This is a genomic window from Novosphingobium soli, assembly GCF_042432915.1.
GTDB lineage: Bacteria > Pseudomonadota > Alphaproteobacteria > Sphingomonadales > Sphingomonadaceae > Novosphingobium > Novosphingobium soli.
This window is the reverse complement of the sequence record NZ_JBHLWK010000035.1, coordinates 1-50797: the sequence shown is the minus strand read 5'-3', so window position 1 is coordinate 50797 and position 50797 is coordinate 1. Positions and strand designations below refer to the sequence as shown.

General features: G+C 60.7%; 47 protein-coding genes and 12 pseudogenes. 27 read left to right on the top strand and 32 right to left on the bottom strand.

Going from position 1 to position 50797, the window contains the following annotated elements; all coding sequences use genetic code 11:
- Positions 1–769, top strand: a 769-nt coding sequence (locus tag ACFFJC_RS20250; protein WP_379489160.1) for a transposase, incomplete at its 5' end; no start/stop codon positions are given.
- Between the two features lie 75 nt (positions 770–844).
- Here the strand turns inward: ACFFJC_RS20250 and ACFFJC_RS20245 are convergent.
- The gene (locus ACFFJC_RS20245; RefSeq protein WP_379489159.1) at positions 845–1552 is read right to left on the bottom strand and encodes a DUF6118 family protein; all 708 of its coding nucleotides are present in this window, start codon (positions 1550–1552) and stop codon (positions 845–847) included.
- A 6-nt stretch (positions 1553–1558) separates the two neighbouring features.
- On the bottom strand, positions 1559–4483 hold the full coding sequence (gene traA, locus ACFFJC_RS20240) for a Ti-type conjugative transfer relaxase TraA (protein WP_379489158.1): 2925 nt from the start codon (positions 4481–4483) through the stop codon (positions 1559–1561).
- A gap of 173 nt (positions 4484–4656) precedes the next feature.
- On the opposite strand from traA, the gene ACFFJC_RS20235 reads away from it, so the two are divergent.
- The 4 genes and pseudogenes from ACFFJC_RS20235 (at position 4657) to ACFFJC_RS20220 (ending at position 6999) form a co-directional block, all read left to right on the top strand.
- Entirely contained in the window at positions 4657–4962 is a 306-nt protein-coding gene (locus ACFFJC_RS20235; protein WP_169576810.1) for a conjugal transfer protein TraD, read from the top strand.
- A 37-nt stretch (positions 4963–4999) separates the two neighbouring features.
- Positions 5000–5224, top strand: a complete 225-nt coding sequence (locus ACFFJC_RS20230) for a conjugal transfer protein TraD (RefSeq protein WP_169576796.1) — start codon at positions 5000–5002, stop codon at positions 5222–5224.
- Positions 5221–5495 (top strand): annotated as a pseudogene (locus ACFFJC_RS20225) (hypothetical protein). Before ACFFJC_RS20230 ends, ACFFJC_RS20225 begins: the two are co-directional and overlap by 4 nt.
- 6 nt (positions 5496–5501) lie before the next feature.
- Positions 5502–6999: pseudogene (locus tag ACFFJC_RS20220) on the top strand (type IV secretory system conjugative DNA transfer family protein).
- 174 nt (positions 7000–7173) lie between these two features.
- On the opposite strand, the pseudogene ACFFJC_RS20215 reads toward ACFFJC_RS20220, so the two are convergent.
- A pseudogene (locus tag ACFFJC_RS20215) lies at positions 7174–7338 on the bottom strand (ISKra4 family transposase); the annotation flags it as partial.
- Between ACFFJC_RS20215 and ACFFJC_RS20210 the strand changes: the two are divergent.
- Positions 7337–7594, top strand: a complete 258-nt coding sequence (locus tag ACFFJC_RS20210; RefSeq protein WP_169576793.1) for a hypothetical protein — start codon at positions 7337–7339, stop codon at positions 7592–7594. The pseudogene ACFFJC_RS20215 and the gene ACFFJC_RS20210 overlap by 2 nt on opposite strands.
- Positions 7595–7690: 96 nt before the next feature.
- The gene (locus ACFFJC_RS20205) at positions 7691–8497 is read left to right on the top strand and encodes a tyrosine-type recombinase/integrase (RefSeq protein WP_379489157.1); all 807 of its coding nucleotides are present in this window, start codon (positions 7691–7693) and stop codon (positions 8495–8497) included.
- On the opposite strand, the gene ACFFJC_RS20200 is transcribed toward ACFFJC_RS20205, so the two are convergent.
- The 5 genes and pseudogenes from ACFFJC_RS20200 to ACFFJC_RS20180 all read right to left on the bottom strand — a co-directional run.
- Complete coding sequence (locus ACFFJC_RS20200; protein WP_206377589.1) at positions 8478–9113, bottom strand: IS1096 element passenger TnpR family protein; 636 nt, start codon at positions 9111–9113, stop codon at positions 8478–8480. The genes ACFFJC_RS20205 and ACFFJC_RS20200 overlap by 20 nt on opposite strands.
- Before the next feature lie 1054 nt (positions 9114–10167).
- Positions 10168–11127 carry a replication initiator protein A gene (locus ACFFJC_RS20195; RefSeq protein ID WP_169576791.1) on the bottom strand — a complete coding sequence of 320 codons (960 nt, stop codon included), beginning with the start codon at positions 11125–11127 and terminating at the stop codon, positions 10168–10170.
- Complete coding sequence (locus tag ACFFJC_RS20190) at positions 11124–11468, bottom strand: hypothetical protein (protein WP_169576790.1); 345 nt, start codon at positions 11466–11468, stop codon at positions 11124–11126. Before ACFFJC_RS20190 ends, ACFFJC_RS20195 begins: the two co-directional genes overlap by 4 nt.
- Complete coding sequence (locus ACFFJC_RS20185; RefSeq protein ID WP_169576789.1) at positions 11468–12121, bottom strand: nucleotide-binding protein; 654 nt, start codon at positions 12119–12121, stop codon at positions 11468–11470. Before ACFFJC_RS20185 ends, ACFFJC_RS20190 begins: the two co-directional genes overlap by 1 nt.
- 82 nt (positions 12122–12203) lie before the next feature.
- Positions 12204–12329 (bottom strand): annotated as a pseudogene (locus tag ACFFJC_RS20180) (transcription elongation protein SprT); the annotation flags it as partial.
- Between the two features lie 111 nt (positions 12330–12440).
- On the opposite strand from ACFFJC_RS20180, the pseudogene ACFFJC_RS20175 reads away from it, so the two are divergent.
- The 6 genes and pseudogenes from ACFFJC_RS20175 to ACFFJC_RS20150 form a co-directional block, all read left to right on the top strand.
- Positions 12441–12767, top strand: a pseudogene (locus tag ACFFJC_RS20175) (IS5 family transposase); the annotation flags it as partial.
- 70 nt (positions 12768–12837) lie between these two features.
- Complete coding sequence (locus ACFFJC_RS20170) at positions 12838–13992, top strand: IS110 family RNA-guided transposase (protein ID WP_379489156.1); 1155 nt, start codon at positions 12838–12840, stop codon at positions 13990–13992.
- Positions 13993–14286: 294 nt separating this feature from the next.
- A pseudogene (locus tag ACFFJC_RS20165) lies at positions 14287–14721 on the top strand (IS5 family transposase); the annotation flags it as partial.
- Positions 14722–14880: 159 nt separating this feature from the next.
- The gene (locus ACFFJC_RS20160; RefSeq protein WP_169576788.1) at positions 14881–15156 is read left to right on the top strand and encodes an AbrB/MazE/SpoVT family DNA-binding domain-containing protein; all 276 of its coding nucleotides are present in this window, start codon (positions 14881–14883) and stop codon (positions 15154–15156) included.
- Positions 15153–15551 carry a type II toxin-antitoxin system VapC family toxin gene (locus ACFFJC_RS20155; protein WP_169576787.1) on the top strand — a complete coding sequence of 133 codons (399 nt, stop codon included), beginning with the start codon at positions 15153–15155 and terminating at the stop codon, positions 15549–15551. The genes ACFFJC_RS20160 and ACFFJC_RS20155 overlap by 4 nt, the downstream gene beginning before the upstream one ends.
- 3 nt (positions 15552–15554) lie before the next feature.
- Positions 15555–15641 (top strand): annotated as a pseudogene (locus tag ACFFJC_RS20150) (histidine phosphatase family protein); the annotation flags it as partial.
- A 45-nt stretch (positions 15642–15686) separates the two neighbouring features.
- Here ACFFJC_RS20150 and ACFFJC_RS20145 read toward each other — a convergent pair.
- On the bottom strand, positions 15687–15896 hold the full coding sequence (locus ACFFJC_RS20145) for a hypothetical protein (protein ID WP_379489161.1): 210 nt from the start codon (positions 15894–15896) through the stop codon (positions 15687–15689).
- Between the two features lie 34 nt (positions 15897–15930).
- Between ACFFJC_RS20145 and ACFFJC_RS20140 the strand changes: the two genes are divergently transcribed.
- Positions 15931–16125, top strand: a complete 195-nt coding sequence (locus tag ACFFJC_RS20140) for a hypothetical protein (protein WP_379489155.1) — start codon at positions 15931–15933, stop codon at positions 16123–16125.
- A 38-nt stretch (positions 16126–16163) separates the two neighbouring features.
- On the opposite strand, the pseudogene ACFFJC_RS20135 reads toward ACFFJC_RS20140, so the two are convergent.
- Positions 16164–19178 (bottom strand): annotated as a pseudogene (locus ACFFJC_RS20135) (Tn3 family transposase).
- A 131-nt stretch (positions 19179–19309) separates the two neighbouring features.
- On the opposite strand from ACFFJC_RS20135, the gene ACFFJC_RS20130 reads away from it, so the two are divergent.
- A complete protein-coding gene (locus tag ACFFJC_RS20130; RefSeq protein WP_379489154.1) occupies positions 19310–19870 on the top strand; it encodes a recombinase family protein in 561 nt (186 codons plus the stop codon).
- Between the two features lie 31 nt (positions 19871–19901).
- Positions 19902–20150 (top strand): annotated as a pseudogene (locus ACFFJC_RS20125) (recombinase family protein); the annotation flags it as partial.
- 235 nt (positions 20151–20385) lie between these two features.
- On the opposite strand, the gene ACFFJC_RS20120 reads toward ACFFJC_RS20125, so the two are convergent.
- The 4 genes from ACFFJC_RS20120 to ACFFJC_RS20105 all read right to left on the bottom strand — a co-directional run bounded on the left by ACFFJC_RS20120 (position 20386) and on the right by ACFFJC_RS20105 (position 24329).
- A complete protein-coding gene (locus tag ACFFJC_RS20120; RefSeq protein WP_379489153.1) occupies positions 20386–21321 on the bottom strand; it encodes an ExeA family protein in 936 nt (311 codons plus the stop codon).
- Complete coding sequence (locus ACFFJC_RS20115) at positions 21321–22982, bottom strand: IS481 family transposase (RefSeq protein WP_379489152.1); 1662 nt, start codon at positions 22980–22982, stop codon at positions 21321–21323. Before ACFFJC_RS20115 ends, ACFFJC_RS20120 begins: the two co-directional genes overlap by 1 nt.
- Positions 22982–23626, bottom strand: coding sequence for a recombinase family protein (locus ACFFJC_RS20110; protein WP_379489151.1), 645 nt, complete (start codon positions 23624–23626; stop codon positions 22982–22984). Before ACFFJC_RS20110 ends, ACFFJC_RS20115 begins: the two co-directional genes overlap by 1 nt.
- Positions 23627–23792: 166 nt before the next feature.
- On the bottom strand, positions 23793–24329 hold the full coding sequence (locus ACFFJC_RS20105; RefSeq protein WP_379489150.1) for a hypothetical protein: 537 nt from the start codon (positions 24327–24329) through the stop codon (positions 23793–23795).
- Positions 24330–24909: 580 nt separating this feature from the next.
- Between ACFFJC_RS20105 and ACFFJC_RS20100 the strand changes: the two are divergent.
- Positions 24910–25163 (top strand): annotated as a pseudogene (locus tag ACFFJC_RS20100) (histidine phosphatase family protein); the annotation flags it as partial.
- Here the strand turns inward: ACFFJC_RS20100 and ACFFJC_RS20095 are convergent.
- From ACFFJC_RS20095 to ACFFJC_RS20075, 5 genes are read right to left on the bottom strand one after another with little or no spacing between them, the layout of a single operon-like run.
- Positions 25160–26119: a tyrosine-type recombinase/integrase gene (locus ACFFJC_RS20095; protein ID WP_379489149.1), complete on the bottom strand. Its 960-nt coding sequence runs from the start codon at positions 26117–26119 to the stop codon at positions 25160–25162. The pseudogene ACFFJC_RS20100 and the gene ACFFJC_RS20095 sit on opposite strands and share 4 nt — an antisense overlap.
- The gene (locus tag ACFFJC_RS20090; protein WP_119749889.1) at positions 26116–26493 is read right to left on the bottom strand and encodes a CopG family transcriptional regulator; all 378 of its coding nucleotides are present in this window, start codon (positions 26491–26493) and stop codon (positions 26116–26118) included. The genes ACFFJC_RS20095 and ACFFJC_RS20090 overlap by 4 nt, the downstream gene beginning before the upstream one ends.
- Positions 26490–26753: a hypothetical protein gene (locus ACFFJC_RS20085; protein ID WP_379489148.1), complete on the bottom strand. Its 264-nt coding sequence runs from the start codon at positions 26751–26753 to the stop codon at positions 26490–26492. Before ACFFJC_RS20085 ends, ACFFJC_RS20090 begins: the two co-directional genes overlap by 4 nt.
- Complete coding sequence (locus ACFFJC_RS20080) at positions 26753–27142, bottom strand: type II toxin-antitoxin system VapC family toxin (protein ID WP_119749893.1); 390 nt, start codon at positions 27140–27142, stop codon at positions 26753–26755. The genes ACFFJC_RS20085 and ACFFJC_RS20080 overlap by 1 nt, the downstream gene beginning before the upstream one ends.
- Positions 27139–27387, bottom strand: coding sequence for a type II toxin-antitoxin system VapB family antitoxin (locus tag ACFFJC_RS20075; protein ID WP_379489147.1), 249 nt, complete (start codon positions 27385–27387; stop codon positions 27139–27141). Before ACFFJC_RS20075 ends, ACFFJC_RS20080 begins: the two co-directional genes overlap by 4 nt.
- 304 nt (positions 27388–27691) lie before the next feature.
- Here ACFFJC_RS20075 and ACFFJC_RS20070 point away from each other — a divergent pair, with 304 nt between their 5' ends.
- Entirely contained in the window at positions 27692–28303 is a 612-nt protein-coding gene (locus tag ACFFJC_RS20070; RefSeq protein WP_169576811.1) for a TetR/AcrR family transcriptional regulator, read from the top strand.
- Positions 28304–28374: 71 nt separating this feature from the next.
- Here ACFFJC_RS20070 and ACFFJC_RS20065 read toward each other — a convergent pair whose 3' ends face one another.
- Both ACFFJC_RS20065 and istA read right to left on the bottom strand, forming a co-directional pair.
- Positions 28375–28626: a P-loop NTPase family protein gene (locus ACFFJC_RS20065; protein ID WP_379489146.1), complete on the bottom strand. Its 252-nt coding sequence runs from the start codon at positions 28624–28626 to the stop codon at positions 28375–28377.
- Positions 28623–29864 carry an IS21 family transposase gene (gene istA / locus ACFFJC_RS20060; RefSeq protein ID WP_379489145.1) on the bottom strand — a complete coding sequence of 414 codons (1242 nt, stop codon included), beginning with the start codon at positions 29862–29864 and terminating at the stop codon, positions 28623–28625. The genes ACFFJC_RS20065 and istA overlap by 4 nt, the downstream gene beginning before the upstream one ends.
- Before the next feature lie 151 nt (positions 29865–30015).
- On the opposite strand from istA, the pseudogene ACFFJC_RS20055 reads away from it, so the two are divergent.
- Together ACFFJC_RS20055 and ACFFJC_RS20050 are read left to right on the top strand one after the other, a co-directional pair.
- Positions 30016–30246 (top strand): annotated as a pseudogene (locus ACFFJC_RS20055) (ATP-binding protein); the annotation flags it as partial.
- Positions 30247–30422: 176 nt separating this feature from the next.
- Positions 30423–31607, top strand: a complete 1185-nt coding sequence (locus ACFFJC_RS20050; protein ID WP_379489144.1) for an IS256 family transposase — start codon at positions 30423–30425, stop codon at positions 31605–31607.
- Positions 31608–31859: 252 nt separating this feature from the next.
- On the opposite strand, the gene ACFFJC_RS20045 is transcribed toward ACFFJC_RS20050, so the two are convergent.
- From ACFFJC_RS20045 to ACFFJC_RS20035, 3 genes are all read right to left on the bottom strand, one after another.
- Complete coding sequence (locus ACFFJC_RS20045) at positions 31860–34052, bottom strand: TonB-dependent receptor (RefSeq protein WP_379489143.1); 2193 nt, start codon at positions 34050–34052, stop codon at positions 31860–31862.
- 69 nt (positions 34053–34121) lie between these two features.
- Positions 34122–35789, bottom strand: a complete 1668-nt coding sequence (locus ACFFJC_RS20040) for a class I adenylate-forming enzyme family protein (protein ID WP_379489142.1) — start codon at positions 35787–35789, stop codon at positions 34122–34124.
- A complete protein-coding gene (locus ACFFJC_RS20035; RefSeq protein ID WP_169576814.1) occupies positions 35755–36597 on the bottom strand; it encodes an alpha/beta fold hydrolase in 843 nt (280 codons plus the stop codon). The genes ACFFJC_RS20040 and ACFFJC_RS20035 overlap by 35 nt, the downstream gene beginning before the upstream one ends.
- Before the next feature lie 126 nt (positions 36598–36723).
- Between ACFFJC_RS20035 and ACFFJC_RS20030 the strand changes: the two genes are divergently transcribed.
- On the top strand, positions 36724–37515 hold the full coding sequence (locus ACFFJC_RS20030) for an SDR family NAD(P)-dependent oxidoreductase (protein WP_169576815.1): 792 nt from the start codon (positions 36724–36726) through the stop codon (positions 37513–37515).
- A gap of 42 nt (positions 37516–37557) precedes the next feature.
- Here the strand turns inward: ACFFJC_RS20030 and ACFFJC_RS20025 are convergent, their stop codons facing one another.
- Positions 37558–38322, bottom strand: coding sequence for an IclR family transcriptional regulator (locus ACFFJC_RS20025; RefSeq protein ID WP_379489141.1), 765 nt, complete (start codon positions 38320–38322; stop codon positions 37558–37560).
- 211 nt (positions 38323–38533) lie between these two features.
- Here ACFFJC_RS20025 and ACFFJC_RS20020 point away from each other — a divergent pair, with 211 nt between their 5' ends.
- The 3 genes from ACFFJC_RS20020 (at position 38534) to dmpG (ending at position 41369) form a co-directional block, all read left to right on the top strand.
- On the top strand, positions 38534–39325 hold the full coding sequence (locus tag ACFFJC_RS20020; protein ID WP_169576817.1) for a fumarylacetoacetate hydrolase family protein: 792 nt from the start codon (positions 38534–38536) through the stop codon (positions 39323–39325).
- A gap of 86 nt (positions 39326–39411) precedes the next feature.
- Entirely contained in the window at positions 39412–40329 is a 918-nt protein-coding gene (locus ACFFJC_RS20015; protein ID WP_169576818.1) for an acetaldehyde dehydrogenase (acetylating), read from the top strand.
- A complete protein-coding gene (dmpG, locus tag ACFFJC_RS20010) occupies positions 40329–41369 on the top strand; it encodes a 4-hydroxy-2-oxovalerate aldolase (RefSeq protein ID WP_169576832.1) in 1041 nt (346 codons plus the stop codon). The genes ACFFJC_RS20015 and dmpG overlap by 1 nt, the downstream gene beginning before the upstream one ends.
- Before the next feature lie 138 nt (positions 41370–41507).
- Here dmpG and ACFFJC_RS20005 read toward each other — a convergent pair whose 3' ends face one another.
- Positions 41508–43163 (bottom strand): class I adenylate-forming enzyme family protein, encoded by a 1656-nt coding sequence (locus tag ACFFJC_RS20005; protein WP_379489140.1) that lies wholly within the window; start codon positions 43161–43163, stop codon positions 41508–41510.
- Positions 43164–43253: 90 nt separating this feature from the next.
- Here ACFFJC_RS20005 and ACFFJC_RS20000 point away from each other — a divergent pair, with 90 nt between their 5' ends.
- Positions 43254–44234: an NADPH:quinone oxidoreductase family protein gene (locus ACFFJC_RS20000; protein WP_169576820.1), complete on the top strand. Its 981-nt coding sequence runs from the start codon at positions 43254–43256 to the stop codon at positions 44232–44234.
- A 27-nt stretch (positions 44235–44261) separates the two neighbouring features.
- Here the strand turns inward: ACFFJC_RS20000 and ACFFJC_RS19995 are convergent, their stop codons facing one another.
- The 6 genes from ACFFJC_RS19995 to ACFFJC_RS19970 all read right to left on the bottom strand — a co-directional run bounded on the left by ACFFJC_RS19995 (position 44262) and on the right by ACFFJC_RS19970 (position 49003).
- Positions 44262–44600: a hypothetical protein gene (locus ACFFJC_RS19995; protein ID WP_379489139.1), complete on the bottom strand. Its 339-nt coding sequence runs from the start codon at positions 44598–44600 to the stop codon at positions 44262–44264.
- Complete coding sequence (locus tag ACFFJC_RS19990) at positions 44600–45652, bottom strand: IS5 family transposase (protein ID WP_379489138.1); 1053 nt, start codon at positions 45650–45652, stop codon at positions 44600–44602. Before ACFFJC_RS19990 ends, ACFFJC_RS19995 begins: the two co-directional genes overlap by 1 nt.
- Positions 45653–45914: 262 nt before the next feature.
- Positions 45915–46460, bottom strand: a complete 546-nt coding sequence (locus ACFFJC_RS19985) for a 3-phenylpropionate/cinnamic acid dioxygenase subunit beta (protein ID WP_206377602.1) — start codon at positions 46458–46460, stop codon at positions 45915–45917.
- 19 nt (positions 46461–46479) lie between these two features.
- Entirely contained in the window at positions 46480–47799 is a 1320-nt protein-coding gene (locus ACFFJC_RS19980; protein ID WP_278373691.1) for an aromatic ring-hydroxylating oxygenase subunit alpha, read from the bottom strand.
- A 36-nt stretch (positions 47800–47835) separates the two neighbouring features.
- A complete protein-coding gene (locus tag ACFFJC_RS19975) occupies positions 47836–48657 on the bottom strand; it encodes a DODA-type extradiol aromatic ring-opening family dioxygenase (protein ID WP_169576863.1) in 822 nt (273 codons plus the stop codon).
- Positions 48658–48718: 61 nt separating this feature from the next.
- Positions 48719–49003: a hypothetical protein gene (locus ACFFJC_RS19970; RefSeq protein ID WP_169576862.1), complete on the bottom strand. Its 285-nt coding sequence runs from the start codon at positions 49001–49003 to the stop codon at positions 48719–48721.
- A gap of 218 nt (positions 49004–49221) precedes the next feature.
- Here ACFFJC_RS19970 and ACFFJC_RS19965 point away from each other — a divergent pair, with 218 nt between their 5' ends.
- Together ACFFJC_RS19965 and ACFFJC_RS19960 are read left to right on the top strand one after the other, a co-directional pair.
- The gene (locus ACFFJC_RS19965; RefSeq protein WP_379489137.1) at positions 49222–50196 is read left to right on the top strand and encodes an alpha/beta fold hydrolase; all 975 of its coding nucleotides are present in this window, start codon (positions 49222–49224) and stop codon (positions 50194–50196) included.
- A 219-nt stretch (positions 50197–50415) separates the two neighbouring features.
- Positions 50416–50797: pseudogene (locus tag ACFFJC_RS19960) on the top strand (hypothetical protein); the annotation flags it as partial.

The following is a 50797-nucleotide window of genomic DNA, read 5'->3' as shown; positions in this document are numbered from 1 at the left end:
CAGCCAATCACCGCAAGGCGGCCCTCACCGGAGCGATACGGCGGGGAACTCGTCGAGCGCCGAGCGGATCGACCTTCTCGGGCGGCTCAAGGCGATCTTTCCCGACATGAAAATCGCCGCGCTGACCGGCGACAGGGAGTTTGTCGGCAATGTCTGGATGGCCTGGCTGGAAAGGCAGAAAATCCCGTTTGTTCTGCGCCTTAAGGAGAACCAGCATGTCGTCCGCGACGGCCATGAAACATGGCCCATCGAGCGTATCGCGCAAAACCTGAAACGCGGCGAGCACACAAAACTCAAGGGGTTCTGCCGCCTCGGTTCGGGCGGCCAGGCATCGGGTCCGCGTGTGCGGCTCGTCATCATGCGGCTCAAAACCGGCGAGCTTCTGGCGCTGGCGACCAATGGCCGGCCCGGCCTGGCGCTTGCCCGCTATCGCGCGCGCTGGAAAATCGAGACGCTGTTCGCCAATCTCAAGACCCGTGGCTTCGATCTGGAAGCCACCCACATCACCGATCCGGATAAACTCGAAACGCTGCTCGTCATCATGACCATCGCCGCCGCCCTCGCCGCCAAAGCCGGCGCGGCGGCCCATCAAATCCGGCCGATCCCGGTCAAAAAACACGGCCGCCAAGCCGTCTCGATCTTCGCGCTCGGCCTGGCCATATTAAGAAAAATCTTCGCCCGCGACCTGCCCGAGCAAGCAAGCAACCTCATCGCCCGGCTCCTATCGCCGAACTTATCGCCCAAACCCTTGATCCGACTCGGCTTTTGAATGGGAGTCGAGTACTGTGGAGTTTACTATGCTCACCACGGGCAGATCCGCAGCCGATATTGCCGCGTGCGCTTGTTAAGGCAAGTATTCAAAATCGATCGTACAGCGGACGGTCTTTTTCGCCTTGGCGGCGGCTTCGCGGCAGGTTTCGATTGTTTCGCGATTATGTTTGACCAGGTTCGCCGCCGCGACGATCGCTTCCCAGCTTGGCGGTGACGCGCGCGCCATCAGATAGGCGCCGGCATCCCACGGGGTCGGTTCGTTGACGATACGGGCGGCCATGCGCTCAGGCCACAGCCAGTGTGCCGGCGCGAGGCGCGCGATCGGTCCCGCCATCAGCGCGCAGAGCACCAGCCCTGCCACCAGGCTGCTGGCGGCGGCGATAGACAGCCAGCGATTTTGCTCGTCTTTCCGCCGCGCGGACGCGACCATGTCCTGCAAGTCGTGGGTGGCCGCTGCCATCGTCGATTTCGCCGATTGGACCTGGTGCTGTAATTCGCGGGCCGCATCGGCGACAGAAGCGTTTAAACGGCCTCCCATATTTTCCGGGGTGAGGGTCATGGCGGGACTGTTCCGAACCGCGTCGATCTGCCGCACCAACAGGCCCAGCACCTTTTCGGTGCGCTCGAGCGTCGGCTCATAGTCGGGAATATCAATGGCCTCGCGCGCGGCGGTCATCCCCTCGACCGCATGGCGCAACAGCGCCACCTCACCGCGCAACCGCTCGAACGCCAGCGCCGGATCGTCGCCCGCATCGGCCTTGTCGCGATACTCGTCCATCATCCTCTCCTACCGGCCGAGGCCGCGATCACGGTCGATCCCAAGCTCGTGCGCCAACTGGCGACCAAGCTCGCCGCCGCCCATGACGCGCGCGCGGTTCATGCCGATCTCAAGCCCCAGTTCACGGGTGCGTCCGCGCAGGATCGATTCCACCTGGGGGTCGCGTTCAAGGCTTTTCGCCATGCCGGCCATTTCCTTGCCCGCCTTCTCGCGGCCCGCCATGTCGTCGGCGCGATAAAGCCGTTCGCGATCCTGGGAGAGCTGTCGCCAGCGCTCCACGAACCGATCCGCGCGCAAGGCAGGATCGGCACGCATGCGCGCTTCCTGCGCCATCGCATCGAGCAGCGGGCCGCTGCGCCCCGCCGCCGCTTCGAACAGCAAGGCGCGATCGCGCTGCATCGCCGCCGACAGGTCGCGCGTGGCTCCCGGCCTGATCCTGTCGAGCGCCTGGGTCGCGCGCTCGAGCGCGACCTTCTGATGCTCCAGCACCGGCCTGCCCGATGCACGCGCCTGCAACACCGCCTCGGCTGAACGCGACGTGCGCTCAAGCGCCCGCGCGAACGCACGATCCTCAACCCGATCGGCACGCGCGGGCGGGCGTTCCGTGCCCTTCGCCAGCTCGGTCGGCAGCTTCAATCCGTCGAACATGCCACGCCGCGGCGTGCGGAGCGTTTCGCCCAAGCGGATCTCGCCCGCCAGGCCGCGCCGATCGGCAAAGGCACGGGCCTCGGCGTCGCGGTCCCGAACCATTGGATAATCCGACGCCATATCCTTCGCCCGCTCGCGCCCCAGCGTGCGGACGAGCTTCGTTTGGTCGGCGAAGTCGTCGCGGCCGTAATGGAGCTGCACCCCATCACGATGCCGCGACAACCCGACATAGGCAGCGTGGCGGTCCATCCCCGGTGTCGCCAGCACATGCGCCCGATCGACCGTTACACCTTGCGATTTGTGAATGGTGGCGGCATAGCCATGATCGACATGGGCATAGTCTTTCAGGTCGAACGCGATCGATCGCCCGTCATCGAGCCGCACCGCAATGCTATCGGGCGATACGCGCTCGACCTTCCCCAGCGTGCCGTTCTTCACCCCTAGCCCGCGCTCGTTCTTGAGGAACATGATGCGGTCGCCGCTCGCGAACGCGCGCAATCCCCGCTCGGCCGACACGCGCACGTCCTCGCCCAGCTCGCCGCTGGCCCGCATCCGATCGCGCGCGGCCAGGTTCAGGTCGCGGACCTCGGCATTGGTGTGGGTGAGGATGATCCGGGTCTGATCGGGGTCGGCGCTGCGCTGCGCGTCCCAGCGGTCCACAAGGTCAGCGCGCGCGATCTCGCGCGTCTCAGCCACCTGCACCATGCCATGGGCTTCATAGGCATGGACCGCCTCGCCGGTACGGCCCGTCGCCAGCGCCCGGGTCGCGGCGCGCTGCCAGTCCGCATGCTGCCGGCGTATCGTGGTGATCTCGGCCGCACCGTGGCGCTCGGCGAGCGCGCGGAACGCCGCACCAGCCTCGATCGCCTGCAACTGCTCGGGATCGCCGACCAGCACAACCTTCGCCCCCGCCTGTTCGGCGCGCGACAACACCCGCTCCATCTGCCGCGTGCCGATCATGCCCGCTTCGTCGATCACCAGCACGTCACGCGGCCCCGGCAGCTCGCGGCCCTGTTCCCACTGATACTCAAGGCTGGCGATCGTCCGCGAGGGGATAGCAGAGCCGCCTTCCAGATTCTCCGCCGCGATTCCCGACAACGCCGCACCGCGCACGATGTGACCGGCGCGCTCCCATTCGTCGCGGGCGACGCCCAGCATGGCCGACTTGCCGGTGCCGGCATAGCCGATGACGATTGAAAGCCCTCTGTCACCAGCTATATGGTCCAGTGCGGCCTGCTGCTCTGCCCCGAGCACGAGGCCCCCACTCCCGGCGGCGCGCCCCTTGCCAGGGGTCGCCGCCGGGAGACCATGCCCCGCCCTGTCAGCAAGCCGATCGGCGGCACGTTCAAGCCTTTGCTCGGTCTCGATCATGTCGCGCGAAGTGAACCGATCCTCGCCGCGCCCGTCCTTCCCCAATGCGACCAGCTCGGAGCTGGCGCGTACCGCCCCCATCACCTGGTCGAACTGGTCCTTGCCGTCGCTGTGCCGGAACGCGAACTGCGCCAGGTCGCGCCGCGTGAACGTGGCCTGTTGGCGCGTGATCGCGTCGAGCGCGATCTGCGGCCTGGCGATGATCTTCTCGCCATTCTCGCGCGCAATCCGAGCATGGTCCTCAACCCGCTCGGCATCCTCGCCCCGACCGAACCGGCGCGATCCTGCCGGCCCGATCTTGTGCTGCGGCTCAAGGTCGATGCCCTGCGCCTCCAACGTGCGATGATCGATATGTGCATCGATATCCAGTTCGGCCAGACGCGCGTTGACATGATCCGCCCACGCGACCCGCCATTCCTGCAACAACGCGTTGCTGTTCCAGTCGCGCACCTTCTGCCCGAACCCTTGCGCGCCAACCTCGCGCATCGACAGCATGACATGCGCGTGCGGCTTGGGTTCGCCGTCCTTGCCCCTGTCCCAATGCACATTGAGGTCCGCGACCATGCCGCGTTCGACGAACTGCTTCTCGACGAAATCGCGGGCGAGCTGCACGCCCTGCGCCTGGTTCATTTCGCGCGGAATCGCGAACTCGATCTCACGGGCAAGCTGCGCGTCCTTGCGCTTTTCCCCTGCCTCCACCTCGTTCCACAAGGTCGAACGATCATTTAAACGCCCCGGTGCGCGCCCCGGCAACATCACTTCCGAATGGACGACGCCCGCCTTGTTGCTGAAATCGTGATCGCGTCCAAGCCGGTCATCGTGCAGCTCGGACGCTGAACGGTAGGCGGCTGATGCAACCGCGCTCGATCCGTTGGCGCGGCTGATGACCTTGGCGGAGAAATGGTAGATCGCCATGACGCTCCGCACACTGCCCTACTCAGCGCATGTCGGCAACGACGTATAAGCGCGCACTCAAACTCTCTGCCGTTCGCATGATTGACTTCACCGCATTTTCTGATCCGTCCAGTTTTGTCACACGCATGCTGTGCTACGCGGCGGCTTCTGCTGTAGGCGCGAGGGAGAAGATGATGCGCAAGGTGCGGGACTATGACGCGGAGCTGAAAGCGCTCGGCGACAAGGCCAGGACGTTGAAGGCCAGGAAGATACAGCAGCTCGGCGAACTCGTCGCGTCCACAGGGGCCGATGCGCTCGATCCCGATGTGCTGGCCGGTGCGTTGCTCGCCGCCGTGGAACAGGCAACCGCGGAAGAAAAGGAGGCGTGGCGCGCGAAAGGCGCCGCCTTCTTTCAGGGCGGGCGGCGCAAGACTACGCTCCGCCCTCGTTTCGGCGGATCGGCAAGCGGCGAAACTTCAACAGGCGGTTCGCAGGGCTGAGGCCGGGCAGCGTCGCACCGATACGAGGGGATGGGTCGTGCAACGCCGGGAACGCACCCGCCACCTGATCGAGCTGGGCGGCCTCGTCCAGAAAGCCGGCCTCGTCGATCTCGCCGACGATGATCGCGCCACCCTTTATGGCGCAATGCTCGAACTGGTCGCCCGCGCCCAGGGCGACGATGCCGGCAATGTCCTGGCGCTGTGGAAGCGGCGCGGCAAACGCGCTTTCGACGCGGAAACCGAAGGGAGTGAAACACCATGACCAGGCTCGATGTCGAAGAAATCCGCGCCTGGGTCCGCACGCTTGATTTCACGCGCGGCACGGCGGCCGAAATCGCGATGTGGCGCGAAGACGATGCAGACTCGCGCGCCAACCTCGCGATCGAAGGCATGGCGCTCACGCCCGATGAGGAGCCCTGTTTGACATGCTGCGCGAGGAAGCCGTGCCCCCTGCCCTCGCCACCGCGATCGTCTTCAAGCTGCTCGGCCATCCCTACGCCGATCCCGCGCTGGCGATTGCGGCGGAAAGGTGATCGGCAATGGAATGGCTCCGCCAGCTCGGCCGCGCGATCCGCAACCTCGCCCGCCTATCGCGCCAGAATCCGATCTGGGCGATCACGGCGCTGACCCTCAGCTCGATCGTGCTCGTCCGCCACCTGTTCCGCGTCGCGATCCTGTCCTGATCGTCGGCATCGTGCTCGCTGGCGGGATGCAGTTCGCGCTGCACGCGCTGCTCGGCCTGGCGCGCGATTCCCATATCTACCAGATCGTCATGATGCTGACGGCCCTCGTCATCCTCCTCATCGGCTTGCGCGCCCTCTTCCAGCCCCTGATCCTGCGCTACGGAGGCCCCGCCGGCGACGACACCCACGGCTCGGCCCGATTCGCCACCGATCGCGAGACGCGGCCATTCGTCCAGGGCGGCGACAGCCTGCTGATCGGCCGTGATCGCAAGTCAGGCAAGCCGCTGCGCTACACCGGCCCCGCCCATCTGCTCTCGATCGCGTCGACGCGCACCGGCAAGGGCGTGGGCACGATCATCCCCAACCTGCTCGACTATCCCGGCCCGGTCGTCTGCATCGACCCCAAGGGCGAGAACGCCCGCATCACCGCCCGCCACCGCGCCAGGTTCGGCCCGGTCCATGTCCTCGATCCCTTTAGGGTGACGGGCATCGGCTCGGCCGCATTCAACCCGCTCGATCGCATCGACCCTGCCGGCCTCGATCTCGCCGACGACTGCATGACGCTGGCCGACGCGCTGGTCTACGACGCACCCGGCGAAGCGGGGGAAGCGCACTGGAACGAGGAAGCCAGGGCGCTGATCTCGGGCATCATCCTCTCGATCGTCACCACCCTGCGCGACCGTCTCACCCTCGCGCCGCAAGCCTTCGCCGCCCAGCTCGCCGATATGGCAGGCGCAGGGTGGCCTAGCCGCCCGCGCCGCCAAACGCTACCTTGGCAAGTCCGATCGCGAAGCCGCCGGCGTACTGTCGGCCGCGCAGCGCCATACCCATTTTCTCGACAGCCCGCACATGACGGCGGTGCTGGGACGCTCGGATTTTACGTTCGGCGATGTGAAGGCGCGCGCCACCACCGTCTACCTGGTGCTGCCGCCCGACCGGCTCGCTACCTATGCCCGCTGGCTGCGCCTGATGCTCGCGCAAGGATTGACCGAACTGGCCCGCGCGCTGGCCACGTCGGAGCGGGCTGTGCTGTTCCTGCTCGACGAGTTCGCAGCATTGGGCCGTCTCGAACCTGTCGAGCGCGCCATGGGCCTGATGGCCGGTTACGGCATCCATCTCTGGCCGATCCTGCAAGACGTCCACCAGCTCCGCGCGCTATACGAGCCCCGCGCCGACACCTTCCTGTCCAACGCCGGCGCGCAGCATGTCGGCCCCTCTGCTCATGCCCGATGAGGTCCGCACGCTGCGCGAGGATTTGCAGATCCTGTTCCTTGCGAGGCAACGGCCGATCGTCGCCGCCAAGCTGGGCTACTATGCCGATCGCGAGTTCGCAGGCAGGTTCGATCCCGCCTGACAGCGTTTAAACGGTCGCGGATGTTCTCTCTTGGCGTTGTCTGGCGTACTTTCGACGCCTACGCCCGTCCTGCCGTGAATCCCTGTCCGAATAATTCATCGAGGCTTAGCGTAGGATTTCGCCCCCTTCCCGCACGGTCGCCCAACATGAGGGACCATGAGGAAGTGTGAGCATTCACGCTGCGGCAGCCTGCTTGGAGGCGGTGTCGCCGTAATTGTCGTTGGCCAGGCCCGGATACCATCTCTCGAACAGGGGCCGTAGCGTGCCGTCGAGGGCACGGGTACGCGTTTGCAGGAGCAGGTGAGCGCCGCGCCTGGTCCACTGCATTTGTTGGCGCTTGCCGGCAGGCCCATGCATCGACCTGAGTCTCGACTATTCGGCGCTGGACGGCGGCAAGCAACGCCTTGCCGTCTTCCAGGAGGAGACCGATGTCCTCGGCGCGCTCGGTCGTCTTATCGAACACGGCGACTTCCTCGGGCGTCATCATGGCGCCGTCATCGGTGGTGATCTGGAGCAGGACGCTGACACGCATGAAAACCTCCGATGCTGGAAACAACGAGCGAGCTTTCCACAAGGACCGGAGTGGAAAACCTAGGTGGCCCAATAGGTGGCCACCCCGCCGATCCTGACACATTTGGAGCCTCGAAGCATCATTGGTTTGCACTCCGAATAATCTTGTGCAAACTGAGACATGACTGCTATCGCTCGCGCCGCTGCTTCTATTTCCGCCATACTCGTCCGCGAGGGCGTCGATTACGCACAGAGCAAAGCCGTGTTTAAAGCTGCCAGGGCGCGGGCGGGACTGCACGCTTCGCCCGAGCGCCGTGGGGGTGTCGACCGGTTGACGGTCGAGGAGGAATTGCGTTTCCTTGACCAAGCCTATTCCCGCGACGGCAAGACCGGGCTGATGTTGCAAACCCTGCTTGAGACCGGTGCCCGCGCGTCGGAGCTGGTTCAACTCAGGGTCGAGGAGGTCAGCCTAGCAGAGCGTGTCGTCACGATCCGGCCTGGCAAGGGCGGCAAACGCCGCGAAGTGCCGATCCGGCGTGACCTGGCGCAATTGCTCCGCCTGCATATCGGCACCCGCCGGGCGGGGCCACTGTTCGTCAGCAGGCAGCAGGGATCGGGACCTTTGCCTTACACCCTGACACGCCAGCGCGTCGGTCAGGTCGTTCGTGCCGTGGCGACGTCCGCAGGGATCAGCAAGCGCGTCTATCCGCATCTGCTGCGCCACACTGTCGCCACCCGCCTGCTGGCGCTCGGCATGGACATTACCGACTTGCAACGCTTTCTCGGTCATGAAAGCATCACGACCACCCGACATTATGCCGAGACAACCGCGGCCACGCTGCAGCGCCGGTTCGATCAGCTCACCGATCCCGCGGCACACACTTTGGTAACTAGCATCCAGCAGCAGCGCGGCGACGATGCCGCGCTGCTCGCCGCCGATCTCCTCGCCCGGCGCCGCGCTGAGCAGGTCAGCACTGCTGGTGCATAAGCGCCAGATGATCGCCTTTTCGGAGCCGAGCGTTTACCGTGCGGCGCACGAACGCCCTGCCGCGCGCATCTTCGCGGGCTTTGCTACGCTCGACAGCGACCTCCAGTCGCCAGCGCGTGTCCTGATCGTTCAGCACTTGCGGCCGGTTTTCCAAAACCGCTTCGTTCAGGATCTCGGCTATGGTCTGCAGGTCTTCGAAGGCCTCCCATGACGATGCATCATCCAGGCCGGCCAGATAGCCCTGGGGCCCGCCGCAATCCTCCGGCGGGCAGGCACCATCGCCTGCCGCGCAGGTCGGGTATATCTTGCCTGGCAGCCTATCCAGGCGGTTTTCCTCGATCCTGACCTCGTGCCGCCACGGGAGGTTCAGATCATAGTCGTACGTGAATCGGGTGCCCTTGCGCAGTTTCAGCGATGCCAGCGTCACGTCTGCCGAGGAAGCGGACAGTTCCCACGAGCCATAACACCGGGAGCGCAGACGGAACTGGTAGAGATGAATGCCTTCCCATCCCATCGCCACTTGGATCACGCCGTGCAACTCGCGCAAGGTGCAGCTGTCCAAGATCTGAACTCGTCGCCACACCATCGGGCTGATCCCCAACAGCCAGACCTTCACCTGTACGATACCGGGCGCGTCTAATGTCGCAGCTTGGGCCCATGTCGAAGGCCGAGCCACCAGCCCTGCATAGCGCCCCGAAGCCTACTTCGCTACCGATCCCCACACTTCCTCATGGTCCCCCAACATGATGTTGCCGATCCGTTCTTCCTTAGCGTACATGAAATGCACTTTCGTGTAGTGACCCCTGGTATTGCAGCGGCCCGCCTGCTGTGGTCGCGCCCTGGATCGCAACCGCGATGGCCATACCGTTAGCGATCGGCGCGGCGGATCAATGGCCAGGATCATCATTCGAGCGGCGGTTGCCCAGGCAGCCCGTACAGCACCGTAGGAGCTTGCCCCCTCTCTGAGCTGCCAAATGTCCGAAACGACGCTCGACGGCCCTGAAATCGCGCCTGTGGCGCCGTTTCCGCCCGTCCTGCGCTCTTTGGTTGATCACCGCCCCTACCCGCTTGGCTTTTCTGGAAGGCCAATTTTTAAGGGTGCCGCTAGCACAATGTTGTCGGTAGAAGCGCAGTGTTTAAACGAGTCTAATCAAACCATAGTGTGCCGGGTAAGAGGATCGCTTTAGTGATCCGGGGCGGCCGGAGGCCGCGAGCCGGCGGGGCGAAGCCCCAAGAGGCGGTGCTGTTTTTTACGCCGCAGGCACACACCTTTCGAATTAGAGTTATCCACAAGCGGCAGGTGAGCTGGAGCCGTTAAAGGCTTCTGTTAAATATGAATCGTTAAGTAAGTTAAGCCCAAAAAATCTCTGTTTTCGTCTAGTTGTTTCAATGCTTTATGATTCTCTCCGGTGGGCGAAACCCCGTGATTCGGTGTGTAATCCCCCGATAGTGGGGTGTGTGATCCCCCGACGCTTTGGTGGGTAATGCCCCGATGGTCTGACAGGCGCCTCGGGAGTCGCGTTCGAGTCGGTAACGGTGGGTGAAACCCCGATAATAGCCCTTGGGAGCAGCCTGATTCGTTGTTTTGTTGGTCCTTCGCAACTCGCCGCCCCGAAATCGGGGGCGGCTTGCCCCTGTTTCCGGGGCGGCGGTGTGTGAAACCACGATAGTTAGCGTCGCTCGCCGCGCGCCAGGCGGTCCATCAGGTCGTCCACTTCCTCGGCGCGCCGGCGATCAGCGGTGAGGCGCTCGTGGCGCTCGCGTTCCGCTTCCAACCTGGCGTGCAGCTCGGCCGCCTCGGCTGCACCGCGCATGTCGAACCGCACCGCAGGCGCGCCCTCGGCCGTCTTGGTCATGGTCATGGTGTATTCGGGGAGTTGATCGGCTTCGATGACCTTCCGCAACATGCGGTTGAACTCCTTGGGCTGGGCGTCACTCCCGGCCTTCTCGCGCAGCAGCTCGACGCGGCACATCCACCCGCCCCGCTGAGTGCCGGCATGCTTGCGCGCGATGCGATACAGCGCCCGTTCAAGCCCGCCTGTCAGCAGAAAATAATCGGCGTGCATGGTGAGCAGCGAACGCTCGCTGACAATCCCTTCATAGACCCAGTTCGACAGGGTGATGGTCATTCCGCGCGGCTGTTCGGTCGCCGGATCGACCTCCAGGCTCCACCCGTCCAGCCACCCGAATTGCGCTTCGGTGCGACGCTTCGGCGCGCGCAGCGACGTGCGGATGGAAGTCGTCTCCAGACGCGACAGCGCCGCCTGCAACTCGGTATAGTCGCGCCCGCCCGTCCCGCGCCCGATGGCGCGCAACAGATCGTAGGTGGTCGTGGTCAGCGTCCTGGGCAGGTCGTTGACCCCCTGCTCTTTCATCCGGTTGAGAACCGACGCGGCCCAAATCAGAATATCGGCGTCCCATATCGTCGCCATGCCATAGGCGGGCATCGCCTCGACCTTCACCCACGCCTCGCCGTCAGGGCTGCGATATTCGATCGGCTTGAGGCGCTTGCGCTTCTGGAGCGAGAAAAACGGCCGCTCCATCACCTCCCGCTGATCTTTCAGCGGAAGGTCGTTCACCAGCGGAATGAACAGGTCAAACGTGGGATTGGGATCGCGGCGCTTGTTCACGGGGCGAACCGGGTATGGCCTCGCGACACGAGATATTGCCGCAACAGCCGCTCGGTGACGACGGTCAGCGGCTCGCCCCCTTCCTCGACGCTCAATTGCCGCAAGGTGCGGTGCATATCCTCGGGGATATGGATCAGCACGGGTTTCTTGCCCGGGTGACTGCTGCGCCGTGCCGGCGCCGCGCTGGATGCGCCGCGCGCGCCCTCCCCTGCCCGCTTAGGCCGCGATCGGGCTGCGGGTTCCGGTTGGGGCACCGGCTCGGGCGCTGGAACGGGCGTGGGCGATGCCTCGGGTTCGGGATCATCGAAGATTCCGGCGAGGGCGGAGGATTTCTTGGCCATCAGGCTACCTCGCTTAGTGGCTTATTCGCATAACCGCTTAGTCGCTTAGCCTCCGCATAGGCGGCGCGTAACTCGGTCGCCGCCTTGCTGTCCGGCTCCAGTTCGACCGCCGTCTTGCCGATCGGCGTCGCCTTGTAGAAGTCCTTGCGGAAGTGCAGCACGGAATCGAACACGGCGATGCCCTTCGCGGCGAAGCCCGCGCGGGCCTCGGCCCCCTCCCCGCCTTGGTGCGGCACTTGGGTTAGGATCACCGCGAACGGCGTTCCCGCCTGCTGCACCTGCTTGACGGTCTGGAGAACCGAATGAACGTCCAGCCCCCTGGGCGCGACCGGGATCACCACGAAATCGGCCTGCTCGGCGGCCAACATGGCGATGTCCTTGGAGTTCGCTGGCGTGTCGATGATGATAAGGTCCAGTTTGCCGCTCTCGCGCCCACGCGAGACGTGCAGCGGCAAGCCCGCGACGCTGCTGTCCTTCACCATCACATCGTCGGTATCGCGCCGCTCCGACCAATAGAGCGCGGACCCTTGCCGGTCGTCGGCATCGAGGATCACAACGGCCGCCCCTTCGCAGGCGGCCTCGACGGCGAAGGCGGTGGCGATGGTCGTTTTCGACTGCCCGCCCTTCTGCGCGATGATGGCCCAAGTTTGCATGACGGCTCCTACTAAGCGACTATGCGGCTTATATCGCCTAGTCGCTTAGTAGGCAAGTCATGCCGCTTAGCAGGTTAGTGGCTTAGTTTTCCTTCTCACTCTCGTCGTCGTCCAGCAGTTCATGCGCCATGACCCCATGATCCTCGATCGGGCAAAGCGGCGCTCCGGCCAGCTCCAGCCATCTGCGCGCGGTCCTCACAGTATACCCCTACAAGACCGCTTGCGGGCTTGGGGAGCGCGAGCGACTAGGGCGCAAACTCATAAACTGGCTTGCGGGAAGGCTGCCGGATTGATTCAAGGCTTCAGGAAGGAGCTTTGGATGACACGGCGACGCTACGAACTGACGGATTGGGAATGGTCGATCATTGAGCCGTTGCTGCCGAACAAGCCGCGCGGCGTTCCCCGCGTCGATGACCGGCGAGTGCTGAACGGTATTCTTTGGCGGTTCCGGACAGGCTCGCCATGGGCAGAGATACCAGAGCGCTACGGTCCCTCGACCACCTGCTACAACCGGTTTGTCCGCTGGCGCAAAGCCGGAGTGTGGGACCGGCTTCTGGCTGCGGTTTCCGCCGCTTTCGAAGGCGAGATCGTGATGATCGATTCCACCTGCGTCCGCGTCCACCAGCACGGTGCGACGGGCAAAAAGATCCCATGGGCGCGGGCTGGCGCCGATTGAGGCAGACTGACCTTCCCGTTTTGTCGTGAGGAGGTTGCCCATGTCCACTTCGTCCCATACTGCCGTCAGCACGCAGCTGAACGCAATCTTCGTGTCGCTGGAGCTGAGCCGTTCCACCTGGCTGGTGACGTCGCTGTCGCCCGGTTGCGGCGAGCGCATCTCGCGCCATCAGGTGAAGGGCGGCGACGTGCCGGGGCTGCTGGAGCGGTTCGCGCAATTGCAAGCGAAGACGCGGGAACGGACGGGCCAGCAGTACCCGCTGGTCGCCATTCAGGAGGCCGGGCTGGACGGCTTCTGGATTCACCGCTGCCTCGTGCGCGAGGGCATCGAGAGTCACGTCGTCGATGCCGCCTCGATCGCGGCCTCGCGGCGCAGCCGGCGCGCGAAGACGGACAAGCTGGACGGCGAGGCCCTGGTGCGCACTTTGCTGGCCTACAAGCGCGGAGAGCCGCGGGTCTGCGCGATGGTGACGGTGCCGAGCGTCGAGGACGAGGACCGCCGACGCATCTGCCGCGAGCGGCGCTCGCTGGTGGTCGAGCGCATCCGGCACATCAACCGGATCAAGGGGCTGCTGTTCGCGCAAGGAGTCGGCGACTACGAGCCGCTGCGCACCAACCGGCGGGCACGGCTGAAGGAGTTGAGCACCGGCGATGGCCGACCGCTGCCTTGCCATGTGAAGCGCGAGATCGAGCGCGAGTTGGACCGGCTGGAGCTGGTCATGCGCCAGATCAAGGAGGTCGAGCGCGAACGGGATGCCCTGCTGGAGACGACAACAGACGAAGCGGCAGAGCCGGCCAGCGCCCGACTTCTCCAGCTTCGCGGCATCGGCGCCGAGTTCGCCGGTGTGCTGCACGCGGAGGCGTTCTTCCGCAGCTTCAGCAACCGGCGGCAGGTCGCCTGCTATGCGGGCCTGGCGCCATCGCCGTGGCAGAGCGGTGCCATGGACCGCGAGCAGGGCGTGTCCAAGGCCGGCAACAAGCGGCTGCGCGCCACCATGATCCAGGTCGCCTGGCTGTGGTTGCGGCATCAGCCGGAGTCGGAGCTGAGCCGCTGGTACGCGGAACGAGTGCAGGCGAACGGCGGCCGGGTGCGGCGCGTGATGATCGTGGCGCTCGCTCGCAAGCTGCTGATCGCGCTGTGGCAGTTCAGCTCGGCCGGCGTCGTGCCGAAGGGCGCGCTACTGAAGGGGGCTTGAGCGGCTTACCCGATACGAATCCCGCAGGGCAGCGTCCCTGCCGGATCCAGGTGGACGGACCGTCGGCCCCTCTTGGCTTCACTCGCCGACAAAAAGGTTGGTCCCGTCTCCTGAGCCAGACCCGACGCAAGCGGGATTGTGGTGCGGCCGTCACGAGCGGCGACCGGATGTGAGGTTAGAGCGGACCGGTTACACGGGGCGCTTGTTGCAGCAGGCTCAGACCATGGATCCAACAACCGGGAGATTGCCAATGCCACACCCGCACAGGCGCTTGACTCGGAAATCCCCATGTGAGGGGGACCCGATGATCGCGGCATGGGACGTTCCCGAGGCGGCCTCACGAGCAAGATCCATGCCCTCGTTGACGCTGACGGTCGTCCCGTCGCCCTGCGCCTGACTGGCGGTCAGGTCCACGACAGCCAGGAAGCCGAAGCCCTGCTTGATGCGATGCCCGAGGGCGCCACGCTGCTTGCCGATAAGGGCTACGACAGCAACACCATCCGAGAAGCCGCTGCCAGCAAGAATGCCTGGGCCAACATCCCGTCGCGCTCCAACCGCAAGCAGCGCTTTGCCTTCTCGGGCTGGCTCTACCGGCAGCGCAACCTCGTTGAGCGCTTCTTCAACCGCATCAAGCACTTCCGAGGCATCGCAACTCGCTACGACAAGTGCCCCGAGAACTATCTCGCCGCCGTCAAACTCATCTGTGCCCGCATCTGGTGTGCCGCGTAATGAGTCTACGTCCTAGAGCCACGGTGCCGCGCCAGCGGCAGGCGTTTAACAACTTAGTCGCTTAGTCTATTAGTAGCTTAGTCATTTTGGCTATCGGGATTTCGACCTTGAAAATAATGCTATTATGCATTACTACCGTGCGATACGGAGGTATTAGCCATGACGACATTAAGCGTAACTGCGCGGGGCCAGGTGACTTTCCGGAAGGATGTTCTGAAGCATCTCGGCATCCGGCCCGGTGACAAGATCAGACTCGACCTGCTGCCCGATGGGAAGGCGGAGCTGAAGGCCGATGAACCCGATGGCTCCTGGGACGATCTGCGAAACTTTTTCGCCGGAAAGACGAATGGCGCGCGGCTGTCGATTGAAGAGATCAATGACGCGATCGCCGAAGCGGGCGCTGCCTCCGGCATGGCCGGCATGGACAAGAAATGAAGATTACCGCTGATACGAATGTGCTGCTGCGCTTGGTTGTTCCCGGCGATGAGGCGCAGCAAAAGCTTGCGATCGAAACGCTCAAGGAAGCGGATTCCGTGGCGATCAGCGTCCATTCCCTCTGTGAACTCGCATGGGTGATGGAACGAAGCTACGAGGCGGCGCGGCCCGACGTGGCCGCCGCGATCCGCCGTTTTATGAACACGCGCAATGTCGTGGTGAACCGTCCTATTGTCGAAGCAGGTCTTGCTGTCCTCGATGCTGGCGGCGACTTCGCGGATGGGGTGATCGCGTTTGACGGCCGATATCACGGCGGCGAAACTTTCGTGTCGTTCGACAGGAAAGCGGTGAAGCTGCTGAAAGGGCAGGGGGCCGACGCCCTGCTACTGAAATAGCCCATGAGGGCGATATGCATCCTCCACGGGGAAAGCACCGGCAACGCCGGCGTGCCGTGCCATGATCTTGCGACGATCGAGCTGACCGATGGGGTTGAGTAGCAACGGAACAGAAAACCTACATAAGGCGTGGTTTCAGGGATCGTCGATGCCCGTGGCGCTGGGATCGCGGAGCGGCCGAAGTTCGCCGCGCGCGACCATGTCTGGGATGGTAAAGGCGTAGCGCCCGAGCATATTGATGTGCTTGGACCCGAGCGGCGAGAGGCGTGCAACATCCTCGTCCAGGATCACATGGCTGCTGATATCGACGCTGATGCACGCCGCGTTGATCGTGCCGCTTTCCATTCCCGGTTGCACCAGCGCGGCAGGGGACCGGAAAGTGAAGGATGATGATCCTATCGAGCAGCCTGCACATACCGAGGAACCGCAATCCGCTCTGCCGGTCGATATATCCAGCACTATTCGCATATTGCCGCGCAAACTGCATCGCGCGGAGGACGCAATGTGCGACCCCGGCGCGATCCCCGAATGGTATCGCTTCGACATCAAACCCGGACCTGGGTCATGCGGCTGAGCGGAACAGGAAAGTGTCGTAAGGGTCGATATTTCTTTTCAAAAGTCCCATTCGGAATTAGGTTTGCGTAGCGGCCTGAGACCGCCGTTGGCGACGGCGTCGGGCACGGAGAAGTCGTAGCGCCCGAGGAAATTGATGTGACGCCAGGATATCGGCGAAAGTCGGGCGATATCGGCGGGCAACGCGGGTGTCCCTGCATCCCCGAGTTGGCGCACGGCTTCCTGCATGTAGACGGCGTTCCAGTGGACGATGGCGTTGAGGGCGAGACCGAGGACGCCAAGCTGCTCACCTTGGCCTTGGCGCAGAGGGCTTCTGATTTCGCCGCGGTCGCCGTGATGGACGCGCCGCCCGAGCTTGTGGCGCAACTCCTGCCGGTTGAGCTGAAACAATATCCGACGCCGGAATGGTCGGTCGTCGATGTAGCGCAGGATGTGCAGCGTCTTGATGATGCGCCCGAGTTCGGACAGGGCCTTGGCCAGCGTCGTCGGGCGGTCTTTGACCTGCAGCATGCGCATGACGCCTGCGGCCTTGAGGTGACCAAGCTTGAGCGATCCGGCCAGGCGGATCAGGTCCGGCCAGTTTTCCCGGATCAGAGCGATGTTGATCCTGCCCCAGGCGAGCGCATCGAATTGTCCGTAAGTCGCCTGGCGGTCGATCCGCCAGAGCTTCGCGCCGCCGATGTCCGCCAGACGCGGACTGAAACGGTAACCCAGGAGCCAGAACAGGCCGAAAATGGCGTCGGAATAGGCGGCGGTGTCGGTCATAATTTCCAGCGGTTCGAGTTCGGTCTCCTGCTCCAACAGGAGCGCCAGGACGACCAGGCTGTCGCGCAAGGTGCCGGGGATGACCGCGCCGGCCAGACCGCTGAACTGATCGGAGATCATGTTGTACCAGGTGACGCCGCGCTCCTGGCCGTAATATTTGGGGTTGGGACCGGCGTGTATGGCGCTCGATGGAGCGACGAAACGCATGCCGTCGGCGCTGGCCACCTCGCCGGCGCCCCAGTGACGGACGATATCCAGACGACTGTGCGCGGCAACGATCGCGGCGTTCGCCGCGGCGATGGTTTCGGGGCGAATGAAATTCTGACTGACCCAGGAAAGCCGGTCGCGCCGCAGCGCCGCAAATTCCGGGCGGACCACCGGCTCAAGGCCGATGTTGCAGGCACCGCCGACCAGGACCGCGCACAGGCTTGTTTCGAAATGCTCGACGGTGGCCTGACGCTCGCTCAGATGGCTAAAGGATTTGGCAAATCCGGTTCGCGCCATGACTTCAAGAAAGATGTCCGGCATGCCCGCTTTCGGCATGCGGGTCTGGATGGCGGCGCGAAGCGCACGCAGGCTCTCGGGTTCATGGAGCTTATCTAGGGGCGTGACGACGATCCCGGTCTTGCCGGCGACCGTCTCGAACCGCAGGTCCGGATTGTCGACGCTGCGCGCGGCGACATGGCGATATGCCTCGTCGAGCAGGCGCGAGAGACCGTCGATCTCGCTATTGGCGTCGAGGGATCGGCCCAGCGCGCGTGCGACCATCAACCTGGACGTGTGCCAGCTCTCGCCCTCGAGCATCCCGCGCCGGGGATCGCCGTATCGGATGCCCGGCGTGGCGAACACGTCGCGACGCTTGATCGCGAGACGCCACGCATCGATGATCGCGAAGACATAGGCTTTCGGGTCATGCACCCTGCCGTCATGATCCAGGACCTGTTGCCGCCACGCCTTCGGGATCGCGGCGGTCGGTGCACCGCGCATCCTGGCGAGCGACGACCAGTCGTCCACGCCCTTGAGGTAGCTTATCGCGGCCTTGACGGCTTTGCCGCCCGGGGCGGCATCGGTCTCGATGCGGGTGACGACTTCGCGAAACAGTCGTCGGGCGCTCCGTCATTTCGTGCGCAGTTGGTCGTAGGGCTTTGTGTCAACAGGCCTGGCGATTGCCTCCACCTTAGCCATGGCCGCCTCGATATCGGGCCTGGGCAATTGCTCGAAGAGCGTGTCCCGCCATTCGGAAAGGGGCAAGGCGTCGTCGGTCAATACCAGCAGACCCACCCTATGAAGCAGCATCGCAGCGCCATCGAGATCGCGCAGGCTGCGCAGCCGGGCCTGCTTGTCGGCGGCTTCGGCTCCCTTGACCATGTCCGCGAGCAGCGCCTCGGCCAGCTCGGCTGCATCGTCCTGAGCGGCCGCTTCGAGCGTATGAAAGAGCGCGGCTATGGTCGCGGTTCGACGCGGCTCCTGAAGAACGGCGATGGCCGACGGCTTGCCAACGCGCGCCACCCGCGCGAGCCGCTCAAGGCTTGTGGCGGGAACGCCCCGTGGCGGCGATGGCCGCAGATTGAACGCGCGGACCGCATCGAGCCGATCGAGGTGGCGGTAGAGTTCGGTCGGCATGCGCTTGGAGGGAATGGTGCGCAGCGCGTCCAGGGCGGCGAACGTCGACGTGTCCCCTTCGTCAAACAGCGCGGCGATGCGTGCGCGCTGGTCATCGCTCAGAGAGGCGACCAGATTCCGCCAAAGCCGGGTGCGCGCACGATCGCGGATTCTGCCGACCAGGCGCTCGAGCACCGTGACGCCCGGCAGCAGCACCTTGTTGGCGATCAGCCAGCCGGCCGCGCGATCGATCAACGGGGCGGGTCGATCATCACCGCTCCAGCACAGGGCGTAGAGCCACCGCGTCAGCCGGAAACGCGCCACCGCGTTGTCGCCAAAGTCCGTGAAGCCGCAATGCGTCCGGATAAGCGCGAGGTGCCGTATGCGTCGGCTCCCCTGAAAATACGCATGCACGCCGGTGGTGGGCTCAAGGTCCAGCTGCTCGATCACGATCGCCAACACCGACGCCGGGATCTCCGCGGCCGAAATGGGAAATGCGCCCAGAAATCGGACGCTCGTCAACATTACGGCAAAGCCAAGCCGATTATGGTCGCCGCGCAGCGCTCCAATGAGGTCGCGATCGGTCTGGTCCAGATGGAAATATCGCGCAAGCTGGTCGGCCGACGGTTCGCCGTCGAAGCGAGCAAACCTCTGACGCTGGGCGTCAGTAAGGTGACGGGTCGGCATACCGTGCGAAACTTTCAACTTTTGCGAAGGCGGAGGGCGGCACCAGGAAACAAGGGCAATTTCTTCGCAAAACATATGTGCGAAACAAAGTCCTTTTGCAGTAACTTTCGCACGCTACTCGGAGCGGCCGCATGAAACTGGGCTACGCACGCGTTTCCACCGAGGACCAGAACCTCGACATCCAGCGCGGACGGCTCTCGCAGGCCGGTTGCGAAATGATGTTCGAGGAGAAGATATCGGGGACGGCGCGCGGTCGCCCCGAGCTCGAAAGGCTGATGGCGCACCTGCGCAAGGACGACGTGCTGGTGGTCGCACGCCTCGACCGCCTGGCACGATCCACGATCGATCTCCTGCACATTGCGGAACGCATCAAGGAAAAGCAGGCTGGATTACAATCGCTTGATGAACCCTGGGCCGACACCACATCGCCCTCCGGCGTGATGATCATGACCGTGTTCGCCGGCATCGCCCAGTTCGAACGGTCCCTCATCCTGAAGCGAACCGACGAGGGGCGAAAGGCGGCGAGGGCGCGCGGCGTGGCCTTCGGACGCCCAAAGAAAATGCGACCCGATCAGGCTGAGCTCGCCCGCCAGCTCGTGCTCGACGGCAAGTCCATCAGCGCCATCGCGAGAACCTTCAACGTCCACCCGGCAACCATCTATCGCTGTATCGAGCCAAACAGTTCCTTATAACACTTTCCTGTTCCGCTCAGCCGCACGACCCGTCTTCGGCTCGATCGCGCATTTTGAGCGGCGGCTGATCGCCGAGCGGACGAAGGACGGTATCGCCGCGGCGCGGGTCAAGGGCAAGTTACCGGGCCGCCCGCCGTTGGACCCTGAAAAGGCGAAAGCCGCCCTCAACCTGGTCGTGGCGGGAATGTCGCCAACCCATGCTGCGCGCCAGCTCGGCCTTGGCCGTGCTACCGTTTATCGGGAAATGGCGCTCGCTGGCGTCCGGCGCACTGCCCCCTGAGCGGTGTTCGCCATCCGTTCGTACTTAGGTGTAGCGGCTTGCAATGATGATCGCCCGGAACTGCAATAAAGGGCGGTTTCCGGCTCACATTGGGTGAGACGGAAGGGCGCGGCAGACGCACGTTTGTTGAGACGCAAATCACATTCGGTGCGACGGACGTGAGATGTTCGGCGATGGGCGCAGGATCGCGGACACGGCGGTCAAAGCGGCAATCCTGCTGCCCGCATATCGTCGGTCAGTTCGCGCGCACGAGCCGGGTCGAGCCCGCCCCGGAGCAATTGGCGGATTTCCGCCGGCTTGGCGTCGAACTGGTCCGCCAGGCTCTTCTGTCGTAGCCGTGGCGGGTAAGCTGAGGTTCGAGGTCGTCGATCTGGCGTGAAAGCACACCCTCGACGGTCGCGGCGTCGATCGGTTTCACGCTGGCCTCGAACCCCGCCTCGAACGCGCGGACGAGATGGCGGCCGATCTGGAGCGGGGTCTTGAGCTTGGCGGCGAGCAGGATCGCGGCATCCTCGGTCAGCACGGCATCGGGCTCAATCCCCGGCGACAATGCGGTACGAAGCGCCCAGTCGATATAGTCGCGCTGCCGGTCGCGCAGACCGCCAAACTCGAACACCGTCGTCCGATCGCCGATTTCCTCCATCAGCGGGCGCTTGAGGTCGTTGCGCAGCTTTGGATGGCCGACGAGGATCACGGCAAGTTGACCGCCGCCCTCGGTGACAAGCTCGACGAGGCGCTTGAGCGCGGTCAGCGTTTTGGGATGGAGGTCGTGTGCATCGTCCACGAATAATGCGACCGGTCGCTTGGCCTTGCGGAACAGCTCCTGCAGATCGCGTTCGCGCCGTTCCGACTGGCTGGGGATCGAGACGGTCTTCTCCGACGAGAGGTCGTAGAACAGGGCCGCGACCAACAGCGGTACGGATATCTTGGCCTTCTCCAGGCTGAGCGCGCGCGATACGATCACGCGCCCCTCGCGATCCAGTTCCTCGCGCAGTCGCCGCGTCAGCACGGTCTTGCCCGAGCCGATGGTGGCGGTGAGCGCGATCAGGCGTCCGCCCGTGATCGCGGTCTTCAAATCATGGGTGAGCTGGGCGTGATGCTCGGTCTCGAAGAAGCCGAGATCGACCGGAGGCCGGGCCAGTCCGTAATAGCGCATCACCTCGGTCTGCATCAGCCGCTCCGTCTATGACCGGGCGGGAATCGCCTGCGGATTTCATCCATCACCTCGGGCCGGGACAGGGTGCGCGCGAGCAGTGCATCGATGAAGGCGCGGTCGTCCTCGCAAAGCCCGCCCAGGGGCAGGCGCAACTCCTCGGATATGGCGAAGCGTGCCTTGAGCGGCGTGGCGAAGGTGAGTTCGGCGAACGGGTCGGGATCGGCGAATGGCCGGGCCGGCACAGGCGAGATCCCATCGGCAGGCTTGCGACCGATCACCACGATGTCGTCCTCGCCCGTCAGGACCGAGCGGGGAATCCCGATTTTCGTTGCCAGCGCATCGACGCGATCCGCGCGGACCCCGCGCCGGCTCTTGCGATGCTTGCGATAGCGATGCAGCGGCACCGGCCCTCCGACCGGATCGAACGGTCCGTACCGCTCGTCGCCATATTCAACCCATAGCTCCTGGTCGAACAGCCCCCACCAGACGACGACCGTTTCGCCGGCCACTTCGGGTGTGACCTCATAGGTGACGCCGGCAACGGTCAGCCGGCAGTCTAGGCCCACCTTGCGGCGCTCGGGTTCGCGCGCGAACGCGCAATAGCGCTCCCAACCGCACATGGCGCGAATGCCGCCGTCGGGCAGATGCCCGAGCCAGTCGTCGATCCGGGAATGCGGCTCACGACGGTGATCGCCGCTGTTGTAGGTGGTGATGTAGCGGGCCAGCCAGCGATTGGCCTCTTCCTCACTGGTGGGTTCGTGGAAGTGGTACAGCGTCTCGTGCGCTTCCTTGACGGTGCGGAACGGTCGCTCGACCTTGCCTTTGGCGCGCGCGGTCGTGCGGCGTCCGTCCGACCCTGCCGGCATGTGCGGGGTGACGCTGATCCCGAGACATTCCATGACCCGCTTGAACACGCTCGATTTGCCGACCGGGCCGCCATCGAGCTGGATGTTCTCCGGAATGCCTTCGAACGGATTGTCCTCCTTCGGCGCCATCGCCCGGAACAGGAAGCGCAGCGCCGCCTCGGCATCCTCGCCGTAAACCAGCGCATATTCCTGATAGACGACGCCCGACCGGTCATCGACCACCGAGAACAGCATCAGCGTCGGTGCGCCGCCCCGATCCGGATCGATCCAGGTCGGGGCTTTCAACTGTTTGAGGTCCGACGGGCTCATGTCGAAATGCCAGAGCATGTTGGCGCGTTCGGCCTGGTAGCGCACCGCGGCCGGCTCGCGCGTCATACGCTCGGTGTCGTATCCACGTTGCTGCATGTGGCGGTTGAGCGTCGAGGCCGCCAAGCGCCCTGGCGGCAGCTTCACCAGACCGCGATCGGGGGTCTCGACGCCGTGTTCGGTGACGATTTCGAGGATACGCTTCGTCGAGAGGCGACGGCCCTGACGGTTGGTCGTGCGGCTCTTCATCGCCGCGACGACCTCGCACCACCACTCGATCTCGTCGGCAGGCATGGTGCGCGACAGGCCACGATCGGCGCGGTGTGCGTCCTTCGGGCGACGTTCGCCGCGCAACAGCCGGTAGAGCGTGGCGCGGCTGATGTCGTAGAGTTCGGCGGTCGATGCCATCAGAGGCTGCCGCTCGGGATGCCTTGCCGGAAGCGCCGCCAAACGACGCCGGAGCGTCACGATCGCCTCGATGGGGACCGTGACGCCCGCGCTCATCACGCAGCCTGGCTTTGCAGTTGTCGGGTCGGGACAGCATCGAGCAACGCCTGTCCCGGCGCCTTGGGACTGCCGTCGCCGTTGACGTAGACATAGAGGGTGGTGGTCGTGATCCCGAGGCGCTTGGCGACATCGGCCGCGACGGCACCCCGATCGGACATTGCCGCCATCGCCATCGTCAGCGTCGCCCGGTTCATCTTGCGGGGCCGACCGCCCATGCGACCGCGAGCGCGAGCCGCGGCAAGGCCGGCATGGGTGCGCTCGGCGATCAGCTCGCGCTCGAACTCGGCGAACGCCGCGAAGATGCCAAAAGCGAGACGGCCATTGGCGGACGTCGTGTCGATCTGCGCGCCGGCACCGGCCAGTACCTTCAACCCGATCCCACGCGACCGGAGATCCTCGGCTGTCGTCACCAAGTGACGCAGATCGCGACCGAGGCGGTCGAGCTTCCAGATGACGAGCGTGTTGCCTGGCTGGAGCGCCTTCAGGCAGGCGGTAAGGCCCGGCCGTGCATCATGCCGACCCGAGGCCATATCCTCATAGATGCGCGATGGATCGATGCCGGCCGCGAACAGCGCGTCGCGCTGCGGCTCCAGCGTTTGCGTGCCGTCCGACTTGGACACCCGGATATAGCCGATGAGCAATGCGTACCCCGCCAGAAAAGACTACCGGCATGGTGCAAGATAGCGCTGGTTTTCACAACGGGTTTTCTTGTCGTTTTCGGACTGCCCGGGGCGGCATTGCACAACCGCGAGATAACCGCTCGTTTTCCTGGCGGTCCCGGCACCGGTTTCCAACGATCAGGCCGGGCTACGGGTTTTCCATCGTCTTGCAAATTCTTTCTGCTGTCGCCTTGAGCACCTGTTCCACCAGAGCCTGGGACCCGAGCGGCAAATCCGAGGATTTGAATTCGGATACCAATCGCCCGCAGTCCTCGGCCCAGCACCGTCCCAGCTCCGGCAATCGCTCCGCCAGGTCGCCTGGGCGACCATCGACGGCTGCCTGGGCCTCGCGCTCCAGTTCGGCGGCAGCGCGCAGCACATGCACGAGCTTTGCCTTCATTGGCTCCGGCAACTCGGGTAAATCGCCATGGGGATGGCTGCCGGAGGCCATCATGGCCTGGTTCCATTCCGACATCTCCTCCATGATTTTGGCATAACGCTCAAACCCGGGAAAGCGGTCACACAAATCGCTTAACGCCCGGTCGCCTGCAGTGGCGTAGATGGCGTGCAGATCCTGCATGTGGCCGATCATATGATTGGCCAGCGCGATCCCGGTGATTCCCTGCGCTTCAAGCTGGCGGACCCGCAGGTTAATGGCGGCAGCGATCCGGTTGGCATCGGTCATCTCGCACCCGTCCTTTCGATGCAGCTATCGTGAGCACGTCGCCTTCGACTGGAGGCAGCACCGCGTGATTGCAAGCGTCGTGCGGAGCGGACATGCCTGCGGTCTGTCATGGCTTAGTAACCTCACAGGTCGAAACGGCCACGAAGTCGCAACATCATGGCGTTTCCGCGATCCTGCGCCGATCGCCGAACATCTCGCGTCCGTCGCACCGATTGTGATTTGCGTCTCACCCAATGTGAGCCTGGCGGCCCCTAACGTCTCACCCAATGTGAGCCGGAAACCGCCCTTTATTGCAGTTCCGGGCGATCATCATTGCAAGCCGCTACACTTAGGGTAATTCAGATAACATCTGATGCGATGACCTCCACATTAACCTGCTCGGCGAGTACGATTTCTCCGACGCGAAGCTGACCGACAGCCACGGAATCCTCCCCCTAAATTGAGGTCCCAAAATCGAACCATTTTTGGGGGGAAGAAAAGACTGTATTTCCTATATGTAGCAATATGTTATCGAAAATCATATGTCGCGATACGTACCTTTGCCGGGACGAACCCAGGTTATGCTGCCGTATGATCGCAAACCGCTCTAGGCCGCTGCGACGCGGCGCTGGCCCGCCTCGCCGCCATGCGTGCCGGATCGCTGGTCTATATGTTCGGCACGGGCAATTCATCCAGGCCGCGCGCGCGATCGGCGCCGACGCCCCTCTGGACGATCGGGGCAAGATGCGCGCCGTCTGGCGCAAAGGCGAGCCGCCCGCGATCAGCAACGCGGAGCGGGTAGGGCTTCATTGGAATGGTGGCCGCTGGGAATGTGCGCCAGCTATGGCCGCCTAAATCAACACCCGCTCCACCTCGTCCAGGGTCACGTCGTCGGGCCGCCGATCATAGAGCTGGGTGGTGCGGGTCGAACTATGGTTCGCCATCGTCGCGGCCGTCTCCAACGTGCCGCCGTTCTTCAAATAGGTGGTGATCCCGGTCGCGCGGAACGAATGGTTGCCGATCGCCGTGCCGATCTCGGCCGCCGCCGCGCGCCGACGCACCATCGCGAACGCATTGGCCTGGGGCAGGGGGGTATCGCTTAGTCGCTTGGTGCCGCGCGCGATCGTGCGGAACAACGGCCCCTTGGCCTGCCCGCGCAAGCCGCAGCCGTCGATATAGGCGGTCAGATAATCCTCAAGGTTGTGGTGACAGGGCATTTCATGGCGCTTGCCACCCTTCTCGTGCAGGCGAACCCATAGCCGCCGATTCTGCATGAACACGTCCTCGACACGCATGGAGAGCGCCGCGCCGATCCGCGCGAACGAATAGACCATCAGCCCGATCAGCGCGCGGTCGCGCAATCCCGCTGGCGTCATGTCGATCGTGTCGAGCAGCCGCCGCGCTTCTTCGGGGGCCAGCACCGGCGTCTTGCCGCGCCGCTGACTATGCGCCGGTCCGCGCACCGATGCGGCGGGGTTCACCGGCATGGCCTGGCCCATCACCAGCCAGTCGAACAGGCGGCGTACGCCGGCGAGCTGCTGCTTGACGCTGGGCGCGCTCATCTCGCCCCCCAGCGCCTCGATCCACGCCCCGACGTGGAGCGGCTGCACTGCCCCAAGCGACGTCACCCCGCGCGCCGCTACCCAGGCCAGGAAGTCGCCGGCCGCGCGCGCATAGGCGCGGCGCGTATGCGCGTTGCGGATGGTGACGGCGAAGAACTCAAGGAAGCGCAGCCGCGTGGCATCATCGGCCGACGCGATCAGCGCCGGCAATGCCAGCGTAGGGGAGGGGAGGGGGGCGACCTGGTTCATCGCGCGCTCTTCTCCCAGCGCGCCGGTTCAGGGCGCGGCTTCGCCATGTCCCGGCGCAGCTCGTCAAATACTTCGTCGATGGGACGACCTGGTTCCAGATCGGCACGGGCTGCGTCCAGCATCCGGCCGAGCAGCGCATCGCGCAGATCGCGATGCGGCTCAAGTTCGCGAAAATTCTGGACGATCGCGAACACCGCCTCGGATGGATCATGAAACAGGCCGCGCTCTATCCGCTCCAGCAGCCAGTCGGCCTGGTCGCCGGTAAGATACGCCTCGAAGCGCAAGCCGCCCGCGCGTGCCTGCTCGCGCAGCGCCCTGGCCTGGGCGCGCTCGGCATGATTGTCGGCAAAGCTGTCGTCATCGTCCTCGGTCATGGCCTGCCCCGGACATGGGCGGCGGCATCGGCGATCCCGAAGATCTCGACACGGCCGCCCTCGTTGTAGATGCGGCCCGCAACGGTGCCGTGGACGATCGCGCGCGCGCCGGTCTCGATCGTCAGGTTGCCCGCGATCGTATCGTGGAGAATGAAGCGGATGCCCCGATGCAGCGTCGCGTCACCCGCGACCATGCCATAAAGGGCGATGTCCTCCTTAATGGCGAAGGGGCCTTCGATCTTGTCATGCACCGCGCGCATTATGCCGCCGCCTCTATGTCCGTCAGGGCAAAATCATTGCCCTTGAACAATAGCGGCTCGCCGGTCGCCTTGGCCAGCGCATAGGAAAAGCAATCGCCGAAGTTCAGCCCCGCCTTGTGCCGGCCTTTGCCGAAATCGAGAAACGCCTGTCGCGCCAGCTCGCCATGATCGAGCGTAACCGGTTCGATCGTGATGCCGGCGCGGCGAAAGAAGGCTTCGGCCTGGCGCATCCCTTCGGGACCGAGCTGGCTTTCGATGACCATGGACAGTTCGACATAGCTGGCAACGCTGATGCGGCAGGCATCGGCATCATGGATGGCTTGCGCAAAGCGCGTCGCTTCGGGTTCGCGATACAGGATCGCGACCAGGGCCGACGTGTCGAGGATCATGCCGGCAGGCCGCTTTCGTCGTAGAGTAGGTCCGCATGATCGGCGTAGGGGCGTTTCACATAGGTGGCGGCGCGGTCGGCGATCATTAGCAGTTCCGCGACGCTCGCCTTGCCCTTCTGACGCTCGATCGTGGCGAAACGCTCGCGCAGCGCCTCCGTCACCACGCGAGTCATGCTCTGGCCGGTCGCCTGGGCGATGGCCTGCGCAAGCCGGTGCGCTTCGGGGTCTTTGACATTGAGGCTCATGGTGCGCCTTTCTGGAAAATTGGCCACCTTTCTACCATGCGGCGCGCCGAAGGGGAAGAGTATGTGATAAAGGACATTATCACATATAGGAGCAGGAATGAAGCCGCTTAACGGAGAACGTGGATAGAGGAGGAAGATAAGGCTATCATATTGCAGCGTTGCAGGCGAAGCACCTGCTCATTATCGACGCGGCTCCGTTTCCCAGAGGAGCCTCAGGCAAGCTGGACGGTCAGATTTGAGGCATCTATTAAGTTACCTGCTAGACCGTGTTCCGGATACTATTCAGTCAATTGAAGGAGAATTCATGCCTGAACATAGGAGTGAATCTATAAAAACGGCTAGGCTGTCGAAGAATATATGGCTAAAACATACCTTAGGTAAGATAGGTGATGTAGGCGTAGCTGCTATTCAAATAGAATCCTTGGCAAGGGAACTAAAAGTAACAAAAGGAAGTTTCTATTGGCATTTCAAAGATAGAGATTCTCTACTCTCTGAGACACTAAAATATTGGTATAATTCCGCCACCATCGCCATCGGTTTGGCGGGCAAGCGTGATTTTAATGCTCCGCGTGATCGGTTGCGATATTTCTTTACCTTGGCTTTGAATAAAGGTCCCGACGTCCCTGGCGGCCCTATTGAACAGGCCCTGCGGGAATGGGCACGAGTTTCCGACATTGCTGCGGAAACAACAAAGCGCGTTGATCAGGATCGAATGAGTCTAATAGCAGAGGCTTATATCGAACTTGGTCAGAGCAAAAACAGGGCGCGCCAAACAGCAGCAATGGCTCTCGCTCACCTCATTGGACTCAACATACTCATGCCATCAAAGAAATTTGAGCACCAATCCGAAGATAAAAATGCCTTCATGGAGTTATTTATTCCGGATTATTTCAAGGACTATATCATTAATTTATGATTACGGCGAATTCCATATAGATCTTCTAATTTATTATATGAATATTTCTAATATTCAGAATAAATAAATTCTTATTCCGGGCGTATCACTAAGCACCCTTCGTCGATCGTCTTCATCGGCACGAGGCGCGATGTTTTGACGCCGACACTGAAGCGTCGGCTCTCCCGGTTGCCGTGCTCGTGGGACAGCAGGATGTCGATGGCCTCGATTGCGGTCATCTCGCCGCGTTCGAGACAGCGCATGGTATGATCGAGTGCCTCCAGGGCACGCGGCATCTTCAAGCCTACCAGGCTTGCGCGAATGCGGTCGATGATCTCGCTCATGGCCGCACCTCGCCCGCCGCCAGGCGCCGGCCTACCGCCTCGTAGAAGCCCAGCGAGCGCCGTCCGATGTCACGGCCGGAAGGCTGGGCAGGTGTGGTCGTGCGAGCCGGAGCAAGGCGCCTGTGGGCCGGATCGACGCGGCGTTGGTTGCGTCCGTCGAGGACTGGATGGACAGCGATGAGCTTGCGATCCTCGAAGATCCGGATCTCGCGAGGATGGTTTTGCACCTCCACCACTCGTTTGCGCGTGACGTCCGGGACCGAGTAGAGATTGCCGCCGACCGAGACCATGCCCTCGTGGCTGACCCGGCGCTCGACGGTCAGCACCGCGTTGTAGGCCGCTGCCGGCAGTGCGGTCAGCGCCGGCTGCTCTTCACCGAAATGCTCGGAGACGATCCGCCTCGTCGTTGCATGGAGTCGGACGTTAGCGACCGTGTCGAGCCACTCGCGGAACTGAGCATTGAGATCATCGGCGTTGCCGAAGCTGCGGCCGAGGAAAAAGTCCTGGCGGATATAGCGAAACGGGCGCTCGATCTTGCCCTTGGTCTTGGCGCGATATGGCCTGCAGGCCCGGGGCAGTGCCCCGTAGTGGTCCAGCAGCGCCACCAAGGAGCGATTGTAGATCACCACGCCGTCGGCATCCTCGTTGATGACCGCCGTCTTCATGCGATCGTACAGGACCTCTGACGGTGCCCCGCCCATCGCGGCGAAGGCATCAATATGGCAGCGCATGACGGTCTGCAGGTCCTGGGTCGGACAGAAGCGGCCCCACAGCCACCGGCTGTGCCCCAGGACCATTGAGAACAACCAGACGATCCGGGTAATCCCGGGATCATCGGTGAACTCGACGCGGAACTGGGCGAAGTCGACCTGAGCCTGCCTACCCGCGGGCGTTTCAAAGCGACGCTCGAACGGCTTGATCCGCTCAGGCCGGCACGAGCGCAGAAAGTCAGTCACCGACGTGTAGCCGCCAGTGAAGCCCATCGCGGTAATCTCGCGCAGGAGCCGCTTGCCGGACAAATCAGGAAACTGGGTGATCCGCTCCAGAAGGTAGGGCTCGAAAGGCTCCAGCAGCCTGGGGCGCTCGGGCCGCGGTTTGTAGGCGGGCGGGGCGATGCCACCGGCAAGATGCTTGCGCACGGTCTTGCGGTCGAGACCGGTCTTGCGCGCGATAGCGGACACGGACAGCCCCTGCCGCCGCAGATCATGGATCATGACGATTTCCTCAAGCCTGACCACCCAGCACTCTCCCGGACAACCCAGGCGCATTGAGCGGTACGTGAAGATCGATGCCAATCCGCTCCGGGGTTAACCCCGGAGCGGATTGGCGCTCACCTCAAACTGGGGAATTTTCATTCGGCACTTTTGGGGAGAATACGTCCGGCACCGACAACTGGGCTATCTGCCGTTCGCCCGATCGGGCGGCCAGTTGCTGTTCCACCTGATCAGCAAACTCTATGAGCAGACCAGTGTCATCATCACCACCAACCTCGCCTTTGGCGAGTGGCCCACCGTGTTCGGCGATCCAAAGATGACCACCGCGCTTCTGGATCGCGTCACCCATCATTGCGATATTGTCGAGACCGGTAATGACAGCTGGCGCTTCAAAAACCGAAGCTGATCCGCCCGAGCGGCCATCAATTAGAAGATGCTTTGCGCTGCGCGCGCCTCCGGTCGGGCTACGCCCTCCCTACGTCGCCCGCAGCGCAAGGGAGTGCGTCACATCAACGTTCCGCCATCCTGACAGGGGGTCCCTTTTGCGTGCCGATAGGGGGTCCCGTTTGGACGCCGATTGACATGGACCTGCACGCCCTGGTTGGGAAGACAGCCGACGGCGATTTTCTACGCGATATGATCGGCTTTGCCGCGCAGCGGCTGATGGAGCTGGAAGTGGGCGACCTTACGGGCGCGGCCTATGGCGATAAGGATCCCGAGCGCCTCGCGCAGCGCAACGGCTATCGGGATCGGGACTGGGAGACGCGGGCAGGCACGGTCGAGCTGCGGATCCCCAAGCTGCGCAAGGGAACATATTTTCCAGGGTTTCTGGAGCCCCGCCGTATGGCAGAGAAGGCACTGACGGCCGTCATCCAGGAAGCTTATATCCAGGGGATCTCGACCCGCTCTGTGGACGATCTGGTCAAAGCCATGGGCATGAGTGGGATCTCAAAGAGCCAGGTCAGCCGACTGTGCGTGGAGATCGACGAGCGGGTGAAGGCCTTTCTCGATCGTCCGATCGAAGGCGACTGGCCCTATCTCTGGATGGACGCGACCTACATCAAAGTGCGGCGAGCCGGTCGCATTGTCTCTGTCGCGGTCATCATTGCCGTTGGCGTTAACAGCGATGGCCGGCGCGAAGTGCTCGGCATGGCGATCGGTCATTCCGAAGCTGAGGTCTTCTGGACCGACTTTCTACGCAGCCTTGCCCGTCGCGGTCTGCGCGGCGTGAAGCTGGTGATCTCCGATTCCCATGAAGGCATAAAAGCTTCTGTCGCCAAAGTGTTCAGCGCCACCTGGCAGCGATGCCGGGTTCATTTCATGCGCAATGCGCTGGCCCATGCCGGCAAGAGCGGACGCCGGGTCGTGTCGGCATTCATCGCCACCGCTTTCGCCCAGGAAACTCCAGAGGCCGCAAAGGCCCAATGGCGTACCGTCGCCGATCAATTGCGCCCTACCGTGCCAAAACTCGCTGCCCTGATGGACAGCGCCGAGGAGGATGTGCTGGCCTACATGACCTTCCCAGCCCAACACCGCACGAAGTTGCACAGCAACAATCCGATCGAGCGGCTCAATGGCGAGATCAAGCGGCGTACTGATGTTGTCGGCATCTTCCCCAACGAAGAGGCGATTACCCGTCTCGTCGGCGCTATCCTTCTGGAACAGAACGACGAATGGGCCGTCCAACGCTGCCGCTACATGACACTTGAGAGCGTCTCAGGTTTAAGCGATAATCCCATCATCACGTTGCCTGCCATGGCAGCATGATCAATACGGCTTAGCCGGAGGTCGCTGTGGCTATCCCAGCGAACCTACACCACGCTGTGGGACACGATCTCATTTTTGGTGCCACTTATCCTAGTGCCTACGAAACCAGCAGCAGGCCAGATATTCCTTATGCACCTGAGCGTATGTGAGCATAATCTACATTCCAGTCCGAGGGAACTTTCGGAGGTCAGGTGGCGTACGGTAGATGAGTGGCGGTGCAGGATACAAAAATTACCCTGCACCGCATATCAATCAGAACTTGATCTCTACACTCGCACCTACTTCACGCGGACGTTCGTAGATGATGTAAGCCCCAAGCGGTCCAGGTGAAATTTGCTGGGCCACAGCTTCATTAGTCAGATTCTTGGCGAATATGCGGAAAGTAAGATCATCATTCGGAGTGGTCCAACCGATCTCACTGGAGATAAGCTCATAGGAATCCTGCTTGAACGTATTAAGATAGTCGTAATAAACTGGGCTTGAATGGAATATATTTCCACCAAGGAATGCTTTTCCATCAAATGCATCGAAGCTGTAGCGCCCGCCTAAGGTTAACGTGAACTCGGGAGTGCGGATCAGTTGATTGCCCGATGCATCGACAGAGGAAACCAAGTTTCCGCCGCCCGGACGAGGAATGAAAACTTGGGCATTGGTGAATTTATCATACTCAGAATGCGTGTAAGCAATTGCAGACCGCAGATTTAAGCCTGTGACGGGTTCTGTTGTGAGCTCGAGTTCGCCACCATAGATCTTGGCTTTTGCAGCGTTCTGCAACACGAAAGAGTTGTCGCCCCCTCGTGCCGTCACCTGCATGTCGTCATATTTATAATAGAAGGTCGCTAGGTTTGCGCGCAACCAAGATAGTGGCTCAGATTTTATGCCGAACTCGAATGCTTCGATCGTTTCCGGGTCCACTGCAACTCTGGAGGGACTGAATGTGTTAAATACACCGCTTTTGAAGCCCGTTCCGTAAGTACCATAAATGTTAAGATCCGGAGAGGCTTCATATTGCAAAGAAACGCGGTATGTGAATTTGTCAAACTTCTTTTCCGCATCTGTGAATAGCTGGTTTCCATTGATACGCTGAGAAAATTTTCTTTTCTCTGTAGTGAAACGACCACCGAGTGTGATAGAAAATCTCGGCATAAGCTCATAAGTACCTTCGGCGAAGGCCGCATAGGATGCAGTCGATACCTTCGGTTCCATCCTAGTTGGTACAATAGGCAGTGACGGGTCCTGGCGATTTATTAAGGTAAGAGGTTGTTCACCTTCCAATTCGTAATAATAGAGTCCGGCGGTCCAACTCAAAGGACCGCTGTTATCCGAAACCAAGCGAAGCTCCTGGGTAAACGTATCGGGTCGGACCCGCATATCGGTTTCGCCGAGCAAAAGGTTGGTTCCGTCGGAATCGGCGTTTTGATTCACGCGCGTCCGCATATAGGAACTAGTAGATTCCAGGATGACCCCCCCTAGATCCAACTGCCCCTTAAGGGCGAGGTCGAGCCGCGTATAGTCTGACAATCCGGCTGTTCCGCTGGCTGCGACAAAGTTAGATACTTGCCATGGTTTATTGGGCACGATCGCTCCATCGAACTTCGCTCCCAGTGTATTTCCTTTGTATGGCTGACCGAGAGCAGCCGTTTCCTCATGGGTGTCGACATAGCCGACCGTGAGAACGAACTTGGCCGTGTCGCTAGGCTGGAACAGAAGCTTTGAGCGAACCGAAATGGTTTCTCTGTCCCCAACAGTGCCGCCCTTGAACAGGTTGACTGCGTATCCGTCCTGGTTGCGATAGAGCACCGCAAGATCGGCAGCAATCGTGTCGGTCAAGCCGCCCGTGACATAGCCGCTGATGTCGAAATTATTCGCGCGTTCCCGCGTACGCGCGCCACTCGCCTTGATTCGCCCTCGCGAATTGAACTGCGGATCCGGGGTCACCACGTTGACGAGACCACCTGTCGCATTGCGACCAAAAACTGTGCCCTGCGGTCCGCGAAGAACCTCTATTCGAGAGATTTCGACAAGGTCGATCTGCGTCGAATAGGGATCGCCTTGATAGATACCATCAACATAGACGGCGACATTTGATTCGTCGCCGACCGAAGTTCCGTTCGACCCAACCCCGCGAATACTGGGCTGCATCACGTTCTGATTCCGCCCCCCGTTGTAACCGGGAGCGACTAGGTTAAGCGAACGCACGTTCTCGACACCCGAGGTCGTCAGCGCCAGATTTGAGACCGCAGTCACTGCGACAGGAACTTTCTGCAAGCTTGCTTCTCGTCGGGTCGCTGTAACGATAATCTCACTGCTCGAAGGATCAGCCTGCTGGCTGACTTCCTGTGTGGCATCTAACGCTGGGTCGGTTCTGATTTCCTGCGCGTGGGCCACAGCAGGAAGAAGCACGAACGGCATCAGTGCGGCACTATTAAAAAGTTTGATTTTCATTTACTTTGCCTCCCTCCCAATAATTTATATATTAACTAACCAAAATTCCAAAATTCCAAAATTCCCCAGTCATTCCAATAATTCTTTTGCCATTTCTTTAAGGCGTTTCTTGTCCGGCTTGCGTGCAGGAGTTTTAGGAATTTCATCAAGCACGACAATATTTCGCGGAATCTTGTATTTTGTCATGTTTTTTGCGCAGTGTTCCATTAGGAACTTCTCGTCCACCCCAGATTGCGGGCTAGCTGCCACGAAGGCAAACGGAGCCTCGCCTTTGCGGATGTCCGGGACGGAGACCACCGCCGCGTCGGAAACTTCGGGAACTAGGGATAGGACTTCCTCGATCTCGCTTGGATAAACATTAAACCCGCCTACAATCAGCATGTCCTTCTTGCGGTCCACTACCGTCAAAAAGCCGTCCGGTGTGAGGAAGCCGATGTCACCCGTCGGAAGCCAACCATCCTCAGCCACTGGCGGCAGCCCCATGTACCGGTCAATCACCCTTTCGCCGCGCAGAAATATCTCGCCATTCTCGTTGGCGGAAAGCCGCTCACCGCTACCGTCCAGAGCCACAATGGCAACTTCTATACCCGGGAGGGGAAGCCCGGCCGTGCCGTATTGATGGGTGCCGTCGAGCGGCTGCGCCGTCAGCGGGCCACCTTCGGTCATGCCGAATGCTTCAAGGATGGGCAGGCCGGTTTTGGCCTCCCATCGCGATAGCGTTTGCCGTGAGAAGACCGATCCACCGCCGGGGCAAAGCCACAGGGCCGACATATCCGTGTCAGGCGCAGCGAGAAGACCTTGATAGATCGCCGCGGGGCCGCCGCTGAATACGCTGACGCGATACTTTTCCATCAAGCCTGCCACCAGATCGGGGTGAAAGCGGGGAACAATTATGAGGCACGAGCGGCCATAGACCGGATTGAAGCAGCCCATGTGTATCCCCCATACATGGCTTACCGGGGCGACATTGAGCCACACCTCTTCCTGCAGGCGTGTTGGCCACGCAGTGTGCATCGCCTTGATGACGCTCATTTCGGACCGATGGTCGCGCTGCACCCCCTTGGGTGCGCCGGTCGATCCGCCGGTAAACATGATAATGCACGGACTGGCGCCCATTATCTCCACGTCCGGCCTTGTCGGCGGGGTATCGAGCAGTGCGTCGATGGAGACCCCGCCCTCTCCGACGATAATCAGAGGTGCCTCGGCATTCCGGGCGGAAGCCCCCGCAACCTCGGAATTGCTCTGACCAGCCAGGACGAGTTCTGGTGGGGCTATATTGAACAGTGTGTCAATCTCGCGCGAGGTATAGCCTGCGTTGACAATCGAAATTTCTGCACCGGCGCTCAGCGCCGCGAAAATGGCAACATTTGCCTCGATCGAATTGGACATGCAAATCGCGACGCGTGCTGAAGGTGTGACTTTCTCACCAATCCGGCCCGCAAGACCGGCCACCGCTGCGCCAAACTGCGCATAGGAAAGCCTCCTGTCGCCATCGACAAGCGCTATTTGATCCGGACATGCCTCCACGGTGTCCCAGAACATCGTCACGACATCGGCATAATCCTTCCGGGAAAAGACCGGATCGCCATCCTCGATGCGACGGAGTATCTCGAACCTGGCTTTCGATTTCTGCATTTGTGCACCATTTCCAACGGCAACAGAGTAGGGAAAGGTGGAACCCATCTTGCTTACCCCCCCCGGGTCAGTTGTTGCGGAGAAAACCACAAACTTGGTCAAGAAACTGATCTTCGCGCTCCAATTGCACCCAGTGGCCGCATTGACCAAACACGTGCATTTCCGACCTCTTGAGGTGTTCGTGCATTCTGACGGCAACCGACAGCGGGATCATCTTGTCCTCCCGACCATGCAGGATGAGCGCTGGCACATCGATCGCCTCAAGTTGCTGGAGGGGGATGCCCTTGACAATCCGCGGACCCTTCGCGTCCTGCTCGTCGCCGGGCTGCAGTTTCTCGATGGTTTCTTTCCCGCTGGCGATCTTGGCGACCCGCAGCCGGGCCTCGACAGCCTCTTCGGTGACGATCGAAGGATCGTAGGGAAAGGCGCGCAGCATCGCCCTCATGGCATCTAGGCTGGGTTCAAAACTTCTGCTGTTGGCCAAGCCCTGACTCTGCTCGAACTCGCCCGCCGGCGTTCCCATCAGGACGAGCGAGCGCACTTTGTGGGCGTGATGAGCCATCATGCCTAGAGCAAGCGCGCCACCAAAACTGTTGCCGATCAAGGTCACGCGATCTAGCCCCATGGCATCGATGAAATCAGCCAGATGCTTGGTCCACAGCTTGATGCCTGGCTTTTCACCTTCGGGAAGCGGACTGAAGCCAAACCCCACGACATCCAGGGCCAGAACGTGATGCGTTTCGCCCAGGCGAGGCAGTATCTTGTGCCAGTTCTGCCAAGCTGTGACTCCCGGACCGGAACCGTGAAGAAGAATCACTGGGTCGCCTTCACCGATTTCATGATAATTCGTCTTAATTCCGCCGACATCCATCGAAACCCCTATATCGGGGAGCACCGCGTTATCGGGCATGCTTCTCTCTCCAGACTCAGCAATGTGTCAATGTTATGGTTTCCTGTTGCTAGGAGAGGCGTGCAATGTCAATACGTAAGAGTATGGTGCCGTATTTAGCATGCAATAAAAGTTAGAGGATGAGAAATGGCTGGGAATCTTTCGGGACAAACTGCACTGATCACAGGTGCGGCGTCAGGCATTGGCGAGGCCGTGGCACTCCGGTTCGCGGAAGAAGGGGCAAATGTTGTAGCGCTAGATCGCAATACGGATGCACTTGCCGAGCTTGCAGATCGCCTAGGCGATCGTTGCGCAGTTGTGATGGGCGATTGCAGGGATTCAGTTATTTGTGATAGCGGTGTCGCACTGGCGCTGGAAAAATTCGGAAAACTTGATTGCGTGATCGCAAATGCGGGCGTTTATGACTGGTACAAGCGCATAGATAGAATGTCCCCAGCCGATCTGGAAGCTGCGTTTGAAGAGATGTTTCGCATTAACGTTCTATCCACCTTGCTGATTGCACGTTCCTCTGCCGAGGCACTGCGGGAATCGGGTGGCTCCTTCATCGTGAGCTGTTCCAATGCCAGCTTCCGGGCCGGCGGCGGGGGGACATTGTACACCGCAAGCAAGTTTGCGTTGCGTGGCGTGGTGTACCAGCTGGCCTATGAATGGGCACCCCATGTTCGGGTGAATGGTGTCGCTCCCGGAGGAACGGTGACCGGTCTTTCGGGGCTTGATGCGCTGGACAGCTCGACGCGGCGGCTGGATGCAGAGGGCAGGACCGTCGAGATGGTCGCGAAGGCATCTCCCCTCGGACGAGCCGCAGCTGCCGAAGATCAAGCTGGATGCTATGTCCTGCTTGCATCGAGGCGTGATGGCAAGAACATCAACGGAACGATCCTGATAAACGATGCTGGGCTCAGCACGATAATGAGATAAGTATGTCGGTAAAAATTCAGATATGCTTGGTAGAAATTCTCTTTAAGGAAACCGCAGTAAAGTGGAAATTTCCTCTGCTGCTGCATTGATGCGTGGCAGCAGCTTGAGCAATCTATCTTCTACCTCGCTCAGTCTTTCATGTTTACATGTGTCAGTGACGGATACTGCCGCGATGACCCGGCCAGTCCGGTCCTGTATCGGTACAGCGAGGCAGCACAGTTCGGGATACATTTCGCCCCGGTCGATCGCCCAGCCCTGATTGCGAACCGCCTCTAACTCTGTTCTCAGACAACCGGGCTGCGAGATGGTATTCTCCGTGAGGGAAACGAAATCCCCCGGGACCAGGTATTCGTCAAGTTGCTCGGGAGAAAGCTGGGCGAGAAGGACCTTCCCGATCGCAGTGCAATAGGCCTCAAGCTCGGTCATCTCGCGCGATGGCGGGCGTGAATACCCAGCCTCGACCCTGACCAGATACCGGACAAGATTGTTCTGGAAAACACCCAGATGTGCAGTGCGGCTGCAATTCCTGGCCAGATTGGCGATGACCGGCCGGGTTGTGCTAGTAAGGATGGCATCGAGATCCGCGCGTGACGAGAGTTCCACACTTGCCAAACCAAGGCCATAGCGACCACGATCCTGCCGCACCAAATATTTCCGCGACAGAAGTAGCCGAACGAGGCGGTGAACCGTCGATATAGGAATTCCCGACTTTTCGGATATTGCCCTCACCGTCAGAGGCGCAGACGAAAGACATTCTAGCAAATCGAGCAATCGCTCGGCAACCGATGTACCGGTTTCGTCCCTCATTCCGGCGCGACCTCTCATTGAGTGAGAATCTATCCCGAAAAGCTTGCCTGTCAAGGGTGGCCGATACAGGCGAAGCAAGGCAATGTGGGATAGGCGGCGGAAGGCTCGCGAACCCATTCAAATCTTGATGGGGCTTCTACCAGTCGTGACGGAAAAAATGAATTCATAGAAAAATTTTGGAAATACAGAATAATCCGGTGAGGTATTAGAAATGGCAATCGAAATTTCTGAAATCACGTCGCTTGGCGATGAGCTCTACGACGCTCTTGTTGCAGGTGCGACGATCCCCAATCTTCGGGACCGTAATCCGCAGATGGATGTCATCGATGCCTATCGGGTTCAGGAGCGCATGATTGCACGGCGTCTAAATGCGGGCGAAAAGATCATCGGCAAGAAAATCGGGGTTACTTCGAAGGTGGTGCAGGAAATGATCGGGGTCTATGAACCCGATTTTGGTCAATTGACCGATGCAATGCTGGTCCCCGATGGGGCAACTGTCGATCTCGCAACTCTCATTCAGCCCAAGGCCGAGGGCGAGATCGCCTTCCGCCTGAAGCGGGATCTGGTCGGGCCAGGGGTGACTGCAGCCGATGTCCTGGAAGCGACCGACTATGTCACCGCCTGTTTCGAGATCGTGGACAGCCGCATCGGCAACTGGGACATCAGAATCCAGGACACGGTTGCCGACAATGCCTCGTGCGGCATCTTCGCGTTAGGCTCGGACCGGGTCGATCCGAGGGACATCGATCTTGCTGGCGTGAAAATGAAGATCGAGCGCAACGGAATTGAAGCTGCCAACGGCGTAGGGGCTGCTGTCCAGGGTTCGCCGCTCAACTCGGTTGCATGGCTTGCCAATACCCTGGGTGATCTCGGCCTGCCTTTCAAGGCAGGCGAGATAATCCTTTCCGGGGCGCTCGGTCCGATGATCGAAATAACCGCCGGTGACGTCTTATTGCTCAGTCTCAGCGACGGGCTGGGAACGTGCCGCCTCACGTTCGAGTAGTCCTATTCATCCCCCCCCCGAAAAGGCGGGCCCATTAGACTATGATGTGATTCCCGGCAGAATCCATTTACAAGAAAGAGGACCAGATGGATAAAATCAAATGCGCAATAATCGGGCCGGGAAATATCGGCACCGATCTTCTCTATAAATTACTGCGTTCCGAGGTTCTAGAACCCGTCTGGATGGTCGGTATCGAGCCTGGTTCCGAAGGTCTTGCACGCGCGAACACTCTTGGCCTCAAGACAACATCGGAGGGTGTTGACGGGCTGGTTCCCCATGTGATCGCTGATAGAGTGCAGATCGCCTTCGATGCGACCTCGGCCTATGTTCATCCCGAGAACAGTCGCAAGCTCAATGAGCTGGGCGTTCTGGTTATCGATCTTACCCCCGCTGCCATCGGCCCGCTATGTGTCCCCCCGGTCAATCTGAAGGACCTTGCCGGTCGCCAGGCCATGAATGTCAATATGGTCACTTGTGCCGGACAGGCAACGATCCCCATGGTTGCTGCCGTCAGCAAGATTCAGAAAGTGGCCTATGCGGAAATCATTGCCACTGTCGCGTCGAAGTCTATTGGGGTGGGCACGCGCAAAAATATCGACGAGTTCACTCGCACCACCTCGGCGGCGGTGGCGAAAGTCGGCGGTGCTGCGCAAGGCAAGGCGATCGTGATCGTGAATCCGGCGGAGCCGCCTCTAATGATGCGCGATACCGTCTATTGCGAAACTGTCGATGAACCCGACCAGGCAGCCATCACTGCTTCGGTGCACGAGATGATCGCCACGGTTCAGGAGTATGTGCCCGGCTACAAATTGAAAAACGGGCCGACCTTCGAAGGTCGCAAGGTATCGATTTTTCTCGAGGTCGAGGGATTAGGTGATTTTCTTCCAAAATACGCTGGCAATCTCGACATAATGACCGCAGCTGGCGCTCGCACCGCCGAGATGTTCGCGCGGGACATATTAGCCGGTCGACTTAAGTTGGAACCAGTTAAGGAGAACGCATGATGACCCTAGGAGAAAAGGTCAAGGGCCGAAAGGTCAAGTTGCACGACATGTGTCTGCGCGATGGTATGCATTCGATGCGCCATCAGATAACTCTGGAACAGATGATCGAGATAGCCTCGGGACTCGACGAAGCGGGAGTGCCGTTGATTCAGGTCACCCATGGCGACGGGCTGGGGGGATCATCTCTCAACTACGGTCGAGGCCTACATTCCGATCGCGAGTATATCATGGCGGTGGCCAAGCATGTGAAAAATGCAGCTATTTCGGTCCTGCATGTCCCCGGCATCGGCACGCTCGATGAGTTGCGCATGGCGGCAGACTGCGGGGCGACCTGCGTTCACGTTGCTTCCCATTGCACCGAAGCGGATGTAACCGAACAGCATATCGGTCTGGGGCGGGAATTGGGCTTGGATACCGTCGGCTTCCTGATGATGGCACACATGACCACACCCGAGCACTTGCTCGAACAGGCGCTGCTGATGGAAGGCTACGGGGCACAGACGATCTACTGCGTGGATTCGGCCGGCTATATGCTGCCGGATGACGTCACCATCCGCATCGCCGGATTGCGCGCGACCTTACAAGATGAGACAGAGATCGGTTTTCATGCCCACCACAACCTTGGAATGGGAGTTGCCAATTCGCTGGCCGCTGTTGCCGCCGGTGCAAGCCGGATTGACGGTTCGGCTGCCGGGCTTGGTGCGGGAGCTGGCAATACGCCGCTGGAACTGATGGCTGCCGTTAGCGAACGACTGGGGATCGAGACTGGTGTCGACTTGTTCAAACTGATGGATGTTGCGGAAGATCGGGTCTTACCGATCATGCCAAAGCCGCCAAGGGCGGATCGGGATTCCATCACGCTAGGCTTTGCCGGGGTTTATTCTACATTCCTGTACAAGGCCAAAGAAGCGGAAAGCAAATACGGCCTCTCTGCTCGCGACATCCTCATGGAACTGGCGCGCAAGAAGATGATCGGTGGTCAGGAAGACATGATCGAGGACACGGCTCTTTCGATGGCAAAGGCACGCGAACTGATCTAGTCTGGAACATGACACCAGGCAGACCGGGCGGCGCTGCAGTTCACCGTCCGGTCCTTCCTTAGCCCTGCACATGCCGTGCCATGTGGGCACATCGGGCGTATCGCTTCAAGGCAAAGGCAGACGCTCACGCATGCTAGACTAGCCTGAGTCAAGCGCGTCGCGCTCGCGCAGGTCCATCCGCGAAATCTTCATGTTCTCATTGCGCGGTATTTCATCGACGATGGACAGGATCGTGGGAATTTCCATTGGCGACAGGCGACTGGAGAGAAACGTCTTGAGCTTCTCGAGATCAAGCTCCTCGCCTTCACGAAGGCTCACAATCGCCTTTGCGGTTTCGCCCCGGTATTCGTCAGGCACTCCGATAACCGCCGCTTCGCGCACAGCGGGATGGCCAAGTATCGCGTTTTCCACGTCGGCGGGATAAATATTGTACCCACCGGCAATTATAATGTCCTTGAGCCTGTCGCTGACGGTGACTAGTCCGTCTTCGCTCATCGAACCCAGATCGCCGCTGCGGAAGAAGCCATCGACAAATGCTTTGCTGGTAGCTTCCTGATTGCGCCAGTATCCCTTCATCACTTGCGGGCCGCGAAGGCAGATTTCTCCTACCTCACCCGCTGCCGCACGTTGATGCGGATCATCGACCTTGCGAATCTCGACCTCCGTGAACGGCAACGGTACACCCGTATATTCTGCGAGCGTCCGGTCAGACGGTGAATAGACGACGGCAGGGGCAGTTTCGCTCATCCCGTAGAGAGTAGTGATCCAGTGCCCTGTGTTCCGCAGGAACCGGACCTTCAGCTCTGCCGGTACGGGACCGGCACCGCATTGGATGCACTTCACACCGGACCAGTCGATCGGTCGCTCCCGAGCCGCTTCAAGCAAGGCGATGGCCATCGTTGGCGCCATCAGCAGAATGGTGATCTTCCGCTCCTCGATCAGGTCGAGCGTCTTCATCGGATCAAAGCGCGGCAGCGATACAAGCTCTCCCGCCAACTGGACGGTAAAATTCTGGACCGGGCCGATGCCGCCCGCATGAGTCACCGGTGCAGCGGAAAGCATGACCTCCCTGCCGGGCTTCAACTGGGGATACCAACTGACCATCTGGGCAGCATTGGTCAATAAGTTGAAATGGGTGAGTACTGCTGCTTTGGGTGTGCCGGTAGTGCCACCTGTGAACTGCAGCACAGCCGGTTGAGTCGCGGGATCGAAGGTCGCCCGCTCTACCGCCCCATCAGCAGCCAGCAAGTCGGCAATGAGCCATACCTCACCTTGCCCTAACGGTTCGTTTGGGTGGGTCGCCTCGCGCGGGTCCTTCCTGAAGGAACCTACCAGAAAGGAGACTGGCTGCACGATCAATTCGCGAATATGATGCGCCTTTGCCAGTAAACGGGGCTCATCAAGCGTGATGATCGCCTTGAGACCGCTGTCGATACATTGTCCAGCCAGCCGTTCGGCGCTGTATAAGGGATTAAGCCCGACATATACCGCACCGATATTCCACATCGCGAAACAGCTAAGCGTGAACAGGGGGTGAGGCGGCCCCATATACCCGATCCGATCCCCAGGCATAACACCCATCTGCGCTAGGCCCGCGCCAAGGCGAGATGCAAGCAGAGCAACGTCACCGTAAGTGAGCGTCCAATCCTCCAGCGTGAGGCAGGGCCTTTCGGGAAAGGACTGCGCTGCCTCATCAAGCAGCGCAGTCAGCGCACGCGGTTCGGGCGGCGAGAGATCGCGCGCGGTAGAAGGGTAATGCGTTACCCAGACCGGTCTATTCTTGTCGGCTGTCATCAAGCCATCCTCTACACTTTGCTGCTTGTCAGGACTCCCTTCCCCCCATACTCATACGAATGGATACTTTGCAAGGGAACGGTCGAAGCGATGACAATGCGGGCATGGGTAATCAAGCAATACGGCAAGCCGGAGGATCTTGTTCTCGACCGGATCCCGGTTCCATCCTTGCGCGAAGGTGGCGCGGAACCGGTTGATACGCTGGTGAAAATCGAGGCTGTCGGGCTGAATTTTGCAGACGAGATAGCGATTGCAGGCCGCTATCAGGACCGCATCGAGCCTCCGTTTGTGCCTGGTAATGAATTTGCCGGAACCGTGGTTCAAACAAGTGGTAGTTCCCGGTTTCAAATCGGCGATAGAGTGGCGTGCCAAGTTCGCAGCGGGGCATTCGCGGAATATTGCGCGGTTCCCTCGCACCGATTAATGGCCATCGGCGATTTGCCCGCCCCGATCGCTGCCGCGCTCCCTGTTTCCTACACGACAGCTCATGTAGCATTGTTCCAGAAAGCCAATCTGACCGCCGGACAGACAATTCTGATTCATGCCGCCGCAGGTGGGCTTGGCATCGCTGCAACGCAACTGGCCCGCTCCGCCGGGGCTCGTATCATCGCAACGGCAGGATCGGAGGACAAGCGTCGGATAGCACGCGAGAATGGCGCTGAACACGTGATCGATTACCGCCAGCCGGATTGGCACGACGAGGTTAAAGCGTTGGCGCCGCAAGGCGTCGATATTATTCTCGATCCGGTAGGAGGACAAACTTCGGAGCGAAGTTTACGCCTTTTGGGATGGCGGGGGCAGTTGCTCGTGTGTGGCTTTGCCAGTGGCGAGATACCGGCCTTGAAAGCGAACTACATGCTGGTGAAATCGGCCAGTGTGCATGGCGTTTACTGGAGCTTTGACCGCAATCCAGAGGAAATCGCTACAATACAGCAGGATTTGGTTGGCCGGTGTGCTGACGGCAAGATCAGTCCTCTGATCCAGCAGGTCCGCCCGATTAGCGAATTAATAGAGGCGATCAAGGACTTAGGAACGCGAAATACAGTCGGCAAGGTAGTATTGGCATGGTAGAGCTGATCAGCCATGTGGATCGGCTCTTTAGCAGGCTGCTGAAAAATCCCACGGTTTGGCGATGAAGGAGGTGTCGTCGCCATTGTCGTAGGCGATTTCGCCTTCGAGCCATCCATCGTCGCGCAGGTCGGCCCAACCGGTTTCGGTCACCTGGTCGCCCTCATCGGCACCATTCCAGTCGAAGTCGACCCCGCTGGGGGTGAACCCGCCGTCCACCGAGGCGCAGAGCGCCCCGAACGCCATTTCGCCGGTGCCATCGGCGTCGATGCGCAGGAAAGCGGGGCCGCACAGGTCGAGATGGTCGCGCGGCCAGGCTCCGCTGGCCACAATCCGCCATTTGCCAATGAGGGTAGCGCTCACGACCATCACCCTGTCTCCAGCAGCTTGGGAAGTCGGACCAGGTTGTAGGCAGCGATGGTCAATGTGAAGGCGAAGCGTCCCCGGGCCAGCCCCCGGAACCGGGTCTTGCCTTGCCCGGCAGCGTACTTCACCCAGCCGAACACCTCCTCGATCCGTTTGCGGATGCGGATACTTGCGCGATACCCTGGATGGCGTGCCGTGCGACCGTCGATGGCGGAACGCCGGCCGCTCACATTCTGGGCGACGTGCGGGGTAACGCGGCGCTCCCGCAGCTCGTCGACGAAGTCGCTCGTGTCGTATGCCCGGTCGGCCGCCAGCGTGATCCGGCGCGCGTCCGGGCGCTCGACATCGTCGAGCATCGCGACCGCAGTCAGTCGTTCTGCAAAGCCTGCCACCCGCGTCGTCTCGGCATCGACCGCGAGTCCGTTGCGGTTCTCCATCAGGACGTGCCCCATGTAGCACAGCTTGGCGCCTGCCCCCGGGCTCTTGCGATACAGGCGCGCGTCCGGATCGGTGGTCGAGGCATGGGTATCGTTGCTGCGCCTGGTGCCGCGGAAGTCGACTTCGCCGTTTCGCCCACCCGGGCCGTCGGCGGGCGGTTCGTCGGCCCCGGCCTCCGCCTTGGGACGAAAGCTCTTCATGCTGCACCATGCCTCGATCAGCGTACCGTCCACCGAGAAATGCTCGGTCGACAGCAGCCGCTTCACCTGCGGGCGTGCCAGGATCGCCGACAGGAAGCGCGCCGCGATCTCGCCGTCCAGCAAGCGCTCACGGTTCTTCGAAAAGGTCGACGCGTCCCACACCGAATCGTCGATGCCGAGCCCGACGAACCAGCGGAACGACAGGTCGAAGTCGAGCCGCTCCATCATCTGCCGCTCGGAGCGGACGCCGTGGAACATCTGTAACAGCAGCGCCCGCAACAGCTTCTCCGGCCCGATGTCGGCCAGCGCCTCGTTCACCAGCCCACGGATCGCACGAAGCGGATGGCGCGCCGGCACGCGCTGCTCCAGATCGACGTAGGAAAAAAACTTGCCCGATCGTTCGTCCGTCCCGCCCATCCACCGGCCCCGTTCATCGCGTCCTGCCACGATGAATCATCTCACAGTGCAATAGCCAAGCCCTTTTTCAGCAGCCTGTTAAAGCGGTTTTCGACCGCTCTAAAGGGGACTGTCAGGAATTTCGTGGTGGGGTGGCGGTTGAACATCAGGTCGCCATGGCCCGCATGAAGCGTTCACCGAATAACACAGCTACGACAGAAAAGTGATCGGATTCTGCTCAAGTCCCATTCTGGGGAAGAAAATGGAGCTGATATCAATACGATCAAAGAAACGTATTTATGTTTTTTGCCTGTAATACTGTATTCTGTAAGAATACCTTGCGCCTTGCCAATTTGAGGTAACCATCTTTATCTCGCCTGATCAGATCAACTCGGCGAGCCTTGAGCTCCATTTCATCATCCTCAGCTCGATTTCGGTTGTTCAGAATGACAGAATGTACCGTCCACTCGGCGGGATTCTCGGTCTTTTCCACCTCTATGTTGCCCACTAGATGGAAGTGCCTCGTCGGAGGATCTTCGGCCCAAGCAGACGGCTGCTTCGCACGGGCAACTCGAATCTTGAGATATTCGAGATCATCGTCAAAAAATGCCATGCGGCCAAGGCTGAATTTCGTGTTATCCTTCCTATAGCGAGCCTGCACGCCAGGAACCCAGTAATGGATATCATCTGCTAGCAAATTCAGCCATTCATCATATTGTTCGCCATCGAGAAGACGGGCCTCTCGATACAGGAACTGCTGAATCTCGAACAGCAAAACGATTGGAACTTCGGGACTATCGCAAAGTTCGATTTGATCAGGTTGAGTCACGTTCACCTCTAATTGATACTCAGCGGATGGGCACATCGGCCCAATTTTCTGCACCCATCAAGTCTGCCCAACGCTGATAGAATGCGCGCTGGTTTGCCTCGTTGATCTGGCTCTGGTAAACGTTCCCTTTAAGTTCATTATGGTCAATCTTTGAATTTAGCCCCATTCCAACGTGAAGCTTTTGTCGTCGAGTCACGACGCCTGCGTTGACCGAAGTGCAATTTTCGAAGTTCTCTCCGTCATCCATCTCGAAGACACCGGCTGGAGAAAAGGTCAGCATCACTCCGCGCCGATACTCATCCTTCAGTTCCTGCGGGGCATTGGCATTCAGAAACACCCATGTGTGAAGCTCAGTTTCGCTGGGTCCCTTCGGGTTCCAGGTCCGAAAGGTGTTATGCCCTGCCAGAAAGGACAGGTTGGGAAATACGTTGGCCGAACTGAGCGCACCCACCATCCTGCTGCGGATCTTCCCCAGTCTTTCAGCAAACTTGACTTCTTGTTCACGAAGATACTCAATGATCTGCGGCGAGTTGAGGGTTGCAGCGTTACCGATGAAATCCAGTCCGAACTCCCATCCATGGCCGTTGACGTTAGCGTGATAAGAGCGATCAGGGCGCATGGTCGGCTGTTTGCCGAACATAGCGATCAAGGCTGAACTGTGGGTCCAGGGTGCATGGTAGGAATCGCCCACAAAGTTTTCTGCGGGGAACTTCCAATTGCATTTGAGACGGGATTTGATGTTGCCGTCAATAAACTCGATACCTCCTTCGTCATTGTCTAGAATAACATCGAGATACCAGCGGAATTCACCTAGATATTCTTCAAGGGATGGCGCATCGGGATCGAAGCAGGCAAAATTCATACCCTTGTAATTTTCTACACGGGCCCGGTGAAGACCGAGCCGGGCCTTGTCGAAATTGGCATTCCCATCGTAGGATTGTGGTCGGCTCACGCTCTTCAGGCTGCCGTCTAGGCCGTAAGACCACCCATGAAAATTGCAGGTGAACCGGCGGGCGCTACCTACCTCAGCAAAGCACACACGGTTCCCTCGATGAGAACAAGAATTGAGGAAGGTGTGAATGTTGCCGTCTTCCCCGCGGGAGACAATGACCGCATCCTCACCTATCGTGCTTGTCAGGAAATCCCCAACCTCAGGCAATTGAGAATCATGGGCAACGAAGATCCAGCATCTGGCAAAGATTCGTTCCAGTTCGAGCGCATAGATATCCTCCTGCCAGAAAATCCGGCGATCAAGCGCACCGTCGCCTACGCTGACCCAAGCGCTTACTTTAGAACCCAATTCTTCCCGGTCGGCCGTTTCTTTGACTAGTTTTGGCACCCCATTCTCCCGTTCAAGTTGATTGCGCTTCTAATCTCAAGCCGCTGGCAGGATTTCCGCGAACCCCATTCCAGTTACACCGCCCGGCCAAGCCTCGTAGGCCAGCACCTCGCCCGCCCCTGCGGGAAGCGCACCCATCACGGCGAGGTAATGGCGGATTTCCATCCCGCCGTTCCCACCGTCACGCATGATTTCCTGGTCAGTCATCGCCAGAAGCGTCGAAGGATCACCGGACTGGATCGCATCGAGAACCTTCTTATCGAATTGGGGATTGATCCGTCCCATCTCGCCCGTGCCGACCCAATGGCTTATGCCTCCGCTGCCGATCAGCACAATCCGGTCGTCGGTTGACATGGCGGCGACTGCTTCGCGCACCATCTGTCCGAATTCATACGCACGTTGAAGACGAACATACGGCTCAACCCCGCTGGCCATGTAGACGGGAACGGTCTTGACGGATCCGTCTGTCGGTAAGGCAAGCTGGGCCGGCACGCCTATGGCATGATCAACACCAAGATCGCGAGAGACCGCTACGTCGAACCCGCTACCGTGGGCGAAATCCACGAGCATACGAGCGAAATCCGGATCGCTGGCGATCGGTGAGTTCGGAACTCCAGGCAACCTCTCAATCGGGCCATGCAACTCGCCTGTGGCAATGAGAAATTGCGGAAGGCAGCGGGGGCTGAAAAGAATGTAATGGTCCGCTCCGAATATTATCGCCCTTGTCGCCCCCAGCGCCTCCACCTTATCACGTATTTTCTTGTAAGCGCCGAGCAGATAGTCTCGCTCCTTCTTATGCGGATTTATGAACAGCAAGGGATCATGCGGCATTATATAGCCGCTAACAATTTCCGCCATCTGACAACTCTCTTTCGCGGTCCAATTTGCTCAGGCTTGAGAAGGGCAGTGAATTACCCAATCAGCCAGACGAGGCTTCTAAGCGGGATGCAAGATCGGGAACTCGAGCAAGATATTCGGGCATCGACTGTGGCCCACGCACACTGGTCCAGAAACCCATCAAGAGCATCGGATTTATGCCATATTCAAACAGGTCTTCGACATTAAGGCCCACGACCATATTTTGTTCTGGGTCGGTGAGCGCGTATTTGCCTACCGCCTCCTTGGGATTCTGGCAGAACGCCTCCCGGCGGCTACGCGACGTACTCACGTCATAGAGTAACTGCTCGACAGATCCGCAGCTCATCCCACTTACTCTCCTGATATATTCTGTCTCTGGGGAGACTAATGACACCCTTATGAAAATTGAAGGCTTACGTCAATACTCATGCGTATGGTTTATGGCTTGACGTCCCTCGAAGCCCGCTCCAAGTGCCAAACCACAGAGGTGGCCGGGTTATACCAACCTCCTGTGATGCTGACTCACGTAGGGATTGAATTCCCGGGTAAGGAATCCGCAACGCAATGAATGACAAAGCAATGATAAAAGAGCTTCCGACGGACATCGATCCTGTTTGGGCTGGCGATGGTTCGCAACTGCCCGAATGGTTTGTATCCGCGCTGAAAGTGCCGCGGGAAGAGGGCTATGCGGAGATCGATGGCGCCAGGGCGCACTATTTCCGCTGGGGCGACCGTGACAAGCCAAAGGTGTTGATGACGCACGGCCTTCTTGCCCATTCACGTTGCTTTGCCTTCATTGCACCATTTCTTGCCGAAGATTATGACGTGGTGGCGTTCGATCTTGCCGGCATGGGCGACAGCGAAATGCGCGGGCAAGCCGACATCGCAGCAAGAGGGCGTGAGTTCCGCGAGATCGCCGAGGCGCTCGACATGTTCTCTAATGGCCAAAAACCAACGATTGTTGCGCACAGTTTCGGTTCGAGCGCAGCGCTGACAGCTGTGACCCAGTCGCCCGAGGCATTCTCCGGAGTGGTAGTTTGCGATCTTATAATCATGCGGCCCGAGCTCCTCGAAGAATACTGGAAACTCAGTCAGTCAAGCCCTGGATCTGGTGACCCAGATAAGCCTAACAAGCGCTATCCTAGCTATGAAGCGGCGCGCGCGCGATACGTCCTTTCCCCACCCCAGCTGGTCGGGGAGCCGTTCCTTTTGGACTACATGGCGTATCATTCCCTGCGGCGCGAAGGAGACGATTGGACGTGGAAGTTCTCACCCGAAGTCTTCCGGAGAAGTAACAAACCCGGAGAATGGCTCACCATGGGGGAGCGTCTGGTGCAAGCGCCGGGTCGCAAGGCAATTGTGCACGGCGGCAAGAGCCAGCTCTTCACTCGGGAATCCGTCGCCTACGTCCGTGAACTGGGCGGAAACGACATTGTGATGATCGCCATACCGGAAGCACGCCACCATCTGATGCTCGATCAGCCCTTGGCCTTTGTAACAGTGCTTCGGAGCATTCTCTCTATTTGGGAGATGGGGTAATGATTTCCTTGGGGCGTCACCTCAAACTTCCGTCTAAGTAGATAATGCTGCGTTGTAGCAGAGTGAGTTTACTCACAGTACTCGACGCTTGGCGTCAGGGGTTGGATAAGGCGTTGAAGTGATTCACAAAAGCGATTCTTCGTTAGCTGCGAAAGGATCGCCCGATGCAAATCACTATTCTCCAACGCCTTATCCGAAGCGACAGCCAAGCACTTATCGGTGTCGCGGACAAGACATGAAACGCTCGGCTGGCTGGTTGTGCTGATCGTGCGTTTGGGCACGGTGTCGCTGTGGCGGCTGGCGGCGCATGTTGCGAGCGAGGCGGACCTGGCCAGCGTGCGGCGGCGCTTCTATCGCTTCTTCCAGTTCGTGCGGCTCGATGCCGAAATTGGCGCGCGGATCGTGGTCGGGTTTTTGGGACTTGCCGGCAAGCCCTGGACGCTGGCGATCGACCGCACCAACTGGAAACTGGGCAAGACCGAGATCAACATCCTGATGATTTGTGTTGAATGGCGCGGCATCGGCGTGCCGTTGATCTTCACGCTGCTCGGCAAGGCGGGGAGTAAGCATCCGGTGAGAACCGCGGATCAGGCGGCTTCGC

Excerpts from the sequence above, each read along its gene's own strand:
- ACFFJC_RS20245 (WP_379489159.1), bottom strand. The coding sequence starts at position 1,552 with ATGATGGACGAGTATCGCGACAAGGCCGATGCGGGCGACGATCCGGCG.
- traA (WP_379489158.1), bottom strand. The coding sequence starts at position 4,483 with ATGGCGATCTACCATTTCTCCGCCAAGGTCATCAGCCGCGCCAACGGA.
- ACFFJC_RS20235 (WP_169576810.1), top strand. The coding sequence starts at position 4,657 with ATGCGCAAGGTGCGGGACTATGACGCGGAGCTGAAAGCGCTCGGCGAC.
- ACFFJC_RS20205 (WP_379489157.1), top strand. The coding sequence starts at position 7,691 with ATGACTGCTATCGCTCGCGCCGCTGCTTCTATTTCCGCCATACTCGTC.
- ACFFJC_RS20190 (WP_169576790.1), bottom strand. The coding sequence starts at position 11,468 with ATGGCCAAGAAATCCTCCGCCCTCGCCGGAATCTTCGATGATCCCGAA.
- ACFFJC_RS20185 (WP_169576789.1), bottom strand. The coding sequence starts at position 12,121 with ATGCAAACTTGGGCCATCATCGCGCAGAAGGGCGGGCAGTCGAAAACG.
- ACFFJC_RS20170 (WP_379489156.1), top strand. The coding sequence starts at position 12,838 with ATGTCCACTTCGTCCCATACTGCCGTCAGCACGCAGCTGAACGCAATC.
- ACFFJC_RS20160 (WP_169576788.1), top strand. The coding sequence starts at position 14,881 with ATGACGACATTAAGCGTAACTGCGCGGGGCCAGGTGACTTTCCGGAAG.
- ACFFJC_RS20155 (WP_169576787.1), top strand. The coding sequence starts at position 15,153 with ATGAAGATTACCGCTGATACGAATGTGCTGCTGCGCTTGGTTGTTCCC.
- ACFFJC_RS20145 (WP_379489161.1), bottom strand. The coding sequence starts at position 15,896 with ATGGAAAGCGGCACGATCAACGCGGCGTGCATCAGCGTCGATATCAGC.
- ACFFJC_RS20130 (WP_379489154.1), top strand. The coding sequence starts at position 19,310 with ATGAAACTGGGCTACGCACGCGTTTCCACCGAGGACCAGAACCTCGAC.
- ACFFJC_RS20120 (WP_379489153.1), bottom strand. The coding sequence starts at position 21,321 with ATGCAGACCGAGGTGATGCGCTATTACGGACTGGCCCGGCCTCCGGTC.
- ACFFJC_RS20115 (WP_379489152.1), bottom strand. The coding sequence starts at position 22,982 with ATGAGCGCGGGCGTCACGGTCCCCATCGAGGCGATCGTGACGCTCCGG.
- ACFFJC_RS20105 (WP_379489150.1), bottom strand. The coding sequence starts at position 24,329 with ATGACCGATGCCAACCGGATCGCTGCCGCCATTAACCTGCGGGTCCGC.
- ACFFJC_RS20095 (WP_379489149.1), bottom strand. The coding sequence starts at position 26,119 with ATGAACCAGGTCGCCCCCCTCCCCTCCCCTACGCTGGCATTGCCGGCG.
- ACFFJC_RS20090 (WP_119749889.1), bottom strand. The coding sequence starts at position 26,493 with ATGACCGAGGACGATGACGACAGCTTTGCCGACAATCATGCCGAGCGC.
- ACFFJC_RS20085 (WP_379489148.1), bottom strand. The coding sequence starts at position 26,753 with ATGCGCGCGGTGCATGACAAGATCGAAGGCCCCTTCGCCATTAAGGAG.
- ACFFJC_RS20080 (WP_119749893.1), bottom strand. The coding sequence starts at position 27,142 with ATGATCCTCGACACGTCGGCCCTGGTCGCGATCCTGTATCGCGAACCC.
- ACFFJC_RS20075 (WP_379489147.1), bottom strand. The coding sequence starts at position 27,387 with ATGAGCCTCAATGTCAAAGACCCCGAAGCGCACCGGCTTGCGCAGGCC.
- ACFFJC_RS20070 (WP_169576811.1), top strand. The coding sequence starts at position 27,692 with ATGCCTGAACATAGGAGTGAATCTATAAAAACGGCTAGGCTGTCGAAG.
- ACFFJC_RS20065 (WP_379489146.1), bottom strand. The coding sequence starts at position 28,626 with ATGAGCGAGATCATCGACCGCATTCGCGCAAGCCTGGTAGGCTTGAAG.
- ACFFJC_RS20050 (WP_379489144.1), top strand. The coding sequence starts at position 30,423 with ATGGACCTGCACGCCCTGGTTGGGAAGACAGCCGACGGCGATTTTCTA.
- ACFFJC_RS20045 (WP_379489143.1), bottom strand. The coding sequence starts at position 34,052 with ATGAAAATCAAACTTTTTAATAGTGCCGCACTGATGCCGTTCGTGCTT.
- ACFFJC_RS20035 (WP_169576814.1), bottom strand. The coding sequence starts at position 36,597 with ATGCCCGATAACGCGGTGCTCCCCGATATAGGGGTTTCGATGGATGTC.
- ACFFJC_RS20030 (WP_169576815.1), top strand. The coding sequence starts at position 36,724 with ATGGCTGGGAATCTTTCGGGACAAACTGCACTGATCACAGGTGCGGCG.
- ACFFJC_RS20025 (WP_379489141.1), bottom strand. The coding sequence starts at position 38,322 with ATGAGGGACGAAACCGGTACATCGGTTGCCGAGCGATTGCTCGATTTG.
- ACFFJC_RS20020 (WP_169576817.1), top strand. The coding sequence starts at position 38,534 with ATGGCAATCGAAATTTCTGAAATCACGTCGCTTGGCGATGAGCTCTAC.
- ACFFJC_RS20015 (WP_169576818.1), top strand. The coding sequence starts at position 39,412 with ATGGATAAAATCAAATGCGCAATAATCGGGCCGGGAAATATCGGCACC.
- dmpG (WP_169576832.1), top strand. The coding sequence starts at position 40,329 with ATGACCCTAGGAGAAAAGGTCAAGGGCCGAAAGGTCAAGTTGCACGAC.
- ACFFJC_RS20005 (WP_379489140.1), bottom strand. The coding sequence starts at position 43,163 with ATGACAGCCGACAAGAATAGACCGGTCTGGGTAACGCATTACCCTTCT.
- ACFFJC_RS20000 (WP_169576820.1), top strand. The coding sequence starts at position 43,254 with ATGACAATGCGGGCATGGGTAATCAAGCAATACGGCAAGCCGGAGGAT.
- ACFFJC_RS19995 (WP_379489139.1), bottom strand. The coding sequence starts at position 44,600 with ATGGTCGTGAGCGCTACCCTCATTGGCAAATGGCGGATTGTGGCCAGC.
- ACFFJC_RS19990 (WP_379489138.1), bottom strand. The coding sequence starts at position 45,652 with ATGGGCGGGACGGACGAACGATCGGGCAAGTTTTTTTCCTACGTCGAT.
- ACFFJC_RS19975 (WP_169576863.1), bottom strand. The coding sequence starts at position 48,657 with ATGGCGGAAATTGTTAGCGGCTATATAATGCCGCATGATCCCTTGCTG.
- ACFFJC_RS19970 (WP_169576862.1), bottom strand. The coding sequence starts at position 49,003 with ATGAGCTGCGGATCTGTCGAGCAGTTACTCTATGACGTGAGTACGTCG.
- ACFFJC_RS19965 (WP_379489137.1), top strand. The coding sequence starts at position 49,222 with ATGAATGACAAAGCAATGATAAAAGAGCTTCCGACGGACATCGATCCT.